Here is a 57,671-nt window from a genome sequence, read left to right as displayed (position 1 = left end):
TTTGCCAGCCAGGTGGTATTTGGCGTGGGCAGCTTTACCTATCAGTATAATACCCGGGATACTTTTGGCTTAGCCATGAAAGCAACCTATGTGGAAATAGAAGGCAAAGGCAGGGATATTTTTAAAGACCCGGTAACAGATGATGGTACAAAAAAATCAGCTACCGGATTATTGCAGGTAAAAATAGAAAATGGGCAATATGTATTGTTTGATAGAGTAAACCGGGTACAGGAAAAGGAAAGCGCCTTACAAACCGTATTCAAAAACGGAAATATTATAAAAGCATATACATTAGCGGAAATACGGAAAAGATTAAATGAAGCATCAGAAACGTATGAAAATGGGAAAATACATAGCGCCCCAACAAAGGTTGCCTGATATTTTTAAGTCGGATGTAAAATGAAGCAGATAACATTATATCGTCCTGTTGGTCAGAAAGAATTTGATTTGATAAAAACTTCCGGGTTTAAAAGATTTCCTCCTCGTTTAGAATGGCAACCTATTTTTTACCCGGTTATGAACCAGCAATATGCTGAACAAATAGCAAACGACTGGAATACAAATGATGCTTTCTCTGGTTATATTGGATATGTATTAGCTTTCGATATGAATGAAGATTTTCTACAAAAATATGCAGTCCAGAATGTGGGTGGTGAAATTCATAATGAACTATGGGTGCCGGCAGAAGAACTGGAAGAGTTTAATGATCATATCATTGCCGACATAAGAGTCCTAAAAATTTTTAAAGGAGATAAACATCAGGAAATAAATAAAATTAAGGGTGCATTATTCGGGCTTGCTATTGGCGATGCACTTGGAGTACCTGCTGAATTTAATAAGCGTAACCAGTTGAAAATTCGTCCTGTTACGGATATGACCGGATATGGTACATGGAATCAACCTCCCGGCACATGGAGCGATGATAGCAGTCTTGCATTTTGTCTTGCTGAAACCATAGCAGAAGGGTATAGTAAAAATAACCTCGCATTAAAATTTATTAAATGGATGAATGAAGGCTATTGGGGAGCAAGGCATTCTGTTTTCGATATTGGCATTACAACGAGATCTGCTATCGGCAGGTTGGCGGGTGGCGTAACTCCCGAATTGGCGGGTGGCATTTTCGAAGAGGAAAATGGTAATGGCTCTTTAATGCGTATTTTGCCTTTAGTATTTTTGATTGAAAATTTAGCTATTGAACAAAGATTTGCTTTGGTAAAGGAAGTGTCATCACTCACACATGCCCATTTCAGGTCAGTATTTGCCTGCTTTATTTACACAGAATTGGGAACATGCCTGTTAAAAACCAAGGATCAGCATTCAGCCTATTCAGAAATGAAAAGGTTAGTTAACAATTTTATTCAAGAACATGATTTTGAGCAAAAAGAAATACATCTGTTTTCAAGAATACTTAGATCAGATATTACTAATATTCCGGTAGATGAAATCAACTCTTCCGGATATGTAATTCATACACTGGAAGCAGCTATATGGTGTTTGCTTAACTCCCAAAATTATGCAGATGCTGTATTGACGGCTGTTAATTTAGGAGAGGATACTGATACAACAGCCTGTGTTACGGGAGGATTAGCAGGTATTGTATATGGCTTTGAAACTATTCCTGATAAATGGATTTCGATGCTTGCAAGAGCTGATGACATCAGCAAACTTTCTGAAAATTTAAACAAAAAAATTACTATGAAAGAAACGGCATGAAAAACGATCTGAAACATATCAGCAAATTTATGAGCCTGGTGCTTCGCCATCAGCCGGAAAAAATTGGATTACAACTAGATGAAAATGGATGGACAACAACAGAAGAGCTGATCAGCAAACTAAATGCACACGGGATAACAACAGATTTTTCTGTAATTGAGCTTGTTGTTGCCACCAACGATAAAAAAAGGTTTTCATTTAATGAAAGCAAAACAAAGATCCGCGCTAATCAGGGGCATTCAATTGATATAGAATTGAATCTCGCTCCCGTAACTCCTCCTGATATATTATATCATGGTACAACCTCCCGTTTTTTAGAAAGCATTTTGAAAACGGGTTTACAAAAACAAAACAGGCAACATGTTCATCTTAGTGCTGACGAAACTACCGCAAAAGCAGTAGGCAGCAGGCATGGCAAACCGGTAATACTTACTGTTAAAGCCCAAGAAATGGTTAATGATGGACGTATTTTCTTTTTATCTGAAAACACGGTTTGGTTAACCGATGAGGTTCCGGTTCAGTATATTATACTGCCAGCCAATGAATAAGGCTTACCTTATATATTCAGCTAAAATCTGGCATTCTTTTGGATTCTATTCCGTATTAAATTAATCATCGACATGAAAAAAACATTGCTATTCGCTGCCCTGGCAGCGGTTTTTGCTTCCTGTGGTAATAATGCATCTGAAACAGAAACCGAAACAGTAACTGTTAAAGATACTTCTGTTACATTATCTGACTCAGGAAAAACATCTACGACTACTACCACAACAACTACAACTACTACCACAACTTATACTGCAGAAGATGGGGATGTAATGTGGAAAGATGGAAAACTGATGGTCTATAAAAATGGAGATTGGAGTGTAGCTGAGAAAAATATTACCCTTAATGATGGTACGGTAGTTTCTGTAAAAGGAAATATAACAAATAAGGATGGAAAAATGATCAGCATCAAAGATGGTGAATCAGTAAAGAAAACAGGACAGTTTTTCGATAAAGCCGGCAATGCAATCTCAAATGCATGGGATGCTGCCAAGGAAGGAGTAAAAGATGCCGCCAATGCAGTAAAAGAAGAAGCTAAAGATGCAGGAAACGCGGTAAAAGAAGGTGCTGAAGAGGCAGGTAAGGCCATTAAAGATGGCGCTAAAAAAGTAGGGGAAAAAGCAAAAGAAACCGGAGAAAAAGCAAAAAAAGCTGTTGAGTAAATTTTATAAAAACCTAACACAAATGCCGGTATATAATAATGTATGCCGGCATTTGATATTTAAAGAGTTTTCTTATAAAGGAATTCTTATTCCGGCATTAATAAAAACCGATCTTGATTTTCCTACATCAATCTGTGAAATATCTTTTTGAACATTGGTAAGTGACCATTCGTATTTTGCTTCCACAAAAACAATAGTAATATCAAGACCTGCACCCGCAAATACTCCAAAGGCTGCATTTTTAAAATCATCCTTTCTGAGATCTTTTGCTTTTGCATCTGTAAGTATAAAAGCAGAAGCTCCACCAAATGCTCTCAACCCAACCAGTGATTTTTCGTTTCCAATAAGATTAAAGCCAACAGAAACGGGAATTCTGAAACCACTTATATCAAATTTCACATCTTCACTATTGGTATCTTCTGTTATGTATTCCGTAGTTTTCTTCACCCAAAAAATTCCGGGTTCAATATATATTTTCTTGCCGAAAGCAACGGATCCCCCAAGCTGGTAACCAGCCTTTGATTTGTATTTCCCCGTATTGGGATCTTTTGAAAAATCAGTAAAGTTTAACCCAACCGAAGGTTTAATTGCTACTTGTGCATTAACTAGGGTAAAGGAGAAAAGGAAAGCTGCAAAAGATGATAAGATACGCTTCATAAAGTTTGTTTTTGATCTATTAATATGTATTAACAGAGGTTACAATAAATTGTCTTGAAAATAAGAATAGGTTAACCGTCAGGTGTAGGGAAAAGCGCACGGAATAAATGAAGGAAGCATCGTATAAACTCATCAAGATTTGGATAACTGCACATTGAACATAGGGAATGGCAAAATGTGCAAAAAAGAAGTTACCTCATCAACATATTAATACAAAAATACTATTTACGTAATTCAGTCCCAATTTTTTACCAGACAGATTTTCAAAACACTCCTATTACTATAGCATCACCAAAAGAATAATCTAAATTGTAGATTAAATAATCAGCAGTATGAAAAAAATCTGTCTCATTCTTTCTTTTTATATACTGACATCTTATTACAGTAATGCACAGGTTGAACTTTGCCAGGGCGCCTATTTTACAGAAGAGCAGGGTAAGGCTTTTTTGGATAGTCATGTACCTTCATCATTAACTGAATGGCAGCAAAGAGCAACGCTGATACGCAATAATATGAAAGAAGGAATGGAGTTAGATAAAATGCCTGTTAAGCCCACTTCAAAACCCATTATTAATGGTAAAAAAATAATGGATGGCTATTCTATAGAAAATGTGGTATTTGAAAGCCTGCCGGGTTTTTATGTAACAGGCAATTTATACCGCCCGTTGAAAAAGCAAAAAAAATATGCAGGTATTTTATGTCCGCATGGTCATGGTAATAATCCTGAGGGAAGATTTCGTGAGCAAACTCAAAAACGCTGCGGCACGCTTGCCCGCATGGGTGCCATTGTATTTGTTTGGGATATGATCGGGCAGGGCGATTCCAAACAGTGCGAACATAAAATGGCTAAGGGCGTAAAACTTCAAACGATTAACAGTATCCGTTCTTTGGATTTTTTATTATCACTGCCGGAAGTTGATTCCTCACGGGTGGGCGTAACCGGCGAATCGGGCGGCGGTACGCAAACATTTATTTTAGCGGCGCTTGATTCAAGGGTAAAGGTTTCTGTTCCTACGGTAATGGTTTCATCCTACTTCTTTGGTGGCTGCACTTGCGAAAGTGGTATGCCAATTCACAAAAAAGGAGATTTTCAAACCAACAATGTAGAAATAGCAGCGCTTACCGCGCCAAGGCCAATGCTGCTTATATCTGATGGCGGCGACTGGACAAAGCATACTCCTGAGGTAGAATATCCTTTCATGCAAAAAATATATCAGCTATACAACAAAAGGGATAATGTTTCGCTGGTGCATCTTGCAGATGAAAAGCATGATTATGGTCCTTCAAAGCGTAAAGCGATGTACGCGTTTATGGCTAAAACACTCGGGCTCAATCTAAAAGCCGTTCAGGACGCATCAGGAAATATTGATGAAAACCCTGTAAAGGTATTGGAGCAGAAGGAGCTCGAAGTATTTAATGCGTTGAGCCCACGCCCTTCCAATGCGGTTATGGGTGATGAAGCAGTGATCAACTTGTTGAATGCCAGGTAGTGCTACATTAAGCCTGAAGCAACAGGAAAAGACCGGAAAATCTCACGTCTATCGTCTCATATCTCAGAAGAAAGATAGCAGACAGCGCAAATACAGGCATATATTGACAGAAACCATATTTAGTTCGTAAAAAACAATATATATTTTGAAAACCGTTAAAAAGTTAGGGGTCATTAAGGCTTTTTACTTAATTTTCTTAATGTCTTAATGGTTAATTATAAGAACTAATAGTGTTCCCGGATAATAGTAGCTTATCCCGGGAATAAATTCATCTATAATCCGTAATCTGCGCAACCATTTATGCCATTGAACCGTAATATTATACGTAAAGTTTTCAGGCAAATTTGGAACTAACAAATCTTATAGAGGGGTGTGTTGGCAATAACGAAAAGTGCCAAAAGGTATTTTATGAAAAATACCTTGGATTTGTATTGAAGATAGTTTACAGGTATGTGAGCTCTTACGAATCGGCAAATGAAGTGAGCAATGATGCCTTTATAAAAATTTTTAAGTCGTTTGTAAAATTTGATTATAAAAATGCCACCAACCCTGAAATGCTGATGATGGCCTGGATGCGCAGAATTATTGTAAATACAGCTATAGATTATTTACGGGTAAGTCAGGCGCAGAAACGATATCAACCACTAGCAGAGCTGAACGAAAATCACACAGAAAAAGTAGTAGTTAATTCCGATGAAAAAGTATTGTATAAGGAGTTGATTGAATTGGTTAAAAAACTCAGCCCTTCTTACAAGGCTGTTTTTAACATGTATGTAATTGACGGGTATACGCACCAGGAAATATCAAAAGCTTTGGGCATTTCCGTAGGAACATCAAAATCGAATCTTGCCAGAGCAAGAGCGATTTTACAAAATTGCCTTGTAAAAGATAATAAGGATAATGTGCTATGTTTTACATGAAGAATGACGATATGGATGAACTTTTCCGCAAAGCAGCGGAAAACTATGAGGTGGATACCAGCAAGGCTTCCGGGTGGGACGCTGTGAATAAAGTATTGCGCAATGCTGATGGATTTAATATGGAAAAAGCAGGCAAAGGGAAAAGGAAATACAGGTTTTTCTTCTGGTGGTTTTTGCTTTTATCTGCTCTGTTACTGGGATATTATTCCTGGAAAAAAGCCGGCTCAACTCATAAAGAAGATATAACAGCAAAAACAACATCCGGTAAAACAACAAAAGATGTGTATGAAGGATCTTCTGCCTCAAAATCTTTTGAAAATACCATTGCCGGCAAATCATCAGCAGAACCGGAGAAATCTACTTTAAATGCATCTCCAGGTAATAACAATGCTATTATTGAAAAAGATGCAGGTGATAATAGCCTTAGCGAAAAGAATGTTATTTCCAGGGAAAAAAATACCATACAAAACAACCCTGTACCCAACTTTATCGAACATAAGAAAAACAACCAGTATCAAAATCCATCAAACAACACTGTTTTAAATAACAGAAAAAAAATTTATAAAAACAACCAACGCAACCTGATCGTCGTAGACAAAGAGAACAATACAAATGATAGATCAATCGCACAGCATTTAAAAAACAATAAAAATAATATCAGGAACAAGCACACAAATAATACCGGCATAAGCAAACCGGATGGATACGCCGGCAAAACTATTACCGGAAGTTTTCAATATGTGTTTACAGATCATGATGGCAAGGCGCTTCCGGTAATATCTTTTGAGAAAAGTATTCCCGGAATGGCGATGCGCAATGTAGGTTTAAGTGTAGCTCATAGTGACAGTTCTTTAAAACCAAATAATAATACCAGGGTTGATAGAAAAGAGCCTCATTACTTATATGTAGCTGCTGTTATCGCCCCGGATTTAAGCTCAGTTAAATTTCAGCGCATAGCCGGCACCGGTAGCAGTGCGGGTTTATTATTAGGTTACCGGGTAAATAAACACTGGCATATTGAAACAGGGGCTTTATGGGAGAAAAAAATATACTGTACAGAAGGAAAATATTTTGATAAAAGTAAGCTGTCTCCTTATTTAAGAGGTGTGGAAATAATGAATGCTGATGGCAATTGTTATATGATTACAATACCATTGAATGTAAGATATAATATATCAGCAGGTGAAAAGAACAATTGGTTTGTGTCAACCGGCATGTCATCATACCTGATGAACAAAGAATATTATGATTTTACATATCGCCATCCCGGAGGGCAGCCAATGAGAAAAGGCTATGACTATAAGACAGCAGAAAAAAACTGGATGACTGTTATTAACCTGAACCTGGGATATGAACGAACATTTTTGAAAACCTTCAATTTTAGAATTGAACCATATTTCAGACTGCCTGTTTCCGGAGTTGGTACAGGCAACCTTTCACTGAGCAGCGGTGGCGTATATATTGGCATAGGCAAAAAATTCTGATCAACATTTATTCAAATAACTGATGCGAAAAAAATTAATCATTTTTTTAGCAGGGGCAATCTTATGCTTTGGCTTTGCCTGGTACTGGTATAATAAACCCAGGGAAGGAGTCGCATTACAATCAGCGGATGTCAGTGTAACTGCTTTGCAATTGTATGAAGCATTTAATAACAATGAAAGCGAAGCAGATAAAACTTACTTAAATAAAATTGTTGAAATAAAGGGAAATGTAGATGACTTTATCAACTCCGGGGAAGATATCATACTTACACTCGGATTACAACCAACAGGTGGTGGCATAAGTTGCAGGTTTTCTCCCGGAAAAGAAGTGACTGAAAAAAATATTACAAAGGGACAGGAGATAATAGTAAAAGGCAGATGTACAGGATTTAATGTGGATGTTAACCTTACTGATTGTGTAATTGTTAAATAAAAAGCATGGTATGGTACGAAAGTTATTGCACACGGGCATTATTGCGACAGCTATTATTTGGATAAGCGCATGTTCAAAAGATTCAGAAGATGAATTAACAACGAGCCCATGCAATACTGATAATATGAAATACAGTACAGATATTTTGCCGATCATTCAAACAAATTGTTATAGCTGCCATGGTAATGGTATTGTTACAAACGGGATTGACCTGGATGGATATACAAAACTGAGGATTCAGGCTGACAACGGAAATCTTACAGGAGCAATATCTCATGCAGCAGGATATACGCCGATGCCCTACAATGCACCCAAACTTTCGGATTGCGATATCAACAAAATAAAATCGTGGATACAAAATGGTGCGCCGGATAACTGAGCAATTGGAAGATACGACCAGGGAATGTTCCGAAGCCATCTCAACTTTCAGCTCATGAGAGATTGTTTCACCCGCCGCAACATTTATTCATTTATTTATTATGAAAGAACAACTGTTATTACTGCTATTCATTTGCACAGGTTTATATACAAATGCACAACTATATATCACCAAAACCGGGTTTGCAGGTTTTTATTCAAAAACCCCACTGGAAGATATTAAGGCAGAAAACAACCAGGTTGTAGCAATAATTGATACTGAAAAAAAACAGCTTGCCTTTTCTATGCTCCTCAAAAGTTTCACTTTCAGAAAAGCACTGATGCAGGAACATTTTAATGAGAATTATGTGGAAAGTGATAAATACCCAAAGGCTGTTTTTAAAGGAAGCTTTACCGGAGATATTGACGTTTACAAACAACAGGTATACAATATCCAGGTGGAAGGCATTATAACATTGCACGGTGCAGATAAGAAAATTACCATTCCTGCAACGCTTGAAATGAGGAACGGGGTTTTATCAGGTATGGCAAAATTTCAACTTGTTCCACAAGATTTCAATATCAAAATCCCTTCTCTGGTGAGTGATAAGATAGCAAAGCTGATTGATGTGGAAATTAGAATTGAATGCAATCCTAAAAAATAAATTGTATGACAAACCGGAAACTGACTACGCTATTGTTTTTATTTTTTTCCTGCAACACTATTTTCCCGCAGGATTCAAGTCTGCTGAAAATGATGGATGACTCTTTAATGGCAGGTCAGAAAAATATATATGCAACAGGTACTTTCAAGGGTATCCATATCATTAACCTTCATTCCATTGAAGCTCCCGCAAAAAAGGAACTGGTTTTTATGATCATGCACCGCTTCGGAAAAATAAATGATGGCGCATATCAGTTTTTCGGGTTAGACAATGCCACCATGCGCATGGGTTTTGATTACGGGCTCACCAACAGGCTTGCTATAGGTATTGGCAGGAGTACATTCGAGAAAACCTATGACGGGTATATAAAAGCAAAATTATTCAGGCAAACGGATGGTTCAGGCAAAATGCCCATCTCCGCCAGTGCCCTGATTGGTATTGCACACACAACATTGAAGTATACCAACAAACCTTATTTGAATGCAAAGTACCGAACGCAGTACACGGCACAACTCTTATTAGCAAAAAAGATAAACAGGAACTTATCTGTTCAACTCTCCCCCACGTGGTTACATTATAATCTTGTGCCTATGGCTGCCGACAAAAATGATCTCTTTGCATTGGGCATGGGTGCAAGAATGAAAATAACCAAACGGGCGAGCATTAATATTGAATACAATTACCTGCCTGCCGGTCAAATCAGATCTTTTAAAGTATATAACTCATTAAGTGCAGGTTTTGATATAGAAACAGGCGGTCATGTCTTCCAGGTGCATGTAACAAATTCACAAGGCATGGTCGAGCCGCTTTATATAGGTCGCACAAGCGGCAGTTGGGGTAAAGGAGATATTTACTTCGGCTTCAATATTTCCCGGTCATTCAAATTTGGGAAAAAGTAAGCCTATTCGTCAACAAAAAAACTACTATATGGAACGAAGGAAATTTTTAACTGAAATGGGGCAGGCTACAGCAACGGTTTGCTCAATAGGCTTTTTAGCATCCTGTTCCAAATCAGATGACAACTCAACTCCTGGCCCCGGCGGCGGTGGCGGAAGCACAAAGCTTACAGCAAATCTTGATACTGAGCTTACGTCTGTAGGCAGTTCAAAGATAAGCGGTAATACAATAGTTGTCAGAACAGCTGCGGGCAATACACCATCATCATTCTCTGCTCTTAGCCTTATCTGTACACACGAACAATGTACTGTTGCATATGATGCTGCAGATAATGATTTTAAATGCCCCTGTCATGGAAGTGAGTATAGTATTTCAGGGGCAGTTACACAAGGCCCGGCCGCCGCAGCACTTACCAAATACACAGTATCCATAAACGGCAATACGCTTACCGTAACTTAATATGAACTATGCCTGGAAACAAGATCCCCTGTTTAGCTGATGAACTATAGCGTAATCAGCATAAACGGGGATCTCCTTTAACCAAATCTTGTTTCTCCTCCGTATTTTTGCGCTCAATTTTAACGGGGTATGCAAAAAAAAGTTTTGGTTGTAAAGCTTGGAACCGCTGTTATAACCAACAAAGAAGGAAAAATAGACCAGGCTATTATAAAAAAGATCGCGGCGCAGATCGCGGTATTGAATGATACTTATAATGTTGTATTGGTTTCAAGCGGAGCGGTTGGTGCAGGTAAATCTTTCTTTCCCGGATATAAGGGATATATTACCGAAAGAAAAGCAGCGGCTGCCGTCGGTAATCCCATGCTTATTCAATTATACCACAAGCATTTTTCAAAATACAATATTCCGGTAGCTCAGGCTTTATGCGAGCGCCATCATTTCTCCAACCGTAAACAGTTTCTGCAGTTAAAAGAAACTTTTCATGAATTCTGGCAGAATAATATTCTGCCGGTAGTGAATGAGAACGACCTGGTAAGTAATATTGAATTGAAATTTTCCGATAATGATGAGCTGGCTACCCTCATTGCCATCAGCTTTAATGCCGATACGCTTATCATCTGCACTTCTGTAGGCGGCTTGCTTAATCACGATAAAAAGGTAATTCCGCTGGTAGAAAAATTCGATAAATCCATTTTCAATTATGTGAGCAAAGAAAAAAGCAGCCTGGGTTTAGGCGGCATGTTATCCAAGCTTACATCAACAAAACTGGCAGTATCTCTTGGTATAAAAGTGATCATTTGCGGTCTTGCGGGCATATCACCACTTACTGACGCGGTTGAACAAAAAACGGGCACAACATTTTTACCGCGACCATCAAACCTGAAAGCAAGACAAAAATGGCTGGCAGGCGGCTCCATTACTATCGGTAGTATCTATGTAGATAAAGGCGCATCTAAGGCATTATTAAACAGGAAAAGCTTACTTACTGTTGGTATAAAAAAAGTAAACGGTAATTTCGTTGCCGGCGAAGTAATTCAGTTGATGGATGAAGATGATGCTATTATAGGTGTTGCCAAAGTAAAGTTGAGCAGCGCGGAAATTGCGAAGCAGATAGCGCAAAAAAATATTATTGCTGCTCATGCCGATGATATAGTGATCTTTTAAAATGGATGAAATGAGTGATGTATTAAATTTAATAAAGAAAACTTACAATGCTGCTCCTGCCTTACGTGCAGTGGAAGACAGGCAGTTAAAAAAAATATTGCTGATGCTTGCCGACGAGCTGGAAGCGCAACAAAAAATCATCTTGAAAGCGAATGAAAAAGATGTTGCAAAGCAAAAGCCCGGTGATCCTAAAACAGATCGCCTGAGACTTGATGAGAAAAGAATAAAAAATATTGCCAACAGTATTCGGAAAGTGAGCAGGTTGCCTAACCCTGCAGAAAAGATCATTGAAAGAAAAAAATTACCGAACGGGTTGTTGCTTGAAAAAAGAACAGTGCCATTAGGCGTTGTAGGCGCAATTTTCGAATCAAGACCAAACGTTACGTTTGACATCGCTGCGCTTTGTCTCCGTAGCGGAAACACCTGTGTATTAAAAGGTAGTATTGAGGCTGAACAAACCAATCTTGCCGCCATCCAGTTAATACATAGTGTACTCAAAAAGAATAAGCTTCCTGCAGAAATAGTTACATTGTTGCCTGCAGCAAGAGCATCGGTGAATGAGTTATTTACTGCCGGCAAATATGTTGATGTATTAATTCCACGCGGATCTGAAAATCTTATCAACTATGTTCGAAAAAACAGCCAGGTACCTGTGATTGAAACAGGAGCAGGCGTTTGTCATGTATATGTAGAGCAAAAGGCAGATATTACCAAAGCGGTAAAGATTGTAACCAATGCAAAGGTATCCAGACCATCTGTTTGCAATGCGATGGATACGGTGATAGTAGATAAAGCTATCGCTGCCGACTTCTTACCACAATTAAAAGAAGAACTGGGAAAATATGAAGTAGAGATTTTTGCTGATGAACCTTCTTTTAAAATATTAAAAGGATACAATCATCTGCAAAAAGCAACTGCTGACGATTTTGGCAGGGAGTTTTTAGATTTGAAATGCGCGGTAAAAGTTGTAAAAGGCATTGGTGAAGCGCTTACACATATCCGTGAGTATTCTACCAAACATTCTGAATCTATTGTTACCGAAGATAAAAAGAACGCGGAGTTATTTTTGAAGGAGGTAGATGCTGCGGCAGTATATCACAATGCTTCCACCCGCTTTACGGATGGTGAAGAATTTGGATTGGGAGCGGAAATCGGCATATCTACACAAAAGCTGCATGCAAGAGGCCCTTTCGCGCTGGAGAAATTAGTTACGGAGAAATGGATATTGAGAGGGAACGGGCAGGTGAGATAGGGGGAAAGCTATCAGCGGTCAGGTATCAGCAGTCAGGCCGGCAACCTGTAACCTGATAGCTGACCGCTGATAGCTAAAACCTGATACCTGACACCTTTTATTAAAACAAAAGCTTAAATAATGCAACTCAACAAATCAACACTTGCTCAGATCAGTAACCCGGATATACAGCAACCAGGCAACAGCATATTTGATTTACCGGAAAAAGTTTTACAGTTTGGTACCGGCGTTTTACTGCGCGGTTTGCCGGATTATTTTATTGATAAAGCCAATAAGCAAAATGTTTTTAACGGAAGAGTTGTTGTGGTGAAATCAACCGATACCGGCGGCGCTGACGCATTTGATACACAGGACGGGCTGTATACGATCTGCGTGCAGGGGCTGGAAAACGGTAAGCAAACAGAAGAAACGATTATCAATGCCGCTATCAGCCGGGTATTGTCTGCAAAATCGCAATGGAAAGCAATACTGGATTGCGCTCATAATGCTGAAATGAATATTATCATTTCAAACACCACCGAAGTAGGAATAACACTAGTTGAAGAAGATATTCATCAAACACCACCGGTTTCTTTCCCTGCCAAACTGTTGGCATTTTTACATAAAAGATATGAAGTATGTGGTGGAGAAACTGAAGGCGGTTGTGTGATCATACCAACCGAACTGATTGTTGGCAACGGCGATAAGCTCAAATCAATTTTATTACAGCTTTGCGCCTATAACAAACTGGAGCGGGGCTTTGTAGAATGGCTGCAATCTGCCAATACATTCTGCAACTCATTGGTTGACCGTATTGTGCCTGGGAAACCCGCGGCTGATGTTAAAGAAAAGCTCGAAAAAACAATGGGCTATACAGATGAACTGTTGATTGTTTGCGAGCCTTACCGCCTTTGGGCAATTGAGGGCGATGACAGGATACGAAAAATTTTATCGTTTGATGAAGTGGATAATGGGATTGTTATAGCGCCTGATATTGAGAAATACAGGGAGCTGAAGCTGAGATTACTAAACGGAACGCATACACTAAGCTGCGGTCTGGCATACCTGTCTGGTTTTACTTTTGTAAGGGAAAGCATGGCAGATAAAACATTCAGCGCATTTGTACGCGAACTTATGCTGAAGGATATAGCGCCGGCAATACCTGCCAATGTTGCGGATGATGAAGCGGAAAGTTTCGGCAACCAGGTGCTCGACAGGTTTGCAAACCCATTCTTAAATCACCAGTGGATCAGCATTACCATGCAGTACACTTCAAAAATGAAGATGCGGGTAATACCGGTGCTGCTGCGTTATTTTGCTATTTACAATACGGTTCCGCAACACATAGCTAAAGGGTTTGCAGCATATATACTATTTATGAAAGCGGTAAAAAAGAATGGCAATATGTATGAAGGCGAACTTAACGGTAATGTCTACCCTATAAATGATGATAAAGCAGGTTACCTGCACGAACTATGGCAAAAGCATGGCGATACAGGCATTGTAAATGCCGTGCTAAGCAATAAAACATTATGGGATGCTGATCTTTCAACACTCCCCGGCTTTACGGAAGCGATCCAGGAGAATTTTGGAGGGTTGATGAAAAAGTAGATTGGCGTTGATTGCCGGGACAACAAGAGGGGAATGGAAAGTGATGGCATTTTTAACGCCTTCTCGCGAGCCTTAAAATAATTAAGAATGAATGATTCGTGAGACACGAATCCCGGCGAAAAAATATGCCTCTCAACTGGCAGGCAGTTGCACATATTATAAACTTTCTTTTATCACCCCTCCACTATATGCTCCGGAAGAATATATCCATCTTCCAGTTCAACAATCTGTAAGTTGCGGAATTCTATTCTTGCGCCTTCTGCTTCAAGACATAAATACCCTTTGCGCTGAGAAGCCTGGCGAATGCCATTTACAAATTTTCCATTCACAGATAATTTAATAACACCATCAACACATACCACTGTATATGTATTCCATTCACCTGTGCCCAAACAGCGGTTCTCAATTGATTTGCTTCTTTCTCCACGCGGATTATCAGGTATGGTACTGGTTTTTCCTGCGCCAAACAATTCGCCATGCACATAGGCCACAGGTGGCATTTCACCGTTCTGTTTATGTTGATTTACCCAATCCAGTTCCAGCATCTGCACCTCCACACCGCTGGGCAGCCTGCTGTCTTTTTCAGGCTTTGCATCACACCAAACAAATATGCCTGAATTTCCTCCCTTCTCCATATGCCGCCACTCTACATGCATAATAAAATTCTGGTACATTTTTTCTGAACGTACTACGCCAATGGGCAATCCTTTGCCAACCAGCACATTTCCCTTTACATACCAGGTGGTATCAGATGTATTAACATCTATCCAGCGCAATGAAGTAGAATCACTCCTGCCGGAGATCAGCTGATCAAATTTTTTTCCCGCTCCAAATTCAAAAAGTATTTTTTGGGTGTATCCTGGTTGGGCAAGGTTAACGCATGTAAAGAAGAAAACAGATTTTAATAATTTCATTAGTGCATAGTTTTGATTGTACAAGCACCCGCTCGAGGCTGGTTGCTGTATTAAAACTATAACTTTATTACAAGTTGCCCATAACCGTTATGGCTGCGCTAATTTTCCACTGGCAGCCCTGCTTCTTTCCATGCTTTTATACCGCCATCAAGATGCGCGATATGCTGAAATCCCATTTGCTTAAGTGTTTGTACGGCCAATGCAGATCGTCCGCCGGATGCACAATGCAAAATGAGCCTTTTGCTTTTATCAAATTCGGGTTTATGGTATGGCAGGGAGTCATCTGCATAAAATTCAATCATGCCCCTGGGCGCATGAACTGAGCCCGGTATCTTGCCGTTTTGCGTTAATTCCTCTCGCTCGCGGATATCAATCAGTACGGTATTTCCTTTTGCCAGTTCCTGCTGTACCTGAGCCGGGGTAAGGTTTTCAATACCCTGCTTTGCTTCTTTAACCAGGTCTGCTGCTGATTTTTGCGACATGTGTTACATTTTAAATGAATAAATAATGATTACAATGAATAAGCAATTTGAATTTCGTGTTACAGGAAGGTGGTTGGAGCAGATGATATCACACTCATTATGCATCTGCAGGTGATAAATATAATTTTTTTATGGAAAATCTTAAACGGTTGTTACCGGAAATTTTCTTCAGTTTGTTAATCCGCCCTGTTTACTTGCATTTTTAAATAAGATTGGTTAAATTTCATTACTCCTTCCACTTCACTAAAAACTTGCTATATGAGTCTCATACAAAATATTGAAAGATGGGGCGAAGCCCATCATCCGAAATGGCTCGATCTTGTAAGAGCAGTATTAGGTTTCTTTCTCTTTTTAAAAGGAGTAGATTTCATTAACAATATGGAAGTGCTTACGGCAATGATGGCTAAAAGTGATTTCCTGGGCTCCTTATCGCTTGGTTTACTGGCGCATTATGTTGTGCTAGGTCACCTTGTAGGTGGCGCGATGATCGCTGCCGGGCTACTTACACGCCTTGCCTGCCTGGTGCAGATACCCATACTGGCTGGCGCTATACTTTTTGTGAATGCAAGCGCGGGGATTTTGGCCCCATATTCAGCTTTGTGGATATCTGTGATAGTACTTGCGCTGTTGATCTACTTTGTTATTATAGGCAGCGGCCCGCTTTCTGTAGATGAATGGATGCGCGGACAGCCGCTTAAATAGATATCAAAAGCGCCTGGAACCATACCTGTAACGGCAGCTGAAATAATGCTATGTCAATTTTCGAACGCCGGCTTCCTATTGTTTCAACCATTTCAAGGCCTCCTTTACCACAATATCATTTTCAATATCTCCAAATGCATCATTGCCTTTTATCAATACATCAGGCATCACCGATTCCGGTAAAATTTTTTTTTGCTTATCACCTATATATGCGGTAGATATCAGGAAATAAGCGTTGTTATTATTGAACACAAAACCATTGGTAGCGTTCGCCAGTCCTGCAGATCTTTCTCCAAACAATCTCGTATTTTTCCGCTGCCTGAATACCACCGCTACACCCTCCCCCGAACTTGCGGTGCCCGGGCCTATAAGTACCGCAACCTTAACAGGTTTGAATGCCGCGACCTTGTTTTTAATAGTAGCCTGCTTCGCTCCGTCAATCATAAAATCTCCTTTACTGAATGCCGCTTCATCAGTAGCCTTTCCATCTCTGTCAATATAATAGCTTACAATGCCGTCTTTAAAAAACATTGCCAGCCCTGCCAGCATAGGGCGTATGTTGCCACCACCATTTAACCGGAGGTCTATAATCCATGCCGCAGGCTTTTTTGCCTGCAGGGCAATTACAGCATCATAAATCCAGTTCGCGTACTTGTCAATATCCTGCTGTTTATTCACACCCATAAATGGAATATTGATATAGGCTACTTCATTTATCACCCGGCTTATAACACCTGGTCCCCTGCTCCATGCAACTTTAATGGAATCAGAATACCGCGCCATTAATTCACTATTGTCAATTCTGTACTCATCATCGTATTGGTAATATGCCGCGTGTTTATCACCCAAAGTTTTAAAAGCTATGGTCAGCGCGGCAAAGGTTTCAGCTTTTGTTGTGGCTGATGTTGCGCTGTCATATATTTTTTGCTGAATATCATTCCAGTTAACCCTGTCTGCATACAATGAATGTTGCTTAAGAATAAGCAGGCTGCTGTCTATATGTGCTTTTATTGAGTCGGGTAATTGCGCAATACCTGTTGTGCTAAAACTTATAAGCAATAAAACAAGGATACAGTTTTTATTATGCATTGTTTTGGTAATATAGCCTGAATAATTCAGGAAACCGAATTTAGTGCATAGAGATCAGGTTTCAAATTCCTGCAAGAGAATGTTTACAGCAATCTTATATTCATCGCAGCGGGTTTTCTTTTCTTACCTTGCCGTTTTGTATAAAATAATACAATCATGTTAGTAAGAAAAGCTACTGAAGCCGATGCAACATCTATTGCCCCGCTTATTTTACTGGCTATGGAAGAAATAGCTTATCAATTTACAGGAGAACGTTCAATGGAAAAAGCTACCGGCTTTTTTGTAAAGATGATCAGTCAAAAGGCTAATCAATACTCATATGAAAATTGCTGGGTGGCCGAGCATGAAGGAGAAATCATAGCCACCGCCCTGGTATATGACGGAGCACGATTAAATGAACTCAGGAAGCCTGTTGCTGAACAGATAAAGCTGGTGTTCGGCAAAAATTTCAACCCCGGGGATGAAACCCAGCCGGGTGAATATTATATTGACTGTATAGGAGTAAAGCCAGGTCAGCAGGGAAAGGGTATTGGCTCAAAAATGCTGAATTTTCTGATTGAAGCATATGCCAAAACAGGAACACAACCATTAGGGCTACTGGTAGATAAAGATAATCCGCAGGCTAAAAAGTTATATTTAAGGTCGGGGTTTGAGGTTGTGGAAGAAAAGGTTTTTGCAGGGAAGAGTATGGAACACCTGCAATACAAGTGCCATTAACAATTCACTAAAACTTTATAAACTTTTGCCTTGTTTTTTACTGGTATATTTGCACCATTTTCATCAATATTGAAGAACCTTTTGTTAAATCATGACACGTACAGTAAGTTCCGTAGTGGTTACATTTTTAGCTTTCGTTTCTTTTGTTAACGCACAATCAACATTAACCGTTTCCGGTAAAATTACCGACAGCAGATCGAACCCGGTAAGCGCTGCTACCGTTGCGTTGCTGAATACCGGCAAAGCATCTGTAACAAATGATAATGGCATTTTCAACCTGAAAAATATTGTTCCCGGAAAATACACCGTGAGCATTTCCGCTGTTGGCTATGCTGCCATCAGCAAAGAAATTTCCTTTACTCACGGCTCTTCGGAAAACATAGATTTCATATTGCAGGATGCTGACAATCGTCTTGACAATATTGTAGTGACTGCGCAGAAAAAAGAGGAACAGTTACAAAAAGTTCCCTTCAGCATAAGCGCCCTAACCTCAAAAGAAGTAAAAGAATACAGGCTGTGGAATGCCAAAGACCTTACCGCCATAGTGCCGAATCTATACTCGGCTAACTCAGGCGATGAAAGAAATGTTGCATCCATACGCGGCATCGGCACCACATCCTATGACCCTGCCGTGGCAACATATATAGATGGTGTAAACCAATTTACTTTGGATACTTATACTTCTCAACTGATGGATGTAGAAAGAATAGAAGTGTTGCGCGGACCACAGGGCACTTTATACGGACGTAACGCAATGGGCGGTGTGATCAATATCATTACCAAACAACCTGCTGATGTGACCAGTGCTTTTGCTGAAATAAATGTTGGCAATTATAATCAGCAGCGATATGAAGCCGGTTTTCGTGCGCCATTGGTTAAAGGCAAGCTATACCTCGGTGTTGCGGGTATGTATAATAAACGCGATGGTTATTATACCAATACTTATCTCAACAAATCATTCGACAAGCAAAATACCTACGCCGGCAACTATTATTTAAAATACAAACCTGCTGATAAATGGATGATATCATTGAACCTGAAGCACCAGGCTAACAGGAACGATGGCGCCTTTACTTTATCGGGCAGTGTTGATGAAGCATTTGAAAATCCCTACAAAATTCAGCAGAATGCAAAAGGAAGAATGACTGATAATACCCTTTTCAGTTCGCTCGGGATAGTTTATAGTGGTAATACTTTCAATTTCAGTTCGCACACAGCGTATCAATCCAATCTCAGGTATTATCAAAATCCGGTAGATGGTGATTTTTCGCCGCTTGATGCAGTTACTATTATAAACGATTACGGCAAACCGTGGAATAAGGTAAAAACATGGACACAGGAATTCAAATTGAATTCCAACACCGCTTCTCTATTGCAATGGACGGTTGGCACATATATGTTTGCAGATGACAGGCCGAATAAACAAGCTACGCACTATGGTGAAGATGCAGGCCTGCTCGGTGTGCCCGATGTAAATTTCTCTACCATAAACACCACAACCGCTAAAAGCAAAGGCATAGCATTTTATGGTCAGGCAACCTATACTATTGTTGAAAATCTTGATGTGACCGCAGGTTTAAGATACGACTATGAGCATAAGCAATATAACCTGATGGGCGAGTATCAAAAAGATGGAGATGCACCCATCACCACCCTGGCCGATACCAGCGCAGCTATACAATACGGCGCATTTTCTCCCAAAATAGGCTTATCATATAAAGTAGCCGCAGGCAGTAACCTGTATGCTACGTATAGCCGTGGTTTTCGCACAGGCGGTATGACGCAGTTATCAGCCGATCCTTCCCAACCCCCATTATACGAATATGATCCTGAATACAGCAATAATGTTGAACTTGGTATTAAGAACAGCTTTTTTAATGAAAAGTTACATGCTAATCTTGCGGTGTTCTTAACCAATATAACAGGCGTGCAGGTGCCTACACTGGTTTTGCCTGATGCTATTACCATTATAAGAAATGCCGGCAAGCTGCAAAGCAAAGGCATAGAACTTGAAGTATCCGCCGCGCCTGCAAAAGGCTTGCAGATCAATTATAATTTAGGGTATACTGATGCCTCTTATACCAACCTGAAACTTTCGCAAAACGGCGCTTCGGTTGATCTTGATGGCAAGAAACAGATCTTTACTCCTGATGTTACATCAATGCTATCTGTACAGTATGGTTATTACCTGGGTACAAAACAGCATTTGAAATTAGTAGTACGCGGCGAATGGTTCTATCTTGGCAAACAATATTTTGATCTCTCCAACAATATTGCTCAAAACCCATACAGCTTGCTTAATACCCGTTTTGGTATTTCATCAAAACATATTGACCTTATGTTTTGGGGACGCAACCTTGGCGGTAAAAAATATATAGCTTATGCCTATGATTTTGGAGCTGTGCATCTCGGCGATCCTAAAACCTATGGTGTAACGCTTGGATTCAGGTTATAAAACTTAACGACATATTTTTGTAATGGTTACTGGTGAAAAGTAAAATCGCTTTTCACCTTTTTTCGAAGCAATACCATTATCTTAATATAATACTACCGGCATGACTAATTTTATTTTAACAGGCTTGTGCATACTGGTAGGTTTTCTATTGAGAAGATATGCGTCGCTTCCAAAGGATGCCCACAAGGGTGTGAATGCCTGGATCATTAATGTTGCGCTGCCTGCAGTTTCGTTTAAATACCTGCCACATATTGAATGGAACAGTTCATTGCTGTTGCCTGTATTAATGCCGGTTATTTTATGGCTTTGCGCCTGGTTATATGTAAGAATATATGCCAGCACCAATAAGGTCAGCAGGCAAACAGCGGCAGCGCTGCGGCTATCTACCGGTTTAAGCAATACTTCCTTTGTGGGCTTCCCGCTTACGATAGCATATTTTGGTGAGCGGGAATTAAGCACCGCTGTGATTTGCGACCAGGTAACTTTTATGATACTTGCAACAGCAGGTATATTATTGGCCATAAATGCTTCGGGGAGTAGTAATCCTTCGCCCTTATCTATCATCAAAAAAATCATTTCTTTTCCACCGTTTATCGCCTGTATTGCAGCATTGATCATACCAATTTTCGCTGACATATCGCCGTTAGACAATGTATTTGACAAACTTGCAGCTACCATTGGTCCGCTTGCCTTATTTTCTATCGGCTTGCAAATAAAACTTGACGGGTGGAAAAATGAAGTAAAACATATAAGCTATGCCCTGCTGTTCAAGCTTATACTGGCGCCATTAATTATGCTTACCATAGTATTGCTCACCAATATTAAAAACAATATAGCACAGGTTACCGTTTTTGAAGCCGCCATGCCATCATTTTTAACCGCAAGCATTGTCGCTACCGAATACAACCTTAATCCTAAATTATCTACGCTTATAACCGGCATCAGTATTCTTATATCTTTTATTACAACAGCCATTTGGTTTTGGATTATAATAAAATTAACAGGCAGTTAATTTTTCTGTTCTGCCCCTTCTACCCTTCTGCCTCATCCTGCCAATAGTTGGCAGATATTTTGATTATCACTATAGCCATAATCAAACAATTATGAAAGTACTCGGAATCGTTCTGATAGTTGCTGGCATTGCAATGTTCATTTTCCGCGGATTTAGTTTTACAAAAGAAAAAGAGCTTATAGATCTTGGCCCTGTAGAATTGAACACAAAGGAAAAGAAAAGTGTTACCTGGCCTTCTTACGCGGCAGGAATAGCTGTAGTAGCAGGTGTAATAGTATTGCTTGCAGGGCGAAAAAAATAATTTATATATCCCGGCGGTAATCTGTACCCTATATTTCTGCATAATCTGTACAATCTTACCGTAAGTAAGCAGATATTTGCCGTATGCATGCAGGCACGGTAAATACAATTAAGGCCCGGTTAGGCAGGTTTGGTATAGATGGTTTCCTGATTGGTATTATTTCCGTTATAGCACTTGCGTATTTCTTTCCCCAACCCGGGATTATAACCCGGCCTTTTTCGCTGGAACAGGTCGCAGGTTATGGCGTTTCCATAATTTTTTTCTTTTACGGGCTGAAGCTGGATGTAAAAAAACTTTCCATTGAATTAATGAACTGGCGGATGCATATAATTGTTCAGTTTACGACATTTATTGTTTTTCCTGTTATAGCGCTATTGGTTAAACCTTTTTTCGGAATTGACTCACTATTATGGCTTGGAATTTTTTACCTGTGCACACTCCCCTCCACAGTATCATCATCTGTAGTAATGGTATCCATTGCTGAAGGAAATGTTCCTTCTGCAATATTTAATGCAAGTGTTTCAACATTGTTAGGCGTTTTTGTTACTCCGTTATGGATGATTCCTTTTATCACAGAAAAAGTAGTGTATACAGATACATCAGCAATCATATTGAAATTGGTTGTGCAGGTTGTAGTACCCGTTTGCTGTGGTTTAGTGTTGCATAAGTATGGTGGCCCATTTGCTGAAAAACATAAAAAACGCCTGAAGCTTTTTGACCAGGCAGTAATCCTGCTGATTATCTATACTTCATTTTGTCATTCTTTTTATAATCGTGCTTTTGAAGCCTTCAGCATGTCTACCTTATTATACATGTGCGCAGGAATGTCTGCTCTTTTTTTTATTGTGTATTACTTAACCATGTTTATATGCAAACGGTTTAAGTTTGAGCAAAGGGATTGTACCACCGTAATATTCTGTGGCTCAAAAAAATCGTTGGTGCATGGCACGGTTATGTCTAAAGTTTTATTTACTGCAACGCTGCCGGTTAGCATAATTTTGCTTCCTGTTATGATTTATCATTCCTTACAACTGATATTTGTGGGAATAATTGCACAGCGTTTGAGAAAAACAGGTAAAGTAGACTAATAAATTAAATTAACAGGTATGACATTTGATGAATTCATTCAGTTTGCCATTTTCACAGTATCGGGATTTGTAATAGGAATACTGATACAAAAGCTGCTTACCCCGCAATTACACAGGTTTGCACAAAAAAGTAAATGGGCGGGTGATGATCTGATCATCCTGGTAATATCAAAATGGATTATTCCCTGGTTTACTGTACTGGGCATTTATTTAGGTTGGAAAAGAGTAGAAATGGATGAAAAATATCATCGCTGGCTTGAGAACGGCATAACCATTTTTTACATTCTTTCTGCCACCATTATACTATCTAAAGTTCTTTCGGGATTAACTGCAATAAGGGATGCAAGATCAGGTAAAATATCTTCTTCATCCTCTATCATCGGAAATATTGTCAAGGTTATTGTTTATTGTCTTGGCTTGCTGATGATCCTGCAATCGGTAGGCATAAAAATCACACCTATCCTCACAGCACTTGGTGTTGGAGGTTTGGCAGTGGCTCTTGCGTTGCAGGATACGCTTTCTAATTTATTTGCAGGTATACAGATCGTATCTACAAAAAAAATAAATACCGGGGATTATATAAAGCTCGATTCCGGACAGGAAGGCTTTGTGGAAGATGTAAACTGGAGATATACCTCAGTAAGGGTTGGCGCCAACAGCATATTTATTGTTCCCAACTCTAAAATGGCCAGCCTGATCGTAACCAACTTCGATTACCCAAACAGGGAATTTGTATTTGATATTCCTGTTGGTGTTGATTACAATAGTAATCTTGACCATGTTGAACGTGTTACCATTGAAGTGATAAAAGAACTACAGGAAACAATGGAAGAATGTGTTCCTGATTTTGATCCGTTGATACGATTTCAGCAGTTTGGAGCCAGCAGTATTGATTTGAAAGCTTTTATAAGGGTGAGAGATTTCAGTAGCCAGTTTATTGTAAAGCACGAGTTCATAAAAAGATTAAAAAAAAGATACGAGGAAGAAGGCATTAATATCCCTTATCCCGTACAAACAGTATTTATTAACACGCCGGCAGAAGAAAATAAAAAACAACCGGATCAGTAAATTCATTTACCCGTAATTCCCATCTTTTTCATTAAGAAAGAAGCATTCCTGTTCCGTGCAACACCTTTGCGGAGCTTGTAATCAAAATGTAATTCGCCGTTCTCAATAATGCTTTCAAAACACCAGTTATTGATTATTCCTTTATGCTCATTTTCCAGCGAAGCCAGCATAAGATCATGTGTGGCAAAAAGCGTAATACAGTTGTATTGTATAAGCTGCAGAATAAATTGTTCTGAGCCATGGGTTTTGTCTTCAGAGTTGGTTCCGCGGAGAATTTCATCAATCAATACAAGGTATGGCTTACCTGTTTGAAGTTCATGAATGATCTGCTGCAACTTTTTCAGTTCAGCCATAAAATAAGAAGTATGCTCTTGCAGCGAATCGCTTATCCGGATAGAAGTTAATAGTTGCATTGGTGAAAACGAAAACGACGCCGCGCATACCGGCGCTCCGCATTGCGCTAATATAAGGTTGACGCCCAGTGTTCGTAAAAAAGTAGTTTTGCCCGACATGTTTGACCCTGTAACCAATAACAGTTTATCAGGATTACCGGCTTCAAAATCGTTGGCTATTCTTTCGTTTGCCGGTATAAGCGGGTGGGCTACCTGTTTGGTTTCTATTGATAAAGCATCTCCAGCTAACAATAAAGGATAAACGAAATTTTCGTTATTAAAAGCAAAGCCTGCAAATGCATTTAAACTTTCTATTTCACCAACGGTATGCAGCCACTCATTAAAATCCGCTTTGTTTTTTGCTTTCCATTTTTCAAGCTCAAGTATACACTGCAGATCATACAATACAATGCTGTTCAGCAATACATTTACCAGCAGGTTAAGCCGCTGATCGAACATGGAAGATAGTTTTGCCAGTGCCTTAATTGTCTTATGTGCCTGGCCCGCAGATTTTTGGAGGCGTTGCAGCAAAGCTGCATTCCCACTACCCGCATTAGAGAATGTGCATAAAATATCAGCGTACTGGTCAAGCACAGCCTGCTTTTTCCCGATCAACTCATGCTGCTTATGAATATATTTTGCATTACGCCCTGTTATCAGCCACCCCACCCCTACCCCGGCTAATAAATATAATACCTGTCCATTAGCTATATACAGCAAAAGAAAAAAAGTATTGTATACGGGCAAAATCCAACGAAGCACCTGGAGCCATTTTCTTTTATACAACAATTCTCCTTCGTTTAACCACGCCTCAATATTATTCAGGTTACCTTCTTCTTCTTTCCGCATCAGACCGTAAGCGGTTACCAGTTGACGCATATCAACCTGTGGCGCAAAAGCCTTAACGGCTTGCTGTCTTTCTTTAATATCATCAATATGCTGCGGAGGAGCGATGAGCAAATTTGCAAGGTGCAACCGCCCGTGAGAAGTACTGTTCCTGTTCAAGAGGTGAAATAATGACCCCGGGCCAAAAATATCAAGATCAGATGCATAACCCCCTCCGTTGTTAAATGCTTTACCATCGTCCATTTTATTAGGCTTATTATTAATAACACCCAACTCATTTTCATTTACAAATAACAGGTTTTCGTGCAGGGTTTTCTGCTCATTCAGGCGAACAGCATGCTTAACTAAAAATATAAACAGCAACAGCGATAAAACAGCAGCGGCAATAAGTAAAAAATGGAAATGTTGTACGAGGAAATATACAGACACGGCAAGTGCAACAAATGCTGATACCCGGTAGATTGCAGATAAAACAAGTTGCTTTTTAAAAGCATTGATTAACCGGGTATAGTGCCTGATCTTTTCTTCGTAAAATGATTGTTTAGTTATTGCATCCCGCCTCATGAAGATTAAATTAAAATGAAAGTTGCGGCGGATGGGAAACCTGTTAGACTATAGTACAGAAATTAAGCATTAGTACAATTGCCCGGCAGATTTTTTCCTCGCGTAAGTACGATTTAACTATAGTCAGCGTGTTGCCTGGTCAAGATGACGATACCCGTAGGTGTCATTGGCAAACCGGCTATATAATGTCCAGCGCCTTCACGAAAAAGTAACCAATAAAAGGAATGACAACAGTAATAAAATTACCGGCAAATGCATATACCACAAAAAACATCACTACAGATAGTAAAAACAATATCCAGAAAAGCCCCTTTGATTTATTGCTTGCGGAATCCATACCCTTTAAAAATTTGTGGCAAATATAGCAAGGATTTCTTTTGTTTGAAAGATATTGAAAAATTTTGCCTTACGCTTTAATTTTTATCTGCTTACATATATATTTTCTATAGCTTAGCCGTATGGTCAAAATCCATTTTTATATTCGTTTCAGTACCAGGTTCGGGCAGTCACTGCTGCTTTCGGGCAATATTCCTTCTCTTGGAAACAAACAGGCAGGTGCGGCTGTACTGATGCAGTATCTCAACGACAATTTCTGGCATTATACACTTGAATTAAACGATACAGATAATTTACCCGCACAAATAAGTTATACCTACCTTTTTAAAGATACCAATGGCTTAACAGCGGAAGAATGGGATGACAATAAAACCATAAACCTTGCAGCAATTTCAACACCTGAAATAAGCGTAACAGATACCTGGAATTTTGCCGGGCAGGCAGAGAATGCTTATTATACTTCTCCCTTTCAGGAGGTATTATTGCCGCAGGCAAAAAAGACTGCAAAGCCTCAACCATATAACGGATACACACATTTGTTTAAAGTAAAGGCTCCCTTGCTGAAAAAAGATGAAGCGGTTTGCATTTTAGGCAGCACTGCTGAATTAAACAATTGGGATACAGGAAAAGCTATATTACTTCAAAAGGAAAGCGAATGGTGGACGATTAAAACAGATCTTTCAGAAGCTGATTTTTATATTGCCTATAAGTATGGCATTTATAATACAAAGAAGAAAATTTTTGTGCGCTATGAAGATGGCGACAACCGCCTGATGTATAACAATAACGGCAAAACGAAGTTCAGCATACTGCACGATGGTTTTATACATTTTAATGCAAGCAAATGGCGTGGCGCAGGTGTAGCCATCCCGGTATTTAGTTTACGCAGCGCCAACAGCCTGGGTACGGGCGAATTTACCGACCTGAAACTACTTGTTGACTGGGCGAAAATGAATGGCATGCACCTCATACAACTGCTGCCGGTAAATGATACAACGGATACCAATACCTGGAAGGATTCATATCCTTACAATGCTATTTCTGCTTTTGCCCTGCACCCTTTATATCTTAATGTTGAGATCATCACACCTAAAGGAAATACTGAACTCTTAAAAAAGATTAAAGAAAAAGCCAGGCAGTTAAATAAAAAAACTGATGTTGATTATGAAGCGGTATTATCGTTTAAATGGAGGGTCATAAAGGAGATATATAAATCACAGAAAAAGGATTTTTTTCAGCATAAAGACTACCGGAATTTTTTTGATGCCAACAAGCAATGGCTTTTGCCTTACGCGGTGTATAGCTACCTGAGAGATAAAAACTCAAAGGGCAAAGATAAAACCGTACCCTACCCCGGGTGGGAGGAATATGCAGTATTTAATGCCCCAGCAATTGAGGCGCTCGCAGATCCTGCCCATAAACATTTTGATGGTATAGGCGTTTATTATTTTGTACAATATCATTTGCATGTTCAATTAAAAGCTGCTACCGATTATGCGCACAAGAATGGCATTATTGTAAAAGGTGATATACCTATTGGTGTCAGCCGCAACAGTTGTGATGCATGGATGGAACCCGGGCTCTTTCATATGGATATGCAGGCAGGCGCGCCACCGGATGATTTTGCGGTTCGCGGACAAAACTGGGGATTCCCAACATATAACTGGGAGCGCATGAAAGAAAATAATTTTAAATGGTGGCGCAGGCGCTTTGCGCAGATGAGTGCGTATTTTGATGCATTCCGTATTGATCATATACTTGGCTTTTTCAGAATATGGAGTGTACCCACCCATGCGGTTGAAGGATTGATGGGGCATTTTGTGCCTGCTATTCCTGTTCATATTAACGAATTTGCCAAAAGCGGGATAACATTTGAATACAGCAGGTTTTGTCAACCATATATAACAGATACCGTACTCGAAGAACTGTTTGGAGAAAAGAAAAATCTGTTAAAAGCATTTCTTGAGGAACATGCAGATGGCACTTATACCCTTAAAAAAGCATTTACAACCCAAAGCCAGGTAGAAGCGTATTTTGCTGCAGACGGCGGCATAACCGAAGATAACGTGATGCTGCAATCTGCCTTATTTACCCTTATAGCTAATATTATCCTTTTTGATGCTGAAGAGTCAGACAGGCAAAGCTTCCATTTCAGGATTGATATAGAAAGTACATCATCTTTCAGGCATTTAGATCAACAAACCCAATCCGCTTTAAAGAATTTATATATTGATTATTTCTACAGAAGACAGGATGACTTCTGGGCAAGGGAAGCACTGGAAAAATTGCCGGCTTTGAAAAAAAGCACCAATATGCTTATTTGCGGAGAAGACCTGGGTATGGTGCCTGGCTGTGTGCCTGAAATAATGCGCATATTAGGTTTGCTAAGCCTCGAAATTCAGCGCATGCCCAAACAACCCGGGCGCGAATTTTTCGATCCTGCATCAGCACCCTACCTATCTGTTATTACGCCTTCTACACATGATATGAGCACCATCAGGGCATGGTGGGAAGAAAACAGGGAAAAAACGCAACGCTTTTTCAATAATGAAATGCAGCATCCTGGTACAGCACCATATTATTGCGAGCCTTGGATTGACAAAGCTATTATTATTCAGCATTTATATTCACCTGCCATGTGGAGCATTTTCCAATTGCAGGACCTTATGGGCATAGATATTAAAATACGAAGAGAAAACCCTAAAGAAGAACGCATCAATGACCCGTCTGTAGCACGGTATTACTGGCGCTACCGTATGCATGTTCCGCTGGAGCAATTATTGAAAGAAGATGATCTGAACAGTGAATTGTCAAGCTATATACAATCGAGCGGCAGAAATGAAAAGTGATAACATAATTTCTTACAAATCAGTTAATCAATGCCACTAAAAATACGTTACTGGAAAACAAATCTAAAGTTCAGGTATCCGTTCACCATTTCAAAAGGAACAAAAACACATCAGCCTGCATTAATAGTTGAATTGGATTTCAATGGGACAAAAGGTTATGGTGAAGCGCCGGCCATAGCCTATTACAATATTCCTGTTGAAAAAATGATTGAAGACATTGAGCATAAGAAAAAATTCATTGAGCAATTCTCGTTTACTCATCCTGATCGTTACTGGCATTATCTTCATCATCTTATTCCGGACAATCATTTTTTGGTTGCAGCGCTGGATATTGCCGCATGGGATATTTTCGGCAAGCTGAAGCAACAGCCCTTATATAAGCTATGGCAAACAGATATGGCAACCGCTCCTCCTACAGATTATACTATCGGTATTGACACCATAGATAAAATGGTTGACAAGATGAAAGAAAAGCCCTGGCCGATATATAAAATAAAGCTGGGTACAAAAGAAGATATTCCTATAATGGAAGCATTGAGAAAAAATTCTGATGCTGTTTTCAGGGTAGATGCCAATGCAGGATGGAAGCTTGATGAAGCGCTTGAGATATTACCAATACTCAAAGATCTGAATGTAGAACTGGTTGAACAACCGCTGGCAAAAGATGACTGGGACGGCATGAAAGTATTGCATGAAAAATCTCCACTCCCTCTTTTTGCTGATGAGAGTTGTGTATTCGCATCTGATGTAAAAAAATGTAATGGATTTTTTCATGGTATAAATATTAAACTCACCAAATGCAGCGGCATAACACCTGCTTTAAGCATGATAAAAGAAGCCAGGCAATCCGGCATGAAAATAATGCTGGGCTGTATGAATGAAAGTACCGTTGGCTCAGCCGCCGTTGTACACCTTGCGCCGCAGGTTGATTGTATAGATGCAGACGGTCCTTTATTACTGGAAGAAGACATAGCACAAGGATTGATATATGATTTTGGAAAAATAACAGCTTCTGAAAATGCAGGTTTAGGAGTAGTAGTGAACGAGCATATATTAGGGAGAATACAATCGTAAGCGGCAACCTTAACCAACATTATGCAGTATTACAAAATCAGAAAAGACGGCTTTAAACAAATCAAAAAGCAAATGCTAATTAGGACACTTCCGATGATACTTATCGCTGTGACCATTGGTATAACTATCAGTTCAATAAATACAAAAGGCACAGCAGATGACATTAATGTTCTGCCTATAATTATCCCCTTTGTTGCAGTAACAGTATGTCTTGGACTTTATCGAGGGCTAAATAGACAGAGAAATTTGTTCGAAAGCTACCAACTTACCTTGACAAACAACCTTATTACAAGAGAGCAACTTAACACCCCAACAATTTCGATTTATTTCAATGAGATAAAAGAAATTATAAAAAGTAAAAATGGAAGTTTCAGTATTAGAGGTAAAGACCCAACAGACTTAATTATCATACCTGCACAAATTGAAAATTATATCGAACTTGAAAATACATTAGCTCAAATAAAATCATTTGCGAAAAAATCTAGTAAATCATTTTTGCAGAAATATAGTATTGCTATTTCTCTCTTTAGTTTGACTTTAATGTTATGTGTCTATACTGCTACAAACAAAATTATTGTAGCATTTAGTGGAACATTTCTTCTCGCTATTGTATCGTGGAGCTTTTATGAAGTGCGTAAAAGTAGAAATATTGACGCAAAAACTAAGCGCAGTATGTGGTGGGTTTTAATTCTGCTGGCATCGGTAATTGGAGTAATGTTAATAAAATTGACTGGAGTGCAAAAAAAGTAACAGGATTAGGATCGACACAACAAGGTATGCTGCTAACAGACGGTAATTGTATAACCTACTCCTCTGGCGCAGGTTTGGTAGCATTGCCTTGTGCTTAGCCAGACCTGTTGCCTTGCTATTACTTATCTTAATTTCTTAAACGGGCATTGTATAAATAGCAGGGTATTATTATGGCGAAACAAGTAATGCTCAGGCAGCAGGTCAGCCGACACATAACACCCGCGTTACAGATATACGCGGACTACAGCCAAGATAAAGAAGAAACAATGTATAAACCATAGTCCATGCTGAATCCTTTTTTTGGTGAAAGGAGAATTTCGTACGCTTGTATAACCCTGGGAACAAATTAAATATAAGCATTGGTGAAGTGTATGCCACCAGGATTGAAAGCACAATCAAACAAGAGGCTGCCAAAAGGCAGCCTCCTTTCTTAAACCGTCGAAAACCTGTCCTACTGCTTTATAATTCTCAGTATTTCACCGTTACTGAGCTTCAGCAGGTATACACCATGGGTGTAAGCTGACAAATCTACCTGTTCAAGGTTAGCTTCAATCCTTATCTTTTTTAACATTTTTCCACTCATATCAAACAGGAAGGCCTCTGTTCCTACGAGTGCCTTATCTCCAAGAAGCACATTTACCATATTCCGGGCAGGGTTAGGATATACAACAGACCTTGCTCTAACACCTGGTGATGAATACCGGATCAATATCGTATTTGAATAGGTATATTGCCCGTCCACATCTACCTCTTTCAGGCGATAAAAGAATGTATTACTATTCAGTTTATCAATATGCTTATCAGTATAATTATAGGTTGTTTCAGATATGCTGTTACCCTTTGCTGATACCTTTCCGATTGATTCAAAATGCACGCCGTCAAAAGAACGCTCTATAATAAATTCTTTTGCATTGGCTTCAGCAGCAGTAGCCCAGGTAAGTATATTATCTGTTTTTTGATTTACGGCATTAAAATGTAACCAGGTTACAGGCAGGGCTGTACTTTGTATATTAACACACTGAACCACGTTCTGCCGCATTTGTTCGGCATTACCTACCCTATCGGTTGCCAGCACAAAAAAACAGTACTGCCCTCCTTCTGCCAGGGTAAATGTTGTATCAGTTCTTCTTATCTCCGGAGCAAATATCGAATAATTAATGCCATCCATCGAAACATACAATGTGTAATAATCCACACCAACACCACCAGTATCATCCGTGCCGCTCCAGGTGAATGTTACATTGTGGTTGGTTACAGTTGAGCTTGCGAAAGTGCTTGTTGGCGCTATGGCATCAATTGTATTGGTGTGAATATTGGTTGGTATCATTTCATTCTCATCAAAAACAATTTCAGCATCGGCATCTATAAGATCAAGTGTATTGGCTGTAGATAAAGGTTTCATGCTGAAGTTCACAAAGCCATGCCCGTATTTTGTTTCAACACTATCTCTTAATAATAATACGCCTTTGGCAGGATCTTCTGACGGAAGCAGCGTAACCGGGTCAATAGCTTTAAACTCCCAGAAAATTTCATTTTTGGTTACATCATATCCTGCAATCACATCTACATATATACCAAGAGAATCCCTGCAATCCAAACGGGTATAGTAAGCGCTGTTGCCTGCCGGAATTTCAAATTCCTGGTTGTTAAAGCCAAAGCTGCCAAGCTCCAGGGTATTGGGATCCTGCTTAGGCTGAACCGGGGTAGTAATGCGAATAAACCTTGCAGGTGCAGTAGCTGTTTCGTGATTTTCGCAATAGATGGTATAAGGCATCCGGTCATTAACGCTTACCCATTTAGGTTCTTCTATTCCTTTGGGCCCGATGATTTCGTTGGGGTCAAAAGACCAGAGGAGAGACATAGAAGCGTTTTTCGGATCATAAGGATCAGGAAATTCCTGGTCTCCATCATCGCAAGGATTTCTTTCACGATATCGTCTTTGCCGTTCAATCATTCTCTTTCTTGCCTCTAACCATTTTTCACCCATACCTTGTTGTTTCGCATATTCATAGGCCTCTTTTTCAATATTCTTTGCATTATTATCATAATATTTGTTCAAAGCATACTCAGTTCCAGCATCAACACCTTTAACCACTAAAGCGCCAACTGCTATAGTGCCAACTGTTACACCACCTACCACTGCAGCACCGCTTCCTACTACAGCAGCTCCAATGGTAGCACCTGTTCCTATTAAACTAAGACCCACTTCTCCGCCTTTTTCTATATTCGTCATGGTTGACCTGTCCGAAAATTCACTTACGAAGTCCATAGACCTGGTTACATTGTCTATCACATTGAAAGGCAAAGCAACAACCCCGGCTTTATCCCCAACTTCTAGTGTGATCTTCTTTAATATTTTCACAAGAATGAATTTCGGCGCACCTACAGCCGTACTTCCTGTAAGAACAAAATATTCAACAACTTTCTTATCAGTATTATTTTTCTCTTCATAACAATCCTTCAGACCAAGTATATCAAGACCATTCGCGGGGTTATTTCCTACATACTGGTACATACCCATGCCATCCTCATATTCGATTAAATCCCTCTGGTTAAAAACTCCTAAATCAGGAGAATATGTACGGTAAAAAAAGCGATAGCTTGCTGTGGCGCTATCGTATTCCTGACCCGTCAATCCAAACCGGTTACCTGTAACAGAACCCGCAACTGGCTGGTTACTGCTGTTAAAAATGGATGGCTTTCCATAAGCATCGTATAAATACCGCTCTGAAATTTGTCCCCCTGCATCGGTAACCGCTTCTATTGAGCCCAACTCATTTCTATGATAATAAAAACTTGCGTTGTTCTTTTTATTGAGCACAGGATTCAGGAAATCCGCAAATACGGTTTGGTTCAGTATTTGGTCTGCCGCATCTCTTTCCTCTACTGCTGTTAAACCGCTATAAGTATATTTATAAGAAGCCCCTGCTATGGTTTTTGTAACCCTTCTTCCAAAAGCATCGTATGTATAAGTGTGTACATTGTTTATTCCCGAAGAATCTTTTATTAACTGCCCCGCTCCATTATAAAATTTATGATATACGCCATCAAAAACCAGGTTGCCCCGTTCATCATATTGCAACGGCGTGCCATTTACGGAGGTAAGCTGGTTTAAATTATTTATAATATAAGTATTATTTACGCCATTGATATTGGCGCTTACCCTGTTGCCCAGGTTATCGTAGGTATAATTATTTTGTAAAGAACTGCCCCGGTTAAAGTAGGTAAGCCTTGAATTGGCATCGTAGGTCATTTGTTCAGACCATGCAGGATAATTTAAACGGTTTACAGATAATTTATTGCCTAATTTATCATATCCAAATGTTGTTTCCTGGATATTTGCACCGGTAGTGATCTTGCTAAGGCGGTTTGCAAAATCATACTGGTAAGTAGAAGTTAATCCATTGCCCATTGTTTGGCTGATCAACTGATTTGTGTTGTTATAATCGTATAATGCCACCAGTACGCTGTCTTTCAAAATTTTCACAAGCCTGTTCCTTGTATCATATTCCCTTATCACCGATGTGTTATCAGGGTAGATAATGGTTTTTGTTCTGCCTGCATCGTTATAGGCATAAGCCACGGTTTTGTTATTGAAAGATTCGCTTAATACTCTTCCTAGTGCATCATATGTTAAAGTAACCATTCCGCTATTGTTCGTAGCGGTTAATATCCTGCCCAGCGCATCATAAGTATAATTAAAAACCTCTCCGCCCGGTACAACTTTTTGTGTTACCTGGTTAAGCTGGTTATAGGTAAACGTGGTTTGAGTGCCATCGGTATGTTGTAAAACAGTCAGGTTACCGGCATCATCATACGTATAAAAATTACTGGTTCCATCGGCAAATTTCATGCTTGTTCTTCTGTTCAGTGCATCATAACCATATTGGGTAATATTTCCTTTCTGGTCGGTAATAGAAGTAACATTGCCCTGCTTATCGTAACCTAAATGAATAGTAGCGCCAATGGGGTCTGTATAACTGACAATCCGGTCTAACCCATCGTATGTTAAATGACTGCTTTGATTATTCTCGTCTGTTACAAGAATAATATTATTATTCTTATCATAAGTATATTGCCTGCTATTACCTAATGCATTGGTTACCCTGGTAACCCTGTTCAGCTTATCGTACTTAAGATTAATCGCAGATCCTGTTGCATCTGTAATGCTGGTAATGTTTCCATTATCATCGTATGTATATCCATAAAGTACACTTTCGTCGTCCTGAATTTTAGTTACTTTGTTGTTCACATCATACGTGGCATGTACCGTTCTGCCGTTTGATAAAGAAATAGCCACCATATTACCATTGGCATCGTAGCTAATGTTACCTTTATTTCCAAGAGGATCTGTATTAGAACTAAGCCGGTTTTTACTATCATAGTCACGAGCAATAACATTATTAAGAGGGTCGGTTATAGTCTTAACATTATCCATAGGGTCATAAAAAATACTTATGGCATTAGAAACAGGATTGATAATTTTAACCATGCGGTTAGCTCCATCATATTTCATCTCATAAAGCTGGCTTCTTGCATTTGTAAATTTTACTAAATTTCCGGCGGCATCATATTCAAACCTGTTTAATTTACCCTGGGCATCGGTACTTTTTTTCAACCTGTTTAAGACGTCAAATTCCAGAAATGCGGAATTTCCATTTGCATCAGTAAGCGTAACAGGATTTCCCCTGCTGTCAAATTGCATTTCTTTATGATAATCTTCCGGGCCATTTATTTCTACCGGTTGACCAAAAGTATTGTAAGTACAGGTAAATGTATTGCCTTTCGCATCGGTTGTTGAAATTATCTCGCCATTTGTATTATATGTAGCTGTGTATACATTATTATCGGGTTCAATGATTTTTATTACATTCCCTTTGTTGTCATATTCGTAACTGGTAGTGTTACCGTTAAAATCCCTGTAGCCCGCAATATATTTATGATTGGCGGTATAAGTATATACCGCTGATTTACCCGAAGGATTTGTTTCCGTTAATTTATTGCCATAATCATCATAAGTATAGTTCCACGCGTTTCCATTAGCATCTGTTTCCCGCAACACATTGCCATTCTCATCGTATTCATATTGTTTATCAAAACCACAGCAATTTCCCTTAATTGACTTTAACCAGTACAGGTCACCGCTTTTTTCATACACATAAGTTGTAACCTGGTTAGTTTCGCCCTCATCCATATAATCAGTAATAATCGTCTTTCTGTTTAACTGGTCGTAAGTAGCGCTTATCCTTTTGTTACAACCAATAATTTCCCTTGTGCTGAAATTGGGGTAATAGATTATGTTTACGGTATTGTTGTTTTTATCTGACATTGTTTTCATAGGGCCGTTTACCAGGTACGTATACCGGTATGTGCCACCCAGCGGGTCTGTTACCGTTATAAGGTTTCCGGCGGTATTATAACTATAGGTATAAGCAATAGTGGGTGAAGCTGTTTCATCCGTAACCTTTGTTAATAACCCCTGGGCATTATACTGAAAGCTTATGGTTTGCCCCGTGGTGTTTATCATTGATTGCAGCAGGGTATCAACATAATTAAAAGTAAGCGCATTACCATTTGGCTCTTCAATTTTAGTAACCCTCCGGTGCGTGGGGTTATCAAAATAATATTTCCACCCGTCTGTGTCGGTTAAAAGCAGCTTACCCGCTTCAGGCGCTGTAAGTGCACTGTAAAATCCCTTTGGCGTGTGGAATGCAGTAGTGCTTAGAGAATCATATTTGTCATTCCTGCCACTACCCCATACAATTATTTTTCTTCCGGGTATTGTATCTGTTTTATAATATATGTCATATTCAAAGCTCCATCCTGATCCATAAGATCGCTTCAGGTTCGTTCTGAAACTATTATAATTAAATGTGATATCCATATCTATTAACCGACCGGGATTATACATATCCGTACGCTTTAAAAAGAAATTACCTGTCAGCGTATTAATACTTGTACCTAATGGACCGCTTTTATTCGTTGTATTTATATTCTGAGATTTACTATCTGCAAACACCAGGAGCAGCACAAGAAAAATACAACCCTGTTTTTTCATCTGTTTCAATATTATATATATCGTATTCATTGTCTTTTTCTTTTTAATTATTGCAGGTTAAATGGTATAGGGTTAATTGCAACAGACCATGGGGTTCTTGTATAAATGATGATGGTTCCTCTTGCCCCGGCTCTTATTATACCCGGAGGTCCTCCCGGTTCCGTCAGATTGAGATAGATGGAAGAACTGCCTTTATCAATGTCTTCTTTTCTAAATGCCAGTTGCATTCCATCAATGGTTGACAGCACTCTTGACTGCGCCGGTATATCATAATTAGTTGGGTTTTCGTAATTGATCTGTATTGCTACCGTTGTTCCAAGTAATGCGCTTGAAGGAACAATCAGCTCTAATACCAACTGAGCGTTTTTACCACTCGGGCTGCCAGGATCGCAACCGGGTTCACTGCTGTTGCCGGGTGCGGTGTTAGGTCCGCTGCCTGTTATCAACCCACCATTGTTGGCAGCTTCAACCCTGAAGCCTTCAACCAGTTTGGTATTGGTATTATCCTGCTTGGTAAGCACCACATCATACAAGCCAAGTGGCACACCTGCCAGGTTAAAGGTCGCATATATAGCTGTGCTGTTGGTATAGTGTACGGCAGATGCAGTGATGGAAGTTCCTGGCCTCATAAGCGTTGCCATCATCCCGCCGGTAAACAGTGTACCATCAATCCTGATCGTAACATTGCCGATATTACCGCCCGATGCATTGGTAACATTCAGTATAGAGAATGGCATTACCGCTGCCTCCAGTATAATATCCTGCGTGCCGGGCTGCGCGGAAGTGCAACGCACCATTATGTAATATTCCGTGCTGGTTACCGAGGTAATGATCACCCGCTGGTTACCGTAGTTGGGCGTTCCGAACTTATAATCAAATTTTGCAGCAGACGGAATATAACCGCCACCGAGGTACATTTCATTTACTTTGGTAAGCGAATCCATAGAAGTGAGTTTCACACTGATGGTGCTGCCAAGCAATGAATCCGGAACGGTAAGCTTATAGTATTTATCAATACCGGTTAATATACTGTACTCAGGTTCATGCAGCAATAAAGGTCTCACTTTCACATGCACCTGTTGGGTAGCAATGCCTGTGTTATTGGTTTTATCCGATTCGTTGATATGATTCTGGATATCCGTTTTTACATACACATAGTAATCACCTTCGGTTACATTGGTTACAAGCGGAGACGCGGTTACCAGGGTATCTGAAACCGGATCTATATTGAGTTGTCTTGCAATGGTACCTATAAGCAATGCCGTAGTATCGTACACAGGTGATGTTGAAAAATAAACACCATCCACGCTATAGCCCCGCGCCGCGTTGGCGGCTGTATTCTGTATGATCCATTTTGCAGGCTGAAGGGCTTCACCCAGGTAAACCGTATCAGGCGTTTCAATATTCACAACGGTAAGGTCTGATTCAGGCTGGGTAAATATGGTCATTATTGCAACCCCGGTATTATTACTGTAATCCGGCTCTATTACATTCTTATCATCATTGGCGCGGGCAAGCACATAATAAGTGCCCGGTGCAGTTTGAACAGGTATACGAACATATACCGTATCTTCTTTACTGCCGCCCGGCTGCAACACCATACTGCGATAATAATTTGATAACAGGATGTCATCACTGCTCACTTCAGTATCTCTCGATAACCAGATGGCATTCCGCCATGCGCCCGGGTATGTTTCTCCCACACCGGTATTGGTAACTTTATGCCTTATTGTTGTGGGTTGACCTGCGGCAACGGATGGTTCAATAACAGTAATACTGTCTGTAAGGTCGGGTAAATCAAATGCCACTACTTCTATTTTCTTAGCTTTTCCATCAGTATCCCGCAGCATATTGTAATTATTGGCGGTTTGCTGCTCTACCCACAGGGTTTGCTGATCGTTGGTTTGTACTATAAAGTAATATTCTCCTGCCGGTATATTCGGCAAGTTGAATGATCTTACCACAACAGAGCTGTCACCTTTTGCAACCCGGTGTGTACTCCTTACTTCATACAGTTTAATATCCTCAGCGCTTAAAACAGAATCCGCAGAAAGATATATGGCATCCCAGTTAGCACTGTAATAAGTTTCCGCCGGCTTGTATCCCAGGTTTTCAACTACCCAGCGTGGCGACAATGTTCTTCCAATAGATAACTGGCCGGGAACATTCGTTATGCTCTTAACAACATGATCTACGTATGGATTGATGACAACTTTTTTACCACTTGCCGTTATATTGTTCGCAAAATTGGTAGCCTCATAACCTATGCTGTCTGCATTAGCCTGTATATAGAAATAAGCATCGCTGAATTCGCCGCTGGCAAAGCAACTGCTCAAAGTGTTCATCATGACAGGCAGTTCAAACCTGAGCGTATCAGTATAGCTCTGTCCTGCTGCCACCTGCCTGTATTTGGCTTTTGTACCTATCAGCACGGCATTTTGCTGCTGGAAGGTACTGGTGCATCCCACATAAATCTTATCTGCCCAGTTGCCGGAAATATCTCCACTGCCGGTATTGGTAACTGTATATATTACCGCTTTAGTGGTAAGCGCAAAAACAGTATCGGGAACATCTATTGTTGCTACACTTAAATCAGCCGGTATTGCAGGTGATATATTTATACCGGCGGCAATGCTCCTGTTGTTGCCGGTATTGGTTTCTTTAAACAGCTCATCCTCGTTTGTAACAACATAAAAATATTTAGCGCCTGTTGTTGAATAAGGAATGGTATAGCTGAAGCTATGCGTTTCACTGCTGCCGGCAACAATTGTTTCAGTATACTGGCTGCCCGCCACCATCACTGCGCTGCCGTCAAAATCGGGGAAGTTGCTTATATAAAGCCTGTCTGTTCTTTTTTGATTGAAGAGAGAGCCCTGACCCTGGTTATGTATAGTATAGGTAATGGTTATTTTTTGCCCTGAGCTGCCCGTAGCAGGCACAGTCATACCGGTTACCGTAACATCCGGCCGGGTAACACTAATGGGCGCATCGCTTCTTTTTATTTCCGCAGCACCCGGATATTCATAAACATCTTTGTCGGGATTGGTATATATGTATACATAGTAGGTACCTTCCGGTAAATCTGCAGGTAAAACAAAACTGGCAGATTTGGGGAATACGGCATTAGGGCTTAATACAGTGCTTACATTAACAGGGCTATTCACCATTCCACATTCTGCATATACATCTTTCACCAAAACACCCGAATACTGTTGACCATGTGCAACCTCTTTAACAAGAAAAGCATTGCCAATATCCAACCCTGTGCTGCTGGTGCTCAGGTAAATCCTGTCTTTCCAGTAAGATGATCCGAAACCGATACTATCCCTGATTTTGAAAGCAGGTACTTCACAGATGGAATTAGGATCAGGTGAATAACATGGCAGGCTGCAGCCTCCAAGGTAGGTAATATAGTGTCCCTTGTTTTTTTCTATATTATCATTAAACCCGGTATTCTTGATTTCCCAGTTTACACCTACCGGTTGCGTGGTGCTTGCAGTGGTAACAGGTAAAGAAATGTGCTGAATGGTAAGCTTAGGTGTTGGCGTTAATAACACTTCCAGCAACCCCTGCCCCGTATTATTTTCCGATAAAACGCCTTCATACAATTTTGTATTGGCATTTGTTTTTACATACACATACCACTGTCCCATTATAAAGTTGGGAATGATCACATCCACACTTCTTGTATACACATCGTTTGTTTCAAGGGTATCATTTACCAGCAATCCCGCGTCAAATGCATCAGGGTAATAATTCCCTGCATATTTCGGCCGCTTAACCGGTATACAGTCTTCCCTGTTAAATAAGGGGTTTTGAGAAATGAAAACAGAGTCAGCCCAATTGGAGGATGCAGGTGTTAATGCACCGTAATTTTTAACCTGGTAAGTAATACTTACGGTGCTGCCTGAAAACACAGTTGACGGCGTAAACACCTGCTCTACTCTCAAATCGGGTGTGGGCGATAAGGTTACATTCATAGCGGCGGCACCGCTTGCCGTATCATTATTACGCGTGATCTGCAAAGGCGAGGTACCTGCAACAGAACCATAATCTGTAATTACATGTGTATAAAATGCACCATTATAATTTACCGGAATGGTAAAGTTGATGCTGTTGGTATAAGATCCTCCGCTTGCCAGCCCTGAAAGATTGGATTTTGTTCCGACCAGCAGTGGCGTTTTAGGGGATAATATAATTGGCCACCTCGCCGGATTGGTAGCGATTGACCTGAAATCAGGCTTCGGATCAACCGAAAGAAACACCGCGTCTTTCCATTGCTGGCTGGTGATGGTTGCACCCGGCCCCGTGTTATTTATCTTCCAGCTTATACTGATATTTTGCCCAGAATTGGCAGATGAAGGCGCCTGAACATTGCTCACCTGCAGATCAGGCAGGGGAATTAACCTGAAGTATTGTATAACCCCCGGCATTGACGCGCAGGGGTTTTTAGCAACCACGCGCCATGCATAAGCCGCGTTATAAGCAAAAGCATTTTGAGGAACTACGAATGAAATACCTTTTATATCTTCAGCAAAAGGCGTTGCCGGCTGTACAGCGGCGGAATCCCATATATACAGGTCGTAGCTTACCGCACGTGCCGCGGGAATCCATGAAAGGGTGAGCGGAAGCCCCGCGTTTTGAATGCCATCTGCCGGCAGCATATTAGTAACCGCGGCAGGTAAGGTGGTAGTGATAGTAATATCTTTGGATACCTCAGTACTATAAACAGCATCGCAACCGCTGTTGGCCTTAACAGATAAGTTATAGGTGCCTGAAGCTGATGTCCATTGCACCCAGGCGGTATCCTTATTGGTAGTTAATGTGCCGCCGCCGGAAAGCGTCCAAACATAATTTGCACCAGGAATTTTATCGGTAGTATATACATATTTTGCCTGGCATGGCGCTGCTTCCCCGGAAACAGCGGTAAGGGTTCTTACCCCGATGCAGAATGTACGCTCTGCCGGTGTGGCCGCATTATAGTTGCTATTGCCACCCTGTGTAGCCCTGATGGTTACAGTACCAGCACCTTTTTTCTTCAATTCACTACCAGCAACCGATGCATAATCATTACCTCCTACCACCGTGAATGATACAGGTAACTCCACGTTTGAAACCGCGTTGAGCATTATGGGCGTTGTATTAAACACCTGGTTGTCGATGGCGGTGAAGCTGATGGACTGGCTTCCTTTTAAAACATTTATGGTTTGCGTAACATCGCCGGCCGGCAACCATTGCTCATCGCCAGGCTGCAAAGCTTTTATGGTAATAGTGCCGGTTAATGTACCTGAGCCGCTGATGTATAATGTATCATTCTGAATATAGCCGGCGCCGCTTGTTTTAATATATTGAACAGGCAAGCCGGAATTTGTAGTAGCAGGTAATTTTATTTTGGCGCCGGGCGATAATACTATATCAGCAACCGCGGGGAATGAAATGGTTTGCGATTGAGCAGCAGATGTAAATGTAACAGCATCAGATGCCGGACCGCCGCCGCAATCATTGTGATATTTTACAGTATAGGTTCCATCAAGCAAAGCCATGTGTATGGAATCTGTTTCGCCGGCAACCGGGTTATTATTTCTATACCATTGGTAAGTAGCACCGGGCGGCAAACCTTGTGTAAATAATTTCCTGCCCGACTGGTATATCGCCGGAATTTGCGTAGGCACATCATTATTTACCAGCACTTCAAAATACCTGGTTTCCGATTCGCCGTAAGCGTTAGAAACATAGAGCGCTACCCTGCGGCTCCCTGAGTTGGTCCAGTTTACGGTTGCCGAGCTGTCGGTTCCGGTAATAGTTCCGCCGCCATCTGGTAAGCTCCAGTGGTAGGTTAAATCGCCCGGATCAACAATGCCTGTAGCTTTATACACGCTGTTGCCAAAACAAACGGTAGCATCGCCGGTTAAATAAAATGCTGAAGACGGAGGTTGCGCATTCAGACTGAATGTATACAGCATCGCGTCTGCACGATCACTTTCATAATTCACCTGCAGGTAAACCGTATCCGGCGATGCCATATAAAACTTCAGTATATCGTTAATGGTTTGCCCAGGCGCCATGTTAATATTTGTACCCAGCCTTTTAGAAATAATCAATGTTTGATTGCTCCTGTAAGCCCGAACCACGAGGTAGTCATTGCTACAGCCCATATTGGTTACATCAAAAGGAATTTTTACGGTATCGGCTATGGCATAAAATTTATAATAATCAACATCCTGGGTATAACCAGCAGAGCCTTTCCTGGTTTCTCCATCCTGTATTAAAATAGCCTGGCCGGTAGTATTATTGGGTTCCAGATCCTGGTAAGCAACGGCAACGGTATCAGTAAATTCGTAGCTGAGGCGGTACAGGTATGGCGTTACAACACCAGAAGAAACATAGGCATGTCCTAAATACAGAATAAGTGTGTCTGCCTTAATACCGCAGAAATCAAGTGTAGCAGTAATACTTTCTCCGGGAGTTAACCCTTCGGTAGCCGTAATGGTTTTACCATAGTATTGTCCCCTGTCTTCCACACGCACAAACATCGGTACATTAGTAATATCGCAGGTAGGATTTCTCAATTCAAGATGTACCTTAACATTTCCATTGTTGGGCATTGCAATGCGGTAATAATCCTGCCTGTCCTGTGTAGACTGATCATAGCCTTCCCTGTAACCAAGATGTCCTGAATATAGAGTATCCTCTTTCAGGAATATACCCTGGTTACGGGTATTGCTGCTCAATGTATCATTATCCCATTTAAAAGTATTGGCAATGGTATAAGTTATTTCATATTCAAATGCATGTCCCGATCCTTGTATAAAGAAATAATTATCGCCCGGTTGCAAACCGCAAACCTGGAAATTGAGATTATACAGGGAATCGGATTTAAGTAAACCACCCTGCACATCAGCCGGAATATATTTAGTTAACCGCTGCCCATGGAAATACATATACAGGGGAGAATTAGAAGAATATGTTCTGGTATTATCAAGATACCTGAGCTTTACATTAAATGACAGATCCGCTCCTTCCGGAAGATTGATTTTATAATAGTCCGAGTTATCCTGGAAATCATGCGTAATAAAGTTCACATTGCCTTTAGCTGTTTCACCGGCTGTCAAAGGAAGTGCATAGTCGGAATAATTGTTATCTTCCTGGTCAACATGATCGGTTTCATAATACATTTCGTATTTTAAACGGTAGTTCACAAAAGCGCCTTCTGGTCCGAGATCGTTCACACGCATTTGTCTTCCTATAATTATTATCCCTTTGCCGGTATAAAAACGAACATAGAAAGTATCAATATTTACCGCGAGACGAATAGTATCTTTTAATGTAGTATTGCAGGGCAATCCCTGGGCAGCCCAGTCAAACAGGTCTCTTGGCCCGCCCCACACTGAATTTCCGTTTTTATCCAGCACTTCATATTTAAGGTATACATCCCGCGCATTACAATCCGCGTTGGTGGCTTCTATAAAAAGCTTTACTACTCCGGGTGTATCTGTAATGATGCGGTAAGTATCTTTCCCGTCCAAAACTACATAAGGGTCATAAGCCTCACTATCGTAAACATAATCCCCTACTCGACCGGTATTATATTTCCCTTCTTCCAAAGGCACAGCGTTGTAATAACAACAATTATCTTCCCTGTCGTCATAGCTGTTATCTTCCGCTCCCTGCGAGTTCAGCATAAGATCATACCCGAATATGCCGCCTGTATTAGTAGAGATACGTATAAGCAGTTGATCACCGGCAACGAACCCGCCGGACGATAATGAGATGGAAGAAAAAACTTCCTGCATGGAAGCCACATTGGTTGTATTGCCCACAAACCCGCTGGCAAAAGGTGAGCCACTTACCCGCAGGTTATACAGTTCGTAACGCAGTAGCTTATAGTCGGTGTTGGTTATATTACGGCCCTTAATTTTCAGCGAATCTGTTAAAGAGCTATTGAGCAGATTAATAGTATAAAAATCCACCGCATCTGTTCCGCCACTATTCTCTTTCTCGTATCCTATTGCAAAATTATTTTTTTCAAACAGCGGCTCCGTCAGTAAAACAGCTTCTCCGGGTAGATCATTGGGCTCACTATCATTGTAGGTAGAAAGCAGGCTATAGCTGATCCTGTAATTGACATTTGAGTAGCCGTCCTCGTTGTCTGAAGATATGCTCACATAAAGCGTATCCAGCAACTGACCATCAAGTATAAACGAAGTATTGAGATAGCCGTAGATATCCATAGGAAAAACCTGTTCTGTCCAGCTTTGCCCGGTATAAAATGAAACGGTAACATTTTCCGCGGTTGTTTCACTATAGTTATCCATCTCCAGGTCAATTTTATATACCCCCACTTTTTTAGAAGGCACGAGCTCCTTAAAGGGGATCATATACATATCGGTAGGTATAGACCCGGGCTCACCGTATAAACCACCGTATATGGTAGCCTGTGTATAATTCACTTTATTGGCATACTCACGCCCGTTATTTGGCTCCTGTTCCCAGTAATATTGCTGGGATTCGGCATAATAACTGAAAAGCAAAAAAAGGAAGGAGTAAAAAAGCTTTCTCATATAAGCTGGTTGGTATTAAGATTGATATGGAAGGCGCGGAAAACACCAATCCGGCATTATATCGGAAAGGATATAAAAATGTCATCAGGATTTCCGAAAAAATTTCAGGTAATTATTATGGCGGAAAAAAATCGCAGCAGCGAGATTTTACTAAATGTCAAAAGCTTTTAAAGCAAAAATGTGTATCTTTTGCCCTTTTAATAATCATGCCTTCTGAAACCCTGAGCCACTCCGTAATCGAAGCTGTAAAAGCCAATGACGAAAAAACATTGAAAACTTTGTATAATAACAATTATAGCAAAGTGTGCCAATATATATTGCAAAACAGCGGAACGGAAGAACAGGCAAAAGATATTTACCAGGATGCCTTTATTGCTACCTGGAGAAATATTCAACTGGGTAAATTTAAACTGGTAGAAAACACTTCTATCGGCGCTTACATTTTCCAGGTCGCGAAATACAAATGGCTCGATCATCTTCGCTCTTCTTCTGTTAAAAAAACCATAAGGCTTGAAGCCGCACATGAAGACATGATGACCTTTGAAGATTTAACCGATATTGATACAGAACGCATAGCACTTATTAAGCAAAACTTTAAAAAGCTGGGCGATGCATGCAGGGATATGCTTACGCGGTTTTATTATCGCAGGCAGGCTTTAAAAGAAATTGCTGAAGCATTGCATATAACAGAAGAAACCGCGAAAAACAACAAATACAGGTGTATGGAGCGGCTAAGATCTATGATTAACCATTAAACCAAAAAAGTGAACAACGCATTTCATATTTCCGAAGAAGAACTGGAGCTTATTGATAAGTATCTCAACAAAGATTTGGCTGGTAATGAGCTGGCTGCCTTTGAGCAAAGGTTGAGAGAAGATTCCCTATGGAAACAAAAGGTTGAAGAAGTAAAATGGATATCACTCAGTATACAGGAAGCAGGGCTCGAAAAAAAGCTTGATGCATTTCACCAGGAACTTACCGCGCCCGAAATAGCGCCTGTTAAAAATATTACATGGAAAAAATGGATGGTTGCCGCGGCTGTAATTATATTAATGGCTGTAAGTACATTGCTGGTATTAAGAAAGCCGGAGCATGAAAGACTTTACGCCGCATATTACAAACCAGATCCCGGCCTGCCGGTGGTGATGGGTGAAGAGGCCAAAAGCAACTATACTTTGTATGACGGAATGATAGATTATAAGGAAGGAAATTATAATAAGGCTATTGAAAAATGGAAAAGCATTGGCGATACAAATGAATATACTGATACGCTCAACTATTATATTGGCGTTGCAGCGCTAAGTGCAGGTGATATGGAACAGGCGGTTTTCTACCTCAATAAAGCATCGGCAAAAACCCATTCATCCTACCGGCAAAAAGCAATGTGGTACCTGGCATTGATCTATATAAAACAGGATAATAAAACCGCCGCTGAAAAACTGCTGAAAAACATACATGACATACCGGAAGCAAAAACATTACTGAAGCTGATAGTCCGGTAAACAGCATTACCTAAAGCCATTCTGCTGAATGAAAAATTTACCGCTCATATTTTTCAGTGTATTTTGTTGTGCTGCATCAAGCGCCCAAACAGCAACAGGCGATTATGCAAAAGCAAGGAAAGCATTGCAGCATAATAAAATTGACAGCAGCGCCTGGTATATCAATAATGCGCGGCAGTATTTTACCAGCACCAACAACTACGACAGTCTCGCCTTAATATTAGCCCTCGAAACACAGATCACCTGGGAAAAAGACCCTGTTGCCAAAGCTATAGCTAAAGCAGATTCCGCCATGGGTGTTGTAATGCACAGGCTGCCTGAAAAAAGCGCAGGAAGAGTGGCGCTGAATTCTATCAAAGGAAGCTTATATTCCGGCAGGTATCTATTTGATTCTGCCGCTATATTTTATAATAATGCACTGAAAGCGGCAGATACCCTGCATCCCCATTTACCGCTGGTTATCCTGTACATGAATCTTTGCCGGATGGAAATGCTGAAAGAAAACACAGCAAAAGCGGATGTTTATTATAATAAAGCGTACCGCACACTGCAAGCTGTTGACCCTGCTGATGAAATAACACTGGCGGATTTACTGATTACCCGTACCCAATGCTTCATTGTGGGAGGCAATTATAACGCCGCATTGCAAACAGCAGCGCAAACAGAACAGTTACTTAAAAAAAATTATGCTCCTGATAATCCTAAGCTCGCTAAAAACTACGGCAATCTTTCTTCTGTATGCTATTACCTCAGCCGTTATGAAGAGGCATTAATGTATCGCCAGAAAGCGCTGGGTGTTTACCTGCAAAACAACACCGCAGACATAGACAACAATTCCTCTTTTTATGTTACTTACTATAACATGGGGCAATTATATTATTACCTCAACGAACATTCACTTGCCTCCAATTACCTTAATAAGGCACTTCATATAGGAACCAATATTTACGGAAAGCAAAATCTTGGAATGGTAAATGTTTTAGTGCAGTTTGGTTCCACACAACAAAAGCTAAAGCAATTCAGCCAGGCAAAAACTTATTTTGAAGAAGCATACCGTATACAAAAAACATTAAACCCCGGCGACTACTGGACACTGGCATATATAGAATCGTTTTACGGTGATGTATTTGCTGATGAGAAAAAATACGACAGTGCCGCTTACTACTACAATACCTCGGTAAGTAATTACAATAAGATTAATGAAGCGCTCTCCTATTACGCGTTGTATACCCGTGCAAGTCTTGCTAACGTATATACCACAACAGGCAAAACGAATATGGCATTACGCATTCAAAAAGATGTGTTGGAAAAATTCAGAAAACAATACCCATTATTGAAGCAGCCAGTTGTTGAGTTTTTAAATGATATAGCGGAATCTTACCTGGAAGCCGGAAACTTAGACAGCGCTAAATTATATTCAGACAGCAGTATCCTATTTCAGTCAGGTTTTAAAAGTCTTTCCGCCGAACCTTCATCATGGTTGTCAAAGCTACCTTTTTCATTCAAGGTGAGTGAACTGGTAAAAACAAGGTTAAACATTTTGTATGAAATATTCCAGCGGTCAAAGCAACAAAAATATTTAACAGAGTTGCTGACCATAACGGATACTTATTCGGATTATATTTCTGCCAATATTTATAAGCTGCGAACACAGCACTCGCTGGTTGAACAATCAGAAGTTAACAAAACTATTTTCTCCAAAGGTATTGACGCCTGCTGGGAACTTGCTAAAGCAAAAAATGAGCAACATTATTTTGAAAAAGCTTTTATACTTTCCGAGCAGGGCAAAGCACTATTGTTACGGCTTGCCTCCAATAATTTTATGGTGGATGATGCCATGGTAGAAAATGATCCGGTGATAAACCGCGATATCCTGTTAAGAAAACAGATCAGTAGCCTGAATGAACAACACCTCAACGCGGAAACGGGCACGGATTCGCTGCTGCGATTACTTACTAGCGCAATAGAAACATACCGTGCTTTCCAGGATAGCCTGAAAAAAACCGGGAATCCTTACTTTAATAAGCGGTATGCGGTAACCGCTTTTCCTTTGAGTGAAATAAGAAATGAACTCTTAATGGAACAGGCAACCCTTATTGAATATGCGCTTACAGATAATTACCTCTATACTTTCGTGTTAACGCAGGATAGTTTTTATGTAAAACGTGCTGACATTAATTACAGCAGTGCTGTTAAAGCATTACAAAATCCCCAGGCACTTTCTGCACAGGCTTTCCGCGACAGCGCATATAAATTATACATCAGCCTTATTAAACCTGTTGAAGCATATTTTACTTCAACCAAACTGATCATTATACCAGACGCGGATCTGTATTACCTGAATTTTGAAACGCTTGTTACAGATACAACCGATAAAAACTTCGGCTCGCTGCATTATCTTATTCATAAGTATACCATATCATACCTGCTTTCTGCCAATGTTGCGGTTCAGCTAAAAAAATACGACCGCCGTGATAAAACAAAAGATAAAGCGTTGTTGTTTGCTCCTGTATTCACAGACGCCATGAAACAGTTGTATAAAAAACAGGCTGCTTTTGTACAGGGAGATTCTTCGTACCTGCATTTATTTCGTCAGCCATTTGCATTGCAGGCCGCGCAAAATATTTACAGGCTGATGTCGGCAGATATGTATACCGAACATCAGGCTTTGGAATCAGCGTTCAAACAATCTTCTTCTCAATATAAAATCCTGCACCTTGGCACACATGCACAGATAAATGATATGGACCCGCTTCAATCCAGGCTGTTTTTCGCGAAGCCTGTGGGTGCTGCTACTGCTGCAGACGATGGTAATCTTTATGCGTATGAAATATACTCCATGCAACTGAAAGCTGAACTTGCCGTGCTTACTGCTTGTGAAACCGGTGCCGGAGCAGTTCATACCGGCGAAGGGGTAATGTCGCTGGCGCATAGCTTTATGTTTGCAGGTTGCCCCAGTGTAGTAATGAGCTTATGGAAGATTGATGAAAAAACGAATGCGCAGATCATAACAGGCTTTTACAAATACTTAAAAAAAGGTTACAGCAAAAGCGAAGCATTGAGAAAATCCAAAATTGACTTTTTAGAAAATAATGCCGGGGAATTATCCAACCCGTTTTATTGGGCAGGATTGTGTATTATTGGTGATGATACTTCTCTTTATTCCGACAACAATTGGTGGTATTGGCTTGTGGGTGTTGGTATTGTGCTTATAATATTGTGGTATGTTTTAAAAAATCGGCGAATTACAACCCGAAAAGCCGTCGCAAGCGAATTTCGATAAATCCTATAAGAAGAAAGCCGCCTTTTCATTCAATAAATTTTCTAACGCATCGTAAATTTGAGAGCTGCGCATCAAAAAGCCCGTCAACACTTTGTTTGCGGGCTTTTTAATTTTTTTGATCGTTTTGTTTGCGGTGAGGGCGGGATTCGAACCCGCGGTACAGAGTTACCCGTACGGCAGTTTAGCAAACTACTGATTTCAGCCACTCATCCACCTCACCAACCCTTTTAAAAGGACGGCAAAAATAGGGCGAAAGATCAGAATACCCAAATATTAAAACCGCTTTACGACAAAGTTTTTATAACCTCTGATTTCACCTTCGGTTACGTTTATATTTTTAACCTCTGCCCTGGCAGGGCCTTTGCGGCACCATGCTATCAATGCATTCACTTTATCCTCCTCCCCTTCTGCAATTAATCCAACAGAGCCATCGAAGTTATTCCATACCTCACCTTTTAATCCCAAACGCTGCGCTTCATCTGCTGCACTGGCCCGATAATATACCCCCTGCACTTTACCGGTGATTGTTAATTGTTTATTCACGATCATATTACATCAATAAAAAAGCCCCTTCACAGGGGCTTCTTATAAAAATATTTTCAAATTACATAGCAGCCAGTTGCACTTTTTGTTGAAGATCTACCACACTTTCCCTGAATAATCCGTCAGTATCCATTAAATCTTTAACGGTTTGGCAGGAATGGATTACGGTAGTGTGATCACGTCCTCCAAAATGTTCACCAATAGTTTTTAAAGAATTTTTGGTAAACTGTTTGGCAAGATACATAGTGATCTGCCTTGCCTGAACAATTTCCCTTTTGCGGGTTTTTTGCAGCAAACGCTCGTAAGGAAGATTGAAATAATCGCAAACCATTTTCTGTATGGTTTCGATGGTAATCTCCTTTGAGGAAGTTTTAACAAAATTACGTAGCACTTTCTTTGCCAATTCCAGATCAATTTCTCTTTTGTTGAGCGAAGACTGTGCCAAAAGAGATATTAGCGCACCTTCCAGCTCTCTCACATTACTCTGTATGTTATAGGCAATATATTTTACAACATCTTTTGGCATATCAAGCCCGTCATTTTTCATCTTGCGCTCCAGTATGTCCATCCTTGTTTCGTAATCCGGCAACTGCATATCTGCGCTCAATCCCCAACGGAAACGGCTCAATAGTCTTTCCTGTACTCCTTCAAGATCTTTAGGAGATTTATCTGAAGTAAGTATCAACTGCTTGCCGCTCTGGTGCAGGTGATTGAAAATAGCGAATAATGCATCCTGGGATTTTTCAGCACGATTGAAGAACTGCACATCATCTACAATCAACACATCAATCATCTGGTAAAAATGAATAAAATCATTAATGGCATTATTGCGGCTGTGATCCTGGAATTGATTGATGAATTTTTCAGAGCTTACATACAACACTATTTTATTGGGGTGCAAACGCTTTACTTCATTGCCTATAGCCTGAACAAGATGCGTTTTCCCCAATCCAACGCCGCCATATACTACCAGTGGATTAAATGAAGTAGTACCCGGCTTTTCCGCAACTGTTTTACCTGCGCGGCGAGCCACCCTGTTACAATCTCCTTCAATAAAAGATTCAAAAGAATACGCGGCATTAAGCTGCGGATCTATCTGCACCTTTTTTAATCCCGGAATTACAAAGGGATTTTTTACAGGATTATTTACTACTAAAGGAAAATCCATTTCGTTATTAGAATAAGTTTTAAAACCCTGCCCGCTCACATCCATGGTAAGCGGCTTATTTTTATCGTTTCCGCTATCTACCATTATTCTGTATTCCAATCTCGCTTCTTTTCCTAATTCTCTCTTCAAAGTCTTTGCCAATAAATTTACGTAATGCTCTTCTAAATATTCATAAAAGAATTGGCTCGGCACCTGAATTGTTAAAACCTTCTCAGTTAATGCTACGGGTTTAATAGGTTCGAACCAGGTACTGAAATGTTGCCATTCAACTATATCTTTAATAATAGCAAGACAGTTATTCCATACCTTATCGTAATTTTTATCCATTATCAATAAAGCAGTTTATATAATGAGTTAAGAAATATCAGTTTGATTTTTTGTCCCTTCTTTTTAAACAATGCATGTTCAAAAAAAAGTAGGGCAGGGCGGCGAATATCAACATTTCCTGTTGAAAAAAAAATTTTTTATTCACTTGTTTTTTTCACAATAACAACAGCATACGAAATCGCCAAAAACATCTGCGCCTTTTGTTTAAAAAAACTGTTTTCATTTTCATTCACCCCTGCATTGATCTTTAAAGCATAAGAATGATTATCTCTGTTTTTTCACAACGCAACATCATTCAAATGCTGTTCAACACTTCTTCCGGATTAACATTAGTGTATCCGCATAGATTCACTGGACAGGTTTTATTAAGATATACCTCTGTTTACGCAAACAAAAAAATATAACGAACAAAATTCGCAGTAATATTTTTTAGTGCTATCGAGGCTGAATTGTTTTCTGGCTGGGAGCTGCAAAAATGCAAATGGATATCGGCAGGAAGGATATTTTTTTCATTTGTACAGCTTGCTTTGAAACTTATGTCAAGGTAATTTTTTTTTATCCAACATAAAAATAAAATTTAAAAAAAATGATAGAATTATTACTGCTATTTTTGCCGCTTAATTATTTACAATGAGTTATGATTTAACCGGCAAGCTGGTTGCCAAATATGATACAGTTCAGCGCACGGCTACTTTTAAAACCCGCGAGTTCGTTATTGAAAAAACAGAAGATATTGGCGGACGAATGATTACGAACTATGCAAAGTTTCAATGTGTGCAGGATAAGACTACTATGCCCGATCGCTTCAACACAGGAGAAACGGTAAAAGTACATTTCAATATAAAAGGAACAAAGTGGGAAAAGAACGGGCAGATAAACTATATTACCAATCTTGATGCATGGAGAATGGAAAGCGTAAACCTGCAGCAGGCAGAAAACACTGCCGGCGATACTGCTCCTGCCTATACTGCTTCAGATATACCTGCTTCACCGGATGATCTGCCGTTTTAACGGTAAGTGAAAACATGAAACGTAAGGTGAAAAGTGAGAAACGTGAGGTATTGTATTTCACGTCTATCTTCTCACCTCCTACATTTCTCCTTTCCCACTTACAAAGAGTTTTAGGATAACCACCTGACCTCATACATATGCAAAAGAAAATCACGCTCCGTGTACTTCCTTCAGAAGCAGGAAATGATGATGCCCTGAAAAGCTATATAGCTGCTTCCGAGGGCATTGCATCAACCAGGGTTTCAGGCTATTATATTCTTAAAAGATCCATTGATGCAAGATCCCGGCAAATATGGATCAACCTCACACTCCGGGCTTTTATTGATGAACCTTACCTGTACCGGGCAAAGCATGAGTTGCAGCTTAAAGATGTATCCCGCGCTGAAAAAAAGATAATTATAGTTGGCGCAGGTCCTGCCGGGCTGTTTGCGGCTCTGCATCTTATTGAAAATGGTATCCAACCTGTACTTTTAGAAAGAGGCAAAGATGTAAGAGCAAGAAGAAGAGATTTAGCATTACTAAACAAAGAGGGTATTGTTAACCCGGAAAGCAATTATTGTTTTGGAGAAGGCGGGGCAGGTACATACAGCGATGGCAAACTATATACCCGCAGCAACAAACGTGGCGATATTAACCGCATACTGAATGTTTTTGTTCAGTTTGGCGCTGAAGAAAATATCTTATACGATGCACATCCACATATAGGCACTAATAAACTGCCGCAAATTATTACCGCAATGCGGCATGCCATTACTGACTCCGGCGGCATTTTTCTGTTTGAAAAAAAAGTAATTGATTTTATTACAGACAGGGATATTATTACAGGTGTAAAAACTTCTGATAACAATATATTTAAAGGAGATGCTGTTATTGTAGCAACAGGTCATTCAGCCAGGGATATATTTCATCTGCTGCACGACAAACAGATTAAAATTGAGGCAAAATCTTTTGCGCTTGGCGTCCGTATTGAACATCCGCAGCCATTAATTGATAAGATACAATATCATCAACTTACTTCACATAGAGCAATATACCTTCCGCCTGCTTCGTATAGCCTTGTTGAGCAGGTAAATGAGCATGGTGTTTTTTCTTTTTGCATGTGCCCCGGAGGCATTATTGCGCCTGCTGCCACAAATCCCGGGGAACTTGTTGTAAATGGCTGGAGCCCCTCCAAAAGAAATAACCCATTTGCCAACAGCGGCATGGTAGTAAATGTTGAAGAAAAAGATATTCCCGCTTTTCGTAAATACGGGACATTGGCGATGATGTACTTTCAGCAAAGTGTAGAGCAGAAAGCATATAATGCAGGTGGCGGAAAATTTGCTGCGCCTGCTCAGCGTATGGTTGATTTTTCGGAAAAGAAAAGCTCTTCATCATTGCCGGACTGCTCTTATTTACCAGGAGTTCACGCTTCGCTGTTAAATGAAGTTTTACCAACATTTATATATCAGGCTTTGGGTAAAGGATTTAAAAAGTTTGGCGAAAAAATGCGTGGCTATTACACCAATGAAGCGATAGTAGTTGCAACGGAAAGCCGGACATCTTCTCCTGTTCGTATTCCGAGAGATAATATATCACTTACACATCCCCAAATAAAAAATTTATATCCCTGCGGCGAAGGCGCCGGTTATGCCGGAGGCATTGTAAGCGCAGCCATGGATGGTGAAAATGTTGCCAGCGCAATAGAAGCAGCACTGCTTAAAATATAATATCATTTCTTCATTGCCGAACCGTTAGTCCATCTTATTTTTATAGCATATTTACAATAACCCAAAGTTGATCGCTGCTTTTGCGGCGATGTAACAAAACAGGCAATTCAGCCACCAATAAACTATTATGCAGCATATTCTTGAAGTACATCATCTGAAAAAATATTTCGCTACTCAAAAAGCGGTTGATGATGTAAGTTTTAATATTGAGCAGGGTTCCATTTTTGGAATGCTTGGCCCCAACGGGGCAGGTAAAACAACCTTGCTCAGAATGATCACCGGCATATTTTTTCCTGACGACGGCAGCATTACTTTTGAAGGAAAAAAATTTGACGCGATCAATGATATTGTTCGCATAGGATATATGCCTGAAGAAAGAGGGTTGTATAAAAAAATGAATATTGGCGACCAGGCGCTATACCTTGCAAGATTAAAAGGGCTTTCTAAAGCTGAAGCAATGGAGAAAATTAAATTTTGGTTTCAGCGTATGGAAATGGAAACCTGGTGGAACAAAAAAGTGCAGGACCTGAGTAAAGGGATGAGCCAGAAGCTGCAGTTTGTTACCACTGTTTTACACGAACCCAAACTGATTATACTGGATGAACCCTTCAGCGGACTTGACCCTGTAAATGCCAATCTTATTAAGGACGAAATTTTCAGGCTGGCAAAAAATGGCAGTACCATTATTTTCAGTACACACCGCATGGAGCAGGTTGAAGAGATATGCGACCATATTATCCTGATCAACCGCGGCAACAAAATATTAGACGGCACTGTAAAAAAAGTAAAGCAGGATTTTAAGGAAAACCTGTTTATGGTAGGTTTTGAAAAAGACCCGGGCTATATTGAACCCAACGCGATATTTGAAATATCGGGCACCAAAGACGATAATATTATTCTGAAGATAAATGATGGCTACAAACCGCATGATGTATTGCAGCACCTGCTTGGCAAAGGGCTTGAAATCATTTCTTTTCATGAGATTCTGCCTTCGCTAAATGATATTTTTATAAAGCTGGTAGAAGGTACTCCGCTTGCAAGACAATTTAAAGCGATAGATGCTTAAATAATTAAACACTACTACAACTGACGATATATGAACAAAATAGGATTGATAATAGAACGGGAATACATGACAAGAGTAAAAAGAAAATCTTTTTTACTTACCACTATACTTGTACCCATTGTTATTATTGCATTTTATGCTGTTATTATTGCTGTTTCTATAAGTGGCGAAAGCAACACACAGCGCATAGCTGTTTTAGATAACGCCAATCTTTTTAATGGCGTAATTGAAACTTCAAAAAGCGATAAAAGCAGTTATCATTTTATTCATAACGAGACCGAACAGTCTTTCAAAAGCAAATACAAAGGTGAAGGATATTCTCTTTTTTTATATATCCCTGAATCGTACAATAAGGATAGCGGGCAAATAAAGATACACAGCCAGGCAGCAGTAAGCATTTTTGCAAAAGCGGATATTGAGCGTAAAATAAATGCCGCTGTTGAAAAAAAGCGTTTGCTTGCAGCTAATATCGATCCTGAAATTTACAAAAACATAAAGGCTGATATCGAAGTAGAAAACACCATTGACTCTGGAAAAGGGGAGCAGAAAGGCGTGGCTGGTGTTGCATATGCCATATCGTTTATTGCCGGTATACTTATTTACATGATATTACTTATTTATGGTACAATGGTAATGCGGGGAGTTATGGAAGAAAAAACCAATCGTATTGCCGAAGTGATTGTAAGTTCAGCCAAACCGTTTCAATTGATGCTTGGAAAAATTATTGGTATTGGCGCAGTTGGTATTACGCAATTTGCGATCTGGATAGTACTGATGATAGTGCTGCAGTTTGCTATACCATTTATTTTTCCTGACCTGTTCGAACAAATTTCGAATCCGGCAGTTATGTCTAACCCTGCCATGCAGCAGGTAAACTCAGGTAAAATGGTAACTATATTACAGGGATTACATTCGCTGCCTGTAGCTAAAATGGTGTTGTGCTTTATTTTTTATTTTATTGGTGGTTATCTTTTATATGCTGCTTTATTTGCGGCGATCGGAAGTGTGGTAAGCGAAGATCAAAATGAAGCGCAGCAATTGGTTTTCCCGGTTATGATGCCTTTGATACTTGGCTTTGTAATTATGACCAAAGCCATTAATGATCCAGATAGCGGGCTGGCTGTTTTTGGCAGCATGTTTCCGCTTACCTCGCCAATAGTAATGATGGGCAGAATAACATTTGGTGTGCCACCATGGCAACTGGCTTTATCAATGGTATTACTGGTTTTAGGCTTCTTATTTTTTACATGGCTTACAGCAAAAATTTACCGCACCGGTATTTTACTATACGGGAAAAAAGTTACCTGGAAGGAAATGTGGAAATGGATGGTGAGGAAGAGTTAAGGGGTATGGGGTATCGGCTATGAGCTATCAGCGGTCAGTGTCAGTTGTCATGTCCTGAAAAAAGTAGACACTATTACTACTATTACCCTTTTTCTTTTTTTTGTTACTTTTTTTCTTTTTACAATCCACATTTTAATTGTGGATTATTATAAACTTATTTGATTTACAGCT

42 protein-coding genes and 1 tRNA gene (1 of these 43 running past the window's edge) are annotated in these 57,671 nt (G+C 40.1%); 32 read left to right on the top strand and 11 right to left on the bottom strand.

Going from position 1 to position 57,671, the window contains the following annotated elements; translation table 11 throughout:
* The 4 genes from DC498_RS07450 to DC498_RS07435 all read left to right on the top strand — a co-directional run.
* On the top strand, positions 1 to 378 hold the 3' portion of the coding sequence (locus tag DC498_RS07450; RefSeq protein ID WP_116873530.1) for a nicotinate phosphoribosyltransferase. It extends 1,128 nt beyond the left edge of the window; the window shows 378 of its 1,506 coding nt (coding positions 1,129–1,506); the start codon falls outside the window, past its left edge; its stop codon occupies positions 376 to 378.
* A 21-nt stretch (positions 379 to 399) separates the two neighbouring features.
* Positions 400 to 1,713 carry an ADP-ribosylglycohydrolase family protein gene (locus tag DC498_RS07445; protein ID WP_240627917.1) on the top strand — a complete coding sequence of 438 codons (1,314 nt, stop codon included), beginning with the start codon at positions 400 to 402 and terminating at the stop codon, positions 1,711 to 1,713.
* Positions 1,710 to 2,261, top strand: a complete 552-nt coding sequence (locus DC498_RS07440) for an RNA 2'-phosphotransferase (RefSeq protein ID WP_116873529.1) — start codon at positions 1,710 to 1,712, stop codon at positions 2,259 to 2,261. Before DC498_RS07445 ends, DC498_RS07440 begins: the two co-directional genes overlap by 4 nt.
* A 72-nt stretch (positions 2,262 to 2,333) precedes the next feature.
* The gene (locus DC498_RS07435; RefSeq protein ID WP_116873528.1) at positions 2,334 to 2,921 is read left to right on the top strand and encodes a DUF6799 domain-containing protein; all 588 of its coding nucleotides are present in this window, start codon (positions 2,334 to 2,336) and stop codon (positions 2,919 to 2,921) included.
* 72 nt (positions 2,922 to 2,993) lie between these two features.
* Here DC498_RS07435 and DC498_RS07430 read toward each other — a convergent pair whose 3' ends face one another.
* Positions 2,994 to 3,578 (bottom strand): outer membrane beta-barrel protein, encoded by a 585-nt coding sequence (locus DC498_RS07430; protein WP_116873527.1) that lies wholly within the window; start codon positions 3,576 to 3,578, stop codon positions 2,994 to 2,996.
* 332 nt (positions 3,579 to 3,910) lie between these two features.
* Between DC498_RS07430 and DC498_RS07425 the strand changes: the two genes are divergently transcribed.
* From DC498_RS07425 to DC498_RS07375, 11 genes are all read left to right on the top strand, one after another.
* On the top strand, positions 3,911 to 5,068 hold the full coding sequence (locus tag DC498_RS07425; RefSeq protein WP_116873526.1) for an alpha/beta hydrolase family protein: 1,158 nt from the start codon (positions 3,911 to 3,913) through the stop codon (positions 5,066 to 5,068).
* 344 nt (positions 5,069 to 5,412) lie between these two features.
* Entirely contained in the window at positions 5,413 to 5,988 is a 576-nt protein-coding gene (locus DC498_RS07420; protein WP_116873525.1) for an RNA polymerase sigma factor, read from the top strand.
* Positions 5,985 to 7,472 (top strand): outer membrane beta-barrel protein, encoded by a 1,488-nt coding sequence (locus tag DC498_RS07415; protein WP_133176783.1) that lies wholly within the window; start codon positions 5,985 to 5,987, stop codon positions 7,470 to 7,472. Before DC498_RS07420 ends, DC498_RS07415 begins: the two co-directional genes overlap by 4 nt.
* A gap of 22 nt (positions 7,473 to 7,494) precedes the next feature.
* Positions 7,495 to 7,905, top strand: a complete 411-nt coding sequence (locus tag DC498_RS07410; protein ID WP_116873523.1) for an OB-fold protein — start codon at positions 7,495 to 7,497, stop codon at positions 7,903 to 7,905.
* A gap of 10 nt (positions 7,906 to 7,915) precedes the next feature.
* On the top strand, positions 7,916 to 8,284 hold the full coding sequence (locus DC498_RS07405; protein WP_133176782.1) for a hypothetical protein: 369 nt from the start codon (positions 7,916 to 7,918) through the stop codon (positions 8,282 to 8,284).
* 100 nt (positions 8,285 to 8,384) lie between these two features.
* Positions 8,385 to 8,927, top strand: coding sequence for a YceI family protein (locus DC498_RS07400; RefSeq protein WP_116873521.1), 543 nt, complete (start codon positions 8,385 to 8,387; stop codon positions 8,925 to 8,927).
* A 5-nt stretch (positions 8,928 to 8,932) separates the two neighbouring features.
* On the top strand, positions 8,933 to 9,826 hold the full coding sequence (locus DC498_RS07395) for a DUF5777 family beta-barrel protein (protein WP_116873520.1): 894 nt from the start codon (positions 8,933 to 8,935) through the stop codon (positions 9,824 to 9,826).
* Positions 9,827 to 9,854: 28 nt separating this feature from the next.
* Positions 9,855 to 10,283, top strand: coding sequence for a ubiquinol-cytochrome c reductase iron-sulfur subunit (locus tag DC498_RS07390; RefSeq protein ID WP_116873519.1), 429 nt, complete (start codon positions 9,855 to 9,857; stop codon positions 10,281 to 10,283).
* Between the two features lie 129 nt (positions 10,284 to 10,412).
* Positions 10,413 to 11,447, top strand: a complete 1,035-nt coding sequence (gene proB, locus DC498_RS07385) for a glutamate 5-kinase (protein ID WP_116873518.1) — start codon at positions 10,413 to 10,415, stop codon at positions 11,445 to 11,447.
* 10 nt (positions 11,448 to 11,457) lie between these two features.
* Positions 11,458 to 12,699, top strand: coding sequence for a glutamate-5-semialdehyde dehydrogenase (locus tag DC498_RS07380; protein ID WP_116873688.1), 1,242 nt, complete (start codon positions 11,458 to 11,460; stop codon positions 12,697 to 12,699).
* Positions 12,700 to 12,819: 120 nt separating this feature from the next.
* Positions 12,820 to 14,289, top strand: a complete 1,470-nt coding sequence (locus DC498_RS07375; protein WP_116873517.1) for a tagaturonate reductase — start codon at positions 12,820 to 12,822, stop codon at positions 14,287 to 14,289.
* 173 nt (positions 14,290 to 14,462) lie between these two features.
* Here DC498_RS07375 and DC498_RS07370 read toward each other — a convergent pair whose 3' ends face one another.
* Positions 14,463 to 15,203 (bottom strand): 3-keto-disaccharide hydrolase, encoded by a 741-nt coding sequence (locus tag DC498_RS07370; RefSeq protein WP_116873516.1) that lies wholly within the window; start codon positions 15,201 to 15,203, stop codon positions 14,463 to 14,465.
* A 98-nt stretch (positions 15,204 to 15,301) separates the two neighbouring features.
* The gene (locus DC498_RS07365) at positions 15,302 to 15,685 is read right to left on the bottom strand and encodes a rhodanese-like domain-containing protein (protein WP_116873515.1); all 384 of its coding nucleotides are present in this window, start codon (positions 15,683 to 15,685) and stop codon (positions 15,302 to 15,304) included.
* Between the two features lie 258 nt (positions 15,686 to 15,943).
* Between DC498_RS07365 and DC498_RS07360 the strand changes: the two genes are divergently transcribed.
* Positions 15,944 to 16,387, top strand: a complete 444-nt coding sequence (locus tag DC498_RS07360; RefSeq protein WP_116873514.1) for a DoxX family protein — start codon at positions 15,944 to 15,946, stop codon at positions 16,385 to 16,387.
* Positions 16,388 to 16,462: 75 nt separating this feature from the next.
* On the opposite strand, the gene DC498_RS07355 is transcribed toward DC498_RS07360, so the two are convergent.
* The gene (locus DC498_RS07355; protein WP_116873513.1) at positions 16,463 to 17,476 is read right to left on the bottom strand and encodes a S41 family peptidase; all 1,014 of its coding nucleotides are present in this window, start codon (positions 17,474 to 17,476) and stop codon (positions 16,463 to 16,465) included.
* Between the two features lie 156 nt (positions 17,477 to 17,632).
* On the opposite strand from DC498_RS07355, the gene DC498_RS07350 reads away from it, so the two are divergent.
* The 6 genes from DC498_RS07350 (at position 17,633) to DC498_RS07325 (ending at position 24,117) form a co-directional block, all read left to right on the top strand.
* Complete coding sequence (locus DC498_RS07350; RefSeq protein ID WP_116873512.1) at positions 17,633 to 18,193, top strand: GNAT family N-acetyltransferase; 561 nt, start codon at positions 17,633 to 17,635, stop codon at positions 18,191 to 18,193.
* 91 nt (positions 18,194 to 18,284) lie between these two features.
* A complete protein-coding gene (locus tag DC498_RS07345) occupies positions 18,285 to 20,648 on the top strand; it encodes a TonB-dependent receptor (RefSeq protein WP_116873511.1) in 2,364 nt (787 codons plus the stop codon).
* A gap of 100 nt (positions 20,649 to 20,748) precedes the next feature.
* Positions 20,749 to 21,660 carry an AEC family transporter gene (locus DC498_RS07340; protein WP_116873510.1) on the top strand — a complete coding sequence of 304 codons (912 nt, stop codon included), beginning with the start codon at positions 20,749 to 20,751 and terminating at the stop codon, positions 21,658 to 21,660.
* Positions 21,661 to 21,751: 91 nt separating this feature from the next.
* Complete coding sequence (locus tag DC498_RS07335; protein WP_116873509.1) at positions 21,752 to 21,961, top strand: hypothetical protein; 210 nt, start codon at positions 21,752 to 21,754, stop codon at positions 21,959 to 21,961.
* Between the two features lie 83 nt (positions 21,962 to 22,044).
* Positions 22,045 to 23,049 carry a bile acid:sodium symporter family protein gene (locus tag DC498_RS07330; RefSeq protein ID WP_116873508.1) on the top strand — a complete coding sequence of 335 codons (1,005 nt, stop codon included), beginning with the start codon at positions 22,045 to 22,047 and terminating at the stop codon, positions 23,047 to 23,049.
* Positions 23,050 to 23,067: 18 nt separating this feature from the next.
* Positions 23,068 to 24,117: a mechanosensitive ion channel family protein gene (locus DC498_RS07325; protein ID WP_116873507.1), complete on the top strand. Its 1,050-nt coding sequence runs from the start codon at positions 23,068 to 23,070 to the stop codon at positions 24,115 to 24,117.
* A gap of 2 nt (positions 24,118 to 24,119) precedes the next feature.
* Here DC498_RS07325 and DC498_RS07320 read toward each other — a convergent pair whose 3' ends face one another.
* Together DC498_RS07320 and DC498_RS26120 are read right to left on the bottom strand one after the other, a co-directional pair.
* The gene (locus DC498_RS07320; protein WP_116873506.1) at positions 24,120 to 25,919 is read right to left on the bottom strand and encodes a MutS-related protein; all 1,800 of its coding nucleotides are present in this window, start codon (positions 25,917 to 25,919) and stop codon (positions 24,120 to 24,122) included.
* Between the two features lie 178 nt (positions 25,920 to 26,097).
* The gene (locus DC498_RS26120) at positions 26,098 to 26,256 is read right to left on the bottom strand and encodes a hypothetical protein (RefSeq protein ID WP_165813782.1); all 159 of its coding nucleotides are present in this window, start codon (positions 26,254 to 26,256) and stop codon (positions 26,098 to 26,100) included.
* A gap of 121 nt (positions 26,257 to 26,377) precedes the next feature.
* Between DC498_RS26120 and DC498_RS07315 the strand changes: the two genes are divergently transcribed.
* Genes DC498_RS07315 through DC498_RS07305 form a run of 3 tightly spaced genes read left to right on the top strand, consistent with a single transcriptional unit; the run spans position 26,378 to position 30,928 of the window.
* Entirely contained in the window at positions 26,378 to 29,104 is a 2,727-nt protein-coding gene (locus tag DC498_RS07315; protein WP_116873505.1) for a 4-alpha-glucanotransferase, read from the top strand.
* Positions 29,105 to 29,134: 30 nt separating this feature from the next.
* Entirely contained in the window at positions 29,135 to 30,178 is a 1,044-nt protein-coding gene (locus DC498_RS07310) for a dipeptide epimerase (protein ID WP_116873504.1), read from the top strand.
* 21 nt (positions 30,179 to 30,199) lie between these two features.
* On the top strand, positions 30,200 to 30,928 hold the full coding sequence (locus DC498_RS07305; RefSeq protein WP_116873503.1) for a hypothetical protein: 729 nt from the start codon (positions 30,200 to 30,202) through the stop codon (positions 30,926 to 30,928).
* 451 nt (positions 30,929 to 31,379) lie between these two features.
* Here the strand turns inward: DC498_RS07305 and DC498_RS07300 are convergent, their stop codons facing one another.
* The gene (locus DC498_RS07300) at positions 31,380 to 37,016 is read right to left on the bottom strand and encodes an RHS repeat-associated core domain-containing protein (RefSeq protein ID WP_116873502.1); all 5,637 of its coding nucleotides are present in this window, start codon (positions 37,014 to 37,016) and stop codon (positions 31,380 to 31,382) included.
* 17 nt (positions 37,017 to 37,033) lie between these two features.
* Positions 37,034 to 45,547, bottom strand: coding sequence for a CARDB domain-containing protein (locus DC498_RS07295; RefSeq protein ID WP_116873501.1), 8,514 nt, complete (start codon positions 45,545 to 45,547; stop codon positions 37,034 to 37,036).
* 26 nt (positions 45,548 to 45,573) lie between these two features.
* Between DC498_RS07295 and DC498_RS07290 the strand changes: the two genes are divergently transcribed.
* From DC498_RS07290 to DC498_RS07280, 3 genes are read left to right on the top strand one after another with little or no spacing between them, the layout of a single operon-like run.
* Positions 45,574 to 46,302: an RNA polymerase sigma factor gene (locus DC498_RS07290; RefSeq protein ID WP_116873500.1), complete on the top strand. Its 729-nt coding sequence runs from the start codon at positions 45,574 to 45,576 to the stop codon at positions 46,300 to 46,302.
* A gap of 9 nt (positions 46,303 to 46,311) precedes the next feature.
* Complete coding sequence (locus DC498_RS07285; protein ID WP_116873499.1) at positions 46,312 to 47,049, top strand: hypothetical protein; 738 nt, start codon at positions 46,312 to 46,314, stop codon at positions 47,047 to 47,049.
* Between the two features lie 28 nt (positions 47,050 to 47,077).
* Positions 47,078 to 50,332: a CHAT domain-containing protein gene (locus DC498_RS07280; RefSeq protein ID WP_116873498.1), complete on the top strand. Its 3,255-nt coding sequence runs from the start codon at positions 47,078 to 47,080 to the stop codon at positions 50,330 to 50,332.
* A 131-nt stretch (positions 50,333 to 50,463) separates the two neighbouring features.
* On the opposite strand, the gene DC498_RS07275 is transcribed toward DC498_RS07280, so the two are convergent.
* The 3 genes from DC498_RS07275 to dnaA all read right to left on the bottom strand — a co-directional run bounded on the left by DC498_RS07275 (position 50,464) and on the right by dnaA (position 52,370).
* Positions 50,464 to 50,552 (bottom strand) — tRNA-Ser (locus DC498_RS07275).
* 53 nt (positions 50,553 to 50,605) lie between these two features.
* Positions 50,606 to 50,881: an acylphosphatase gene (locus tag DC498_RS07270; RefSeq protein ID WP_116873497.1), complete on the bottom strand. Its 276-nt coding sequence runs from the start codon at positions 50,879 to 50,881 to the stop codon at positions 50,606 to 50,608.
* Positions 50,882 to 50,936: 55 nt separating this feature from the next.
* Positions 50,937 to 52,370 carry a chromosomal replication initiator protein DnaA gene (dnaA, locus tag DC498_RS07265; RefSeq protein ID WP_116873496.1) on the bottom strand — a complete coding sequence of 478 codons (1,434 nt, stop codon included), beginning with the start codon at positions 52,368 to 52,370 and terminating at the stop codon, positions 50,937 to 50,939.
* A 630-nt stretch (positions 52,371 to 53,000) separates the two neighbouring features.
* On the opposite strand from dnaA, the gene DC498_RS07260 reads away from it, so the two are divergent.
* From DC498_RS07260 to DC498_RS07245, 4 genes are all read left to right on the top strand, one after another.
* The gene (locus tag DC498_RS07260) at positions 53,001 to 53,381 is read left to right on the top strand and encodes a DUF3127 domain-containing protein (RefSeq protein WP_116873495.1); all 381 of its coding nucleotides are present in this window, start codon (positions 53,001 to 53,003) and stop codon (positions 53,379 to 53,381) included.
* Positions 53,382 to 53,518: 137 nt separating this feature from the next.
* Positions 53,519 to 55,090, top strand: coding sequence for an NAD(P)/FAD-dependent oxidoreductase (locus DC498_RS07255; protein ID WP_116873494.1), 1,572 nt, complete (start codon positions 53,519 to 53,521; stop codon positions 55,088 to 55,090).
* A 127-nt stretch (positions 55,091 to 55,217) separates the two neighbouring features.
* Positions 55,218 to 56,156, top strand: a complete 939-nt coding sequence (locus tag DC498_RS07250) for an ABC transporter ATP-binding protein (RefSeq protein ID WP_116873493.1) — start codon at positions 55,218 to 55,220, stop codon at positions 56,154 to 56,156.
* 30 nt (positions 56,157 to 56,186) lie between these two features.
* On the top strand, positions 56,187 to 57,500 hold the full coding sequence (locus tag DC498_RS07245) for an ABC transporter permease (protein WP_116873492.1): 1,314 nt from the start codon (positions 56,187 to 56,189) through the stop codon (positions 57,498 to 57,500).
* Positions 57,501 to 57,671: the final 171 nt, after the last annotated feature.

It is taken from the genome of Terrimonas sp. (assembly GCF_003075435.1).
In the GTDB taxonomy this organism is placed as follows: Bacteria; Bacteroidota; Bacteroidia; order Chitinophagales; family Chitinophagaceae; genus Agriterribacter.
This window is presented reverse-complemented; position numbering and strand designations above follow the sequence as displayed.

Excerpts from the sequence above, each read along its gene's own strand:
- DC498_RS07445 (WP_240627917.1), top strand. The coding sequence starts at position 400 with ATGAAGCAGATAACATTATATCGTCCTGTTGGTCAGAAAGAATTTGAT.
- DC498_RS07440 (WP_116873529.1), top strand. The coding sequence starts at position 1,710 with ATGAAAAACGATCTGAAACATATCAGCAAATTTATGAGCCTGGTGCTT.
- DC498_RS07435 (WP_116873528.1), top strand. The coding sequence starts at position 2,334 with ATGAAAAAAACATTGCTATTCGCTGCCCTGGCAGCGGTTTTTGCTTCC.
- DC498_RS07430 (WP_116873527.1), bottom strand. The coding sequence starts at position 3,578 with ATGAAGCGTATCTTATCATCTTTTGCAGCTTTCCTTTTCTCCTTTACC.
- DC498_RS07425 (WP_116873526.1), top strand. The coding sequence starts at position 3,911 with ATGAAAAAAATCTGTCTCATTCTTTCTTTTTATATACTGACATCTTAT.
- DC498_RS07415 (WP_133176783.1), top strand. The coding sequence starts at position 5,985 with ATGAAGAATGACGATATGGATGAACTTTTCCGCAAAGCAGCGGAAAAC.
- DC498_RS07410 (WP_116873523.1), top strand. The coding sequence starts at position 7,495 with ATGCGAAAAAAATTAATCATTTTTTTAGCAGGGGCAATCTTATGCTTT.
- DC498_RS07405 (WP_133176782.1), top strand. The coding sequence starts at position 7,916 with ATGGTACGAAAGTTATTGCACACGGGCATTATTGCGACAGCTATTATT.
- DC498_RS07400 (WP_116873521.1), top strand. The coding sequence starts at position 8,385 with ATGAAAGAACAACTGTTATTACTGCTATTCATTTGCACAGGTTTATAT.
- DC498_RS07395 (WP_116873520.1), top strand. The coding sequence starts at position 8,933 with ATGACAAACCGGAAACTGACTACGCTATTGTTTTTATTTTTTTCCTGC.
- DC498_RS07390 (WP_116873519.1), top strand. The coding sequence starts at position 9,855 with ATGGAACGAAGGAAATTTTTAACTGAAATGGGGCAGGCTACAGCAACG.
- proB (WP_116873518.1), top strand. The coding sequence starts at position 10,413 with ATGCAAAAAAAAGTTTTGGTTGTAAAGCTTGGAACCGCTGTTATAACC.
- DC498_RS07380 (WP_116873688.1), top strand. The coding sequence starts at position 11,458 with ATGAGTGATGTATTAAATTTAATAAAGAAAACTTACAATGCTGCTCCT.
- DC498_RS07375 (WP_116873517.1), top strand. The coding sequence starts at position 12,820 with ATGCAACTCAACAAATCAACACTTGCTCAGATCAGTAACCCGGATATA.
- DC498_RS07370 (WP_116873516.1), bottom strand. The coding sequence starts at position 15,203 with ATGAAATTATTAAAATCTGTTTTCTTCTTTACATGCGTTAACCTTGCC.
- DC498_RS07365 (WP_116873515.1), bottom strand. The coding sequence starts at position 15,685 with ATGTCGCAAAAATCAGCAGCAGACCTGGTTAAAGAAGCAAAGCAGGGT.
- DC498_RS07360 (WP_116873514.1), top strand. The coding sequence starts at position 15,944 with ATGAGTCTCATACAAAATATTGAAAGATGGGGCGAAGCCCATCATCCG.
- DC498_RS07355 (WP_116873513.1), bottom strand. The coding sequence starts at position 17,476 with ATGCATAATAAAAACTGTATCCTTGTTTTATTGCTTATAAGTTTTAGC.
- DC498_RS07350 (WP_116873512.1), top strand. The coding sequence starts at position 17,633 with ATGTTAGTAAGAAAAGCTACTGAAGCCGATGCAACATCTATTGCCCCG.
- DC498_RS07345 (WP_116873511.1), top strand. The coding sequence starts at position 18,285 with ATGACACGTACAGTAAGTTCCGTAGTGGTTACATTTTTAGCTTTCGTT.
- DC498_RS07340 (WP_116873510.1), top strand. The coding sequence starts at position 20,749 with ATGACTAATTTTATTTTAACAGGCTTGTGCATACTGGTAGGTTTTCTA.
- DC498_RS07335 (WP_116873509.1), top strand. The coding sequence starts at position 21,752 with ATGAAAGTACTCGGAATCGTTCTGATAGTTGCTGGCATTGCAATGTTC.
- DC498_RS07330 (WP_116873508.1), top strand. The coding sequence starts at position 22,045 with ATGCATGCAGGCACGGTAAATACAATTAAGGCCCGGTTAGGCAGGTTT.
- DC498_RS07325 (WP_116873507.1), top strand. The coding sequence starts at position 23,068 with ATGACATTTGATGAATTCATTCAGTTTGCCATTTTCACAGTATCGGGA.
- DC498_RS07320 (WP_116873506.1), bottom strand. The coding sequence starts at position 25,919 with ATGAGGCGGGATGCAATAACTAAACAATCATTTTACGAAGAAAAGATC.
- DC498_RS26120 (WP_165813782.1), bottom strand. The coding sequence starts at position 26,256 with ATGGATTCCGCAAGCAATAAATCAAAGGGGCTTTTCTGGATATTGTTT.
- DC498_RS07315 (WP_116873505.1), top strand. The coding sequence starts at position 26,378 with ATGGTCAAAATCCATTTTTATATTCGTTTCAGTACCAGGTTCGGGCAG.
- DC498_RS07310 (WP_116873504.1), top strand. The coding sequence starts at position 29,135 with ATGCCACTAAAAATACGTTACTGGAAAACAAATCTAAAGTTCAGGTAT.
- DC498_RS07305 (WP_116873503.1), top strand. The coding sequence starts at position 30,200 with ATGCAGTATTACAAAATCAGAAAAGACGGCTTTAAACAAATCAAAAAG.
- DC498_RS07300 (WP_116873502.1), bottom strand. The coding sequence starts at position 37,016 with ATGAATACGATATATATAATATTGAAACAGATGAAAAAACAGGGTTGT.
- DC498_RS07295 (WP_116873501.1), bottom strand. The coding sequence starts at position 45,547 with ATGAGAAAGCTTTTTTACTCCTTCCTTTTTTTGCTTTTCAGTTATTAT.
- DC498_RS07290 (WP_116873500.1), top strand. The coding sequence starts at position 45,574 with ATGGAAGGCGCGGAAAACACCAATCCGGCATTATATCGGAAAGGATAT.
- DC498_RS07280 (WP_116873498.1), top strand. The coding sequence starts at position 47,078 with ATGAAAAATTTACCGCTCATATTTTTCAGTGTATTTTGTTGTGCTGCA.
- DC498_RS07270 (WP_116873497.1), bottom strand. The coding sequence starts at position 50,881 with ATGATCGTGAATAAACAATTAACAATCACCGGTAAAGTGCAGGGGGTA.
- dnaA (WP_116873496.1), bottom strand. The coding sequence starts at position 52,370 with ATGGATAAAAATTACGATAAGGTATGGAATAACTGTCTTGCTATTATT.
- DC498_RS07260 (WP_116873495.1), top strand. The coding sequence starts at position 53,001 with ATGAGTTATGATTTAACCGGCAAGCTGGTTGCCAAATATGATACAGTT.
- DC498_RS07255 (WP_116873494.1), top strand. The coding sequence starts at position 53,519 with ATGCAAAAGAAAATCACGCTCCGTGTACTTCCTTCAGAAGCAGGAAAT.
- DC498_RS07250 (WP_116873493.1), top strand. The coding sequence starts at position 55,218 with ATGCAGCATATTCTTGAAGTACATCATCTGAAAAAATATTTCGCTACT.
- DC498_RS07245 (WP_116873492.1), top strand. The coding sequence starts at position 56,187 with ATGAACAAAATAGGATTGATAATAGAACGGGAATACATGACAAGAGTA.